Here is a 57,671-nt window from a genome sequence, read left to right on the forward strand (position 1 = left end):
CGTCGGCACATGACACCGAAAGCGAGAACCTACAAGACTAGGAGCGCGCAGGGCCCCTCGCACACGCGGCCGCAGCCGGTGGTGACCGATGATTGTCAGTTGCTCCTATGCCAAGGCAGGTCCGGGACTCGTAGAGCGTGGAGGATGGCCTTCCGCAATGGACTCGTCACCCCGTCCACTGGAATGGCCGAGCGCATGATTGTGAGCACGGTCCACTGGTGTCACTCCCGTGCGCCTTCGCATCGCACCCACGCGTCGGAACCACAGGCGGCACCATCTACATGGCCCGCGCGGATGTGTGGCCAACGCCGGTCCCGCGGTCCCCGGTCGTCGGCGCACGCCTGGTCGTTCTTCCTCCTGCTGGAACGCTGGCGCCGCCCGTGATGTCGGAGGCATGCGTCGCTACTCATTTCTGCGGCGGCGCTGTTGGGGGGCGCACGAGTGCATCGGTCCGCGGTTCGTGCGCCGGTGCGCGGGGCGGTGTCGGCCATGAGGCTGGTGCGTGCAAGGCGCTCAATACGAGGTGGTCCGGAGGCGCGGATGGTCGTGCTGGCTGAGGCGCATGGTGTGGTTCGGGAGTACAGCACCACCTGGTACGAGCCCGTGATCAGCATGCCGGCGCGGCTGAACGAGGCGGTGTCGTGCGCCTATCTGCTGATGCGGGGGATCGACGAGATCGAGGACCATCCCGATCTGGCGGGTGCGGACAAGGCGGTACTGCTGCGCGGGGTCGGCCGGACCCTGCAACTGCGCTTCGCCCCCGACGACCTGGCTGCGGTGTTCGCGGCACACGAGACGGCGCTGCCGGAGGTGACGCTGCGCCTGGGCGAGTGGGCGGGCCTGGCTCCGCTCGATATCGGGCCCCGGGTGTGGGAGACGTTCGCCACGATGGCCGAGCGGATGGCCGACTGGGCCCAGAACGGCTTCGCCGTGCACGATGAAGAGGATCTCGACCGGTACACGTATGCCGTGGCGGGCACGCTGGTGCTGCTGCTGTCGGACCTGTGGGCGTGGTACGACGGCACCCCGAGCAGCCGGACCCTGGGGGTGGCCTACGGGCGGGCGCTGCAGAGCGTCAACATCCTCACCGACCGCGAGGCGGACGTCGGCCGGGGGGTGGACTTCTGGCCGGACCGCTGGCAGGCGCAGGACATGGTCCGCTACGCCCGTCAGGAGCTGGCCCTGGCCGATGGCTACCTGGCCGCCCTGCCGGACGGTCCGGCCCGCACCTTCTGCGCCGAGCCGTTGGCCCGCGCCCACCGGGCACTGGCCCTCCAGCCGTGGGCACCGGCACCGCGCAAGCCCACGCCGCATGAGAGGCAGGGGCGGTGACCTGGTGGCAGGGCATGCAGGCCGGGAAGGCTCCCACACCGGTGGACGACACCGGGGCGGACCGGCTGGTCGTGCCCCGTATCTCCTTCCCGGTGCCGGCCCGGCTGCATCCGGCCGCGGACGAGCTGGAGGAGCGCACCCTCGCCTGGCTGCGCGACTTCGACATCATCCGCAGCGATGCCGAGGAGGCGTATCTGCGCCACTCCACACTCGGCCGCACCTACGCGTGGATGATCCCCGAAGGGGAGACGGAACGGGTGCTGGTCGCCACCCAGTTCTGCATCTGGGCCACTGTGCAGGACGACCGCTACACCGAAGAGCTCGGGCTGGCCGGCAGAACCACCGCCTTGGCCTCCCACCTGCTGGCCTGCGAAAACATCGCCGAGAACCCGCACGCCCCGGTGAGCGGGCACCGCCCCGTCGAGCGGGCCTACCGAGACCTGTTCGCACGCATTGAACAGATCGCCACTCCGCAACAGGTGCTGCGCATCCGCAAGGGCATGCTGCACTACAGCGTCGGAGCGGCAGCCGACGCCGCCTACACGGCCGCGGGGATCGTCCCGCCCGTGGCCGAGTACCGGCGCATCCGGCACCTGATCGCCCACCTGCACCACCACTTCGTCCTGACCGAGGTGGCCCAGGGCTTCGAGATGCCCACCGCTTTGCTACTCGATCCGCAAGTGCGGAACCTGACCGACCTGGCCATCCAGACCATCGGGCTCACCAACGATGTCCTGGGCTGCCCCCGTGACGCCCAACGCCGCCACGTCGCCAACCTCCCCATGGTGCTCGCCCACCACGAGGGCTGCTCGGTCCAGGAGGGCATCGATCGCACGGCGGCGGAAGTGACCCGGCACACAGACGACTTCGTTCAGCTGTCCACCCACTTGCGGCAGCGGGGCATCCCCGTCATCGACCAGTACGTTCGCGGACTGGAAGAACAGATCGCGGGGCACCTGGCCTGGCTCCACGAGACAGGACGCTACGAGATCGGCCTGTGATCGGCAGCGTGACCGGCCAGGTGGTGGTGGCGTGGACGGCCTCACCCCATCGAAGCGTCAGCCGCTGCACCCGCAGCACTGGGTAGCTCGGCGGCCAGAAGATGAGTACGCCAACTCACGCCCGGACCGCGCCCGCCACCGACGATGAAGATCAACATCGTTGAAGCCGGGAGACCACTCATGCTCAGCCGCATCGCCGACCTTCTGGTCCCCGCCGTCGGCCGCCTGTCGGTGACCGCCGACCCTCGCGCCGAACTCGCGCCGGGCAGCATCATCGCCGCGAACCACACCTCCCTCGCGGACCCCGCCATCGTCATCGCCGCCCTTCGCCGCCTCGGCGCCGAGCCGGTCATCATGGCGGCCGCCGGGCTGTGGCGCGTCCCGCTGCTGGGCCGCGCCCTCGCCCGGGAAGGACACATCCCCGTCATCCGCGGAGACCGGCGCGCCGCGGACGCGCTGGACGCGGCAGCCGACGCCCTGGAGCAGGAACGGATCATCCTCATCTACGCCGAGGGCAGGCTCCCCCGACGCCGCAACGCCGCGGAAGCCGCTCCCGGGGCCTTTCACAGCGGCCTGGCCCGGCTCGCCGAACGCACCGGTGCCCCGGTGGTGCCCGTCGGCCAGGCCGGGGCCCGGCGGATCACCTCCGGCCACGCCATGAAGCAACTCGCGGGACTCCTCACCGCTCCTGTGCGCCGCCCGCATCTGCACGTCCATGTGGGCGCAGCACTGGAGCTGACCGGCGAGCGCGCCGTATGGACGGCACGTGCCCGGACCGCGGTGACCACCGCGTGGCGGACGGCGGCCGCCCAGCTGGGTGAGCCCGCCGCGCTCGCCGCGTAGCTCCTACCGGCGCGGCACCGGGCCAGGGACCAGCCCTACAGCGCTGGCTTCCTGCTCGGAGTCACCTTCCTGATCAAGAGACGGTAAGCCCCGACCGAGCGCGCGAAACGTACCGTAGGGCCGCGCCCGCTGATCAGAGCCGGGGCACGGCAGCACGCCCGTGCCCCGGCACGGGCGTGCTGTGGCGTGAGCGCGGGCCGAAGGGGGATGTGGAGGCCCAGATGCGACGCACGTCAGGGTCCTTGCATACGTCACCTATGAGGCCAAGTAGTTCCGGGTCGTGCTGGTGGCCAGCAAGTTGGTACTTGAGCTGCCGGACGAACGAGGCAGCGTGGCGGGGCCAGTTGTGATACTGCTTACGAGCCTCCGGGCTCGTAAGGGCCCAACGCATAAGGTTCGCCCCGGGCTCCAGGACCCATGGCCACCAAGCGGCCATAGCCTGGTTGTACGCCAGGATGTTCCATGCGGGATCGCTCAGATAGGTCGGCTCGGGCATCTGCTTGTCGATCAGCAAGCTCAACCCGCTGCGTACACGAGGGTCGGCGGATACGGGGGCGTCTGCGGTGTTCAGGTTGTTGTAGAGCAGCAGCGCATAGTGCTCGTCCCGGTCCAGCCCAAACAGCGCAACCAGCTTGTCGCATGCTTCCCGATCCAAGTGAGCCTCTTTCATCCTCTGCTGGAGGGTGAAACGGGCTGGCCGACGGGTGTGGTGAGGAGGCAGGGCACCTCGTCGTCGGCGTACAGGTTCCACTCATCACACCGGCGCCCGGAGGAGCCCACGGCAGCCAATTTTGTGCGCGCAGAGAACACTTGGAAGGCGCTACCAGACAAGCATCGTTTGTACGGACCCGTAACTTCTACGCGCAAGGGGCCTGTCTGCAACTGACGGTTCCGCGCGCTGTATCAAGGGAATGAGTCATGAGTTCTCAGGTGAAGGCATTCGGGTTCGGCATGCCGTGGGAGTCGTTGTACGGGTACAGTCAGGCCACTCAGGTCGGTGACACGGTTTATGTGTCGGGGCAGCTGTCTCATGACCGTCACGGCAACTTCGTGGGTGCCGGTGACTTCGAACTGCAGGTCCGCACCACGCTGGAGAATCTGGACCTGGTGCTGAGGCAGTTCGGGGCCGAGCGTAGCCAGATAGTGGAGACCACGGTTCTGGTGAGGAACCTGCGGGAGAACTTCGACACGACAGCACGCCTCCACGCCGAGTACTTCGGGGAGCACCGGCCCGCCAGCACGGTCATGGGCGTTTCCGACTTGGCACTGCCGGACCAACTCGTGGAGATCGGCGCGCTCGTGCGTCTCGATGTGAAGCCATAGGTGAGGAGGCCGGCCTGATTCCTTCGGCCTCTTTCATCCTGAATAGTTGCAGGTCAGCAGCGTGTGGACAGCTTGGACGATGGTGCCGATGCGGCGGGTGGAGCATCTGGCTCGCCGGAGCAGCCGCCAGGCTTTCAACTGGGCGAAGGCGCGTTCGCCGGGGGCTCTCAGCCGGGCGTGGTCGTGGTTGGACTGCTGGTAACGCTGGGGCTGTTCTCGGTGGCGGTAGTACGGGGTGCGGAAGGTGGCGCCGGCGCCTTGGTAGGCGCGGTCCGCGAGGACGGGGATCTGCCGGGTGAGGCAGGCCTGGACGATGCCATGGGCGCGGGCCGCGGTCAGGTCGTGGGTGCGACCGGCTGTCGCGCGGGAGAACCACAGCGGTGTGCCATCGGGACGGGCGATGACCTGCACGTTCATGCCGTGCTTCTGGTGTTTCTGCGAGTAGTACGGCTCGTCGGCGTGGACACGGTCGGTGGGGATCAGCGTGCCGTCGACGATGACGAAGTCGCCCTCGCCCGGCCCGGTCAGAGCCTCGTGCAGACCTGGCGCCCAGGCCGCGAGGACGTCCAGGGCTTCGACCACGTAGCGCCAGGCGGTGGCCTGCGATAGAGCGAACCCGGCACCGAGCTGGGCGAACGTCTCGTTCCTACGCAGGTGGACCAGGGTGAGCAGTGCCTGGTCGAAGCAGCCGAGCTTGCGCCAGCGGGAGTTGCGGGTCCGGCGGTGCTCGTACAGCAGCCAGGCAACATGCTCGACGAGCTCTTGCGGGACGTCGAGCGTGGCAGGATACGGAACCAACAGGGCCCCTTCGGTCGCCGGTGTGATGAGTGGAATCACCACGCCGACGACGAGGGGCCCTGCCTCGTCACCACACCCGCTGACCAGCCCATTTCACCCACCAGCACAGGATGAAAGAGGGCGACGGCGGGTCTGCGGGGCGAGCGACGTACTGGGCGCCGTCGAAATAGACATGCCCGTTCTCCTTCCGGTCCGACGACGCGTCTCGTTGCCGGTACCGGGCCGCGTCAGACGGTCAGACTCGTGAGGACGCCACAACACTCGACAGGCCCCTATCGGGACACACCCCGCCAGCCCGGCACCGACAACGCACCATCCCCGGCCAACAGCCGACACTGCGAAATTCAGACGCTCCGGTCAGAGATGTCATGAGTCAGACCCCAGACCCGGGACAGCACCCACCAATCCTCCCGCCCGTCACAGCATTCCCACCTGGAAACAGGGAGCATGCTCAGTCCTCGTCCTTGGGGCATCGTGGATCTGACTCCGGCCTATCGTTCGCGACCGATCGCAACAGGCTGCCGAGCAACAGCGCTCCTCACGGCGAGCACTCGATACGCTCACAGACGCCGAATCCGTATGAGCAGCGCCTGGTCGGCGAGGGCCATACCTGTCGCATCGCTGTCACCAACACCGTCGACGCACCCGGACCACCGAGACCAACCCTGCGCGAACGCCGTCGAACCGGACCACGTAGACGCCAGAAGACGCTTCCGCCTACCTGTGCCAGGTGGGATCGCATCCACAGCCTCCGGGGAGAAGTGATGGGGGGTGCTCCCGGCCGGCGCGGACAGTGTCGGCGGCACCATCATCGTGGGCGCGCCATCCTCTTCACCTCCCGGCCCGGCATTCACTCTTGCGCATGCGCACTCAGGAACCCGACCATGCTGAGAAATGCATACGCGCCGAGGACGTAGAAGAACACCCGCCAGGCGACGCCCTTCAACTTCCCTAGCTCACTCGCCTGATCGGTGCGGTGATCCTCACTGTTCACGGCAGCTTCCTTTCCGGGTGCTGTGGGTAGCGGGCCAAGCGGGCCCTCGACGGCCTGGGTAGGCACGCCGCGTTTGACAGCTCCGCTCCAGGACAGCTTAAACTCAAATTCGATTCGAGATTGAATCTGGCACCCTGAAGAGCCCGTCGGAAGCGATCGTGATGAGCATCGAGGTCTGTGGCACCACCCGCCACGTGCCCCTTGAGGGGTACTCCCACAGAGCGCGGGCATGGCGGAGAGCAAGCTGGAGCCGGGTTCTCCGTGAAGCCGCCGTCGGCGGCCTGCTCATGCTCGCCTCCGCCCTCCTCCTCGGATTCTTCATCTCCTGGTGGGCCGGGATCGCCATCGTCTGGGTGACCGCGACAACGGCCGGCCTCGCCTCCGTCTTCTTCTGCCTCAGGGGGCATACGTTCGGGTGCTCCGCCAAGAAGGGCATCGTCCTGGCGCTGGGCTGGTGGGAGCGAATCTGAGCGCGTGACGGTGGCCCTCGACACGGCCCTTCCGTCCGCGCTTCAGACCGAATTGCGCGTCCCGGTCAAGCGGCGTCCGGTCTCCGCCGACGACCTCGTGCTGCCGAGCCAGCCGAGACGGAAAGCCGCCGGGACCGAGATCAGCCCCGGGCTGCGACATGGATACCAGTTGAAGCCTGCCTCCGGCCACAGCTCGTACGCGCTCCCGGAGACGGTCGGGGAGAAGAAGGTGAGGACGGTGCAGAGCATCAGTCCCCCGTACACCGACCACACCAGCCCCCGGTGGTCGAACTCCTGCCAGAAGAAGGAGTAGACGAGCACCGGGAAGACGCAGGTCGCCGCGACGCTCAGCGAGGGCCGGGAGTCAGACGACGCCCTGCTCCGTCATGGCCCGCGCCACCCTGAGAAACCCCGCCACGTTGGCACCGAGGACGTAGTCCTCGGCGGTACCGCCGTATGCCTCGGCGGTCACGCGGCATTCCTCGTGGACGGCGTGCATGACTGCGGCCAGCCGGGACTCGGCCCCCTCGAAGGACCAGCTATCGCGGGAGGCGTTCTGCTGCATCTCCAGCGCCGAGGTCGCCCCGCCTCCGGCGTGCACGGCATGTTCGCGCCTTCGACGACGGCGGTCGCGGCCCGCTGCTCGTCGCCCAGCTCGCCGCGCGCTGGGGGCACCCGGCACCACCGGACGGGCAAGACGATCTGGGCCGAGCAGACAACTCCCTAGGCCGCGCGCCGCACCTGAGCCGCGGACATCGAGTCGACCTCATCGAGGACGAGGCCTTGACGGCACTTGACCGATAACTAAACTCGAATTCGATTCGATATCGAATCTCGCGTCTTCGGTCTGCGGACCGTCCGCGCGACACGGAGGTCGCCGTGCGTGCCCGGCGACAGCAACAGAACGGAGCGGGTCATGACCCCCTGTTATGACGTTGTGGTGCTCAAGGCCGGAGTCGTCGCATGACGGCGCGGGTCGTGTTCATCGGCGCCGCGGGCGAGATGTGCAAGGTGGCCATCGAGCGCTTCGCGCGGGCGGGGGGCGATTTCGAGCTCACCCTGTGCGACATCCGGCCCGAGCTCCTCCAGCCGCTGGTGAAGCGGCTGCCCGCCGGCCGGGCCAAGGTCCGACGGCTCGACCTCTACGACCGCGACGCCCTGCTGGACGTGGTCAGGGGCGCCGCCCTGGTCGTCCTGGGCGCGGGCCCCTACATCCGCACCTCCGAGCCCGTGGTCACCGCCTGCATCGAACTGAAGGTGCCCTACCTCGACTTCGACGACGACGTCGAAAGCACCCAGCACGCGCTGAGCCTCGCCGACAAGGCCCAGGAGGCGGGCATCCCCCTCTACATCGGGTGCGGCGCCTCACCGGGCATGAGCAACGTGATGGCGGTCGACGCCGCGAACGAACTCGACACCGTCGACGACATCGAGATGTTCTGGACGGTCGGCGACGAGCGGCCGGACGTCGGCCGGGCCGTGCTCCAGCACCTCATGCACATCGCCGCCGGTGAGTGTCTGACGTGGGAGAACGGCGAGCCGGTCGTTCACGAGTCGTACGTCGAGACCGGTACGGCGCCGATGGGCGGCGGTCTGGGCGAGACCCTGTTGTACGAGACGGCCCATCCCGAGCCCGTCACCATGCCGCGCCGCTATCCCGAGGCGCGGCGCATCCGCTGCCTCGGCGGCATGGACCCGGCTCCCATCAACGGGCTCGTCAAGGGTCTCGGTCAGGCCATCCAGTCGGGCCGGATGACCTCCGACGAGGCGGTCGACTTCATGATGGCGATCGTCAAGAGCCGCTTCGGCACGCCCGTGGGCTGGCGCCACGGGCTGAGCGGCATGATCGGCCAGGTCCGCCGCGGGGAAAGCGGGACGGGAGAACTGCTGAAGTTTCTCGGGGCCTCCGCCCTCCGCCGCCGCTACACCTGGCGGGGCGGTCTGCTGGCCCGCGTCAGCGGCACCAGGAACGGTCGCCCGGCCGTGGCCGTCCGGCGCACGCCGGTCAGCGGGCCGGGGTCGTACCTCGTCGCCAGCATGGCCACCGTGACGGGGACCGCCTGCGCCGCGTTCATGGTCCTGGCGCTCGGCGAGGCCGGAAAGCGCGCCGGCTCGTTCGCCCCGGAGGACTGGGCCGATCCGGAGGCCTTCTACGCCGCGCTGGAGCGCGTCGGGACACCCCGCTACGAGATCGTCGAGTCGCTGCGCTAGGGACGCTCCCGACTCGACCCCGACCGGGGCATCGCCGCGACCGCGCACTTGGGAGGTCCCGGAGCGGCGATGCCCCGGTCGCCACCACCTCTCCCGCGTGCGCCGTCCGCCACGCCCTCGCCCTGGAGCCGCCGAGATGCCCCGCCCCATCACCCCTGTCCCGCGTTCACGCAACCCATTCCCCCAGGACGGCCTGGTGAGGGACGCGAAGGGCGCCCTGGCGTACGCAGACGCACCCGCGACGCTGGTCGACGTACTCCGTACGCACGTCGAAGTCCGCCCCGAGGCCGAAGCAGTCGTCGAACTCGGCGGGGACCGGCTCACGTACGCGGAGCTGTGGCGGCGCGCCGCACGCGTGGCCGGAGGCCTGCGCGCCCTCGGCGTGACCGAAGGCGACCGGGTGGCCGTGCGATACGCGGCGGGCACGGACTGGGCTCTCGCCTTCTGGGGCACCGTGATGGCCGGCGGCATCGCCGTGGCGGTCAACACCCGTTCGGCGCTTCCGGAGGTGGAGTTGGTCCTGGCCAACGCGGGCGTGGAGGTCGATCTGGCGGACGGGGTCCCACTGCCGGACGGCGATCCGTACGTCGCCACGGATCTCGACGCTCTCGACGTGGCCGCACTTTTCTACACCTCGGGAACGACCGGGCGCCCCAAGGGCGTACGCACCACGCACCAGGCCTTCGTGACCAACGCCGAGAACCTGACCCGCTGTCTCGGCATACCCCGCGACGCCGGTCCGGAACTGCGGACCCTGATCTCGGTGCCACTCTTCCACGTCACCGGCTGCAACGCACAGTTCGTCGTCGCCGCCTGCCTCGGCGGCACCTCGGTGATCATGCCCAGTCTTGATCTGGCGACGCTCACGGCGGCGTTGACGGAGGAACGGATCTCCTTCCTCGTGACCGTACCCGCGGTGTACTCGCTTCTGCTGCGGCACCCGGCCTTCGCCGACGCCGAGGTCTCCGGGGTCCGCTGGCTGGCGTACGGCGGCGCTCCGATCGCGCCGTCCCTCGTCCGCTCACTGAAGGACGCCTTCCCGGCGGCCACGGTGATCAACGGCTACGGCATGACGGAGACGGCGTCGCTGATCACCGTCCTGCCGGACCAGGACGCCGCCGAGCACGCGGACTCCGTCGGCTACGCGGTCCCGTCGGTGGACCTCGGCGTCGACCCGATCGGCGACGACCCGTACACGGGCGAGCTGGTGGTCCGCGGGGTGACCGTGACCACCGGCTACTGGCGAAGGCCCGAGTCCACGGCGGAGGCGATCTCCGACGGATGGCTGCGCACCGGGGACATCGTCCGGGTCGACGAGGCCGGCCGTGTCCACATCGTCGACCGGATCAAGGACATCATCAACCGGGGCGGCGAGAACATCTCCAGTGTGGAGGTCGAGGCAGTACTGCTCTCCGCCCCCGGAGTCGCCGACGCGGCCGTCCTCGCCGTACCCGACGACGTCATGGGAGAGAAGGTCGGAGCCGTCCTCTTCGCCGACGGGCGGGGCATCGACGTCGCCCAAGTGATCGCGCACTGCAAGGACCGACTCGCCGACTTCAAGGTCCCGCAGTACGCGACGGTCGTCACCGAGGCGCTGCCGCGCAACGCCGGAGGCAAACTCCTCAAGAACCGGCTCCGCGAGCAGGTGCGGTGGGGCGATCCGCTGCGCTAGCCGTCCGCCCGGCCGGGCGGCGCACCGGTCATCGAGTCACCGCGCCCCTTCGGAGGCATAGGTCTCCAGGTACGCGGTGACCAGACGGCGCGCCTCGTCGATCGTGGCGTCGTCCCCGCCCGGCGAGCGCCGGAACGCGATGTCGAAGAGCCGGGTCCCGACCTCGAAGGCGAGGAGCAGGGCGAGCAGGGGCGTGTCGGCCGACACGAGGCGCTGTTCGACGAGGTGATGCCAGAGCCGTTCCGCCTGGGCCTCGTCGAAGGCGCGCACCATCTCGTCGAGCGTGGCGTGACGGCCCGCGAACCACAGCTCCGTGCAGCTGCGGTGGCGGCGGAGGTAGTCGAGGAGCAGGTCGACCATGACGTCGACCGCCTCGCGCAGCGTCTGCGCCGTGGGTGCGGCCAGCGTGGCGCCGATGAGCTGGTCCAGCTCTCCCAGGTGTCGCTGCAGCAGCTCGGCGTCCACCTGGTAGCGGTCGGCGAAGTAGTGGTACATCGACGCGATCGGGATGCCGGCTCTCTCGCCGATCGCCTTCAAGGTGGCGGCCTCGTATCCCTGCTCGGCGAGCAGCGCCTCGGCGGCGTCGAGGATGGCCTTGCGCCGCTCAAGCCCGCGACGCTGGGCCGCGGGACGAGCCGAAGTCCGGCTTGTCGCATTTCCATCGAACACGATTCGAGATCGTATCAGCCGTGGGATCGAGCTTGCCGCTTCGCGCGTATTGACACGCCATGGACGCACCATAAACTCGAACTCGATTCTGGATCCAGTTTTCAGTCGAAGCTAGCGCGTCGAACGGAACGGAGAAGCCCATGGCCCACAGGTGGGACGACGGCGCGGCCGGGAGATTCGCGGGACGCACCGCAATCGTCACGGGCGCCAGCCGCGGTATCGGGCTCGCGATCGCCGAACGGCTGGTCGCCGAGGGTGCCAAGGTGGTGATCACCGGACGCAAGCAGGAAGCCCTCGCCGCGTCCGTCGCCGCACTCGGTGGCGCCGAGCACGCCATCGGTGTCGCCGGTCACGCCGCCGACACGACCCACCAGGACGAGGTGGTGGCCAAGGCAGTCGACACCTTCGGCAGCGCCGACCTGCTGGTCAACAACACCGGCATCAACCCGGTCTACGGGCCGCTCATGGAACTCGATCCCGATGTGGCCCGCAACGTCGTCGAGGTCAACGTCCTCTCCGCCCTCTCATGGGTCCAGAAGACCTACAAGGCGTGGATGTCCGGACACGGCGGCGCGGTCGTCAACGTGGCCTCGCTCAGCGGCATCCGGCCGGAGCCCGGCATCGGGATGTACGGCGCCAGCAAGGCGACGCTGATACACCTCACCAAGGAACTGGCCGTCGAGATGAGCCCGCGCGTCCGGGTCAACGCGGTCGCGCCCGCCGTGGTGAAGACGAGGTTCGCCGCCGCGCTCTACGAGGGGCGGGAGGACGCCGTCGCGGCGGAGTACCCGCTGGCACGACTCGGTGTTCCGGACGACATAGGCGGCGTCGTGGCGTTCCTGCTCTCCGGGGACGCGGCGTGGATGACGGGCCGGACCCTGGTCGTCGACGGCGGTCTCGCGGCTGTGGGCGGTGCCTGATGGGAGCGCACGAGGCGGACACGACTCCGGGGCTCGACCTCACCCGGCTCCGCCCCTGGTTCGCCGAAGCCGTACCGGCAGCCCGTGCCGGGGCGCTGTCCGCCACCCTGATCACCGGCGGCAGGTCCAATCTGACCTACCGGCTCACCGACGGAGAGTCCGACTGGATCCTGCGCCGGCCGCCCCTGGGCCATGTGCTGGCCACGGCCCACGACATGGCGCGCGAGTACTCGGTGATGGCGGCGCTCGCCGACACACCGGTCCCGGTGCCACGGCTGCACGGTCTCTGTCTCGACACCGGAGTCCTCGGCGCCGAGTTCTACGTCATGGAGGCCGTCGAGGGCCGGCCGTACCGCGCCGCTGCGGAACTGGCGCCCCTCGGCCCCGCGCGGACGCGGAAGATCTCGGGCGCACTGGTGGACACCCTCGCCGACCTCCACACGGTCGAGCCGGAGGCCGTCGGGCTCGGCGGGTTCGGCCGCCCCGAGGGCTTCCTCGGCCGGCAGGTGGAGCGCTGGCGCAAGCAGATGGCCGCCTCGTACTCCCGCGACCTGCCGGTCGCCGTCACACTCCACGCCGAACTGGAGGCACGCGCACCCGCGATGGACGCCGCCGCCCGCCCCGGCATCGTCCACGGAGACTTCCGCCTCGACAACGTGCTGGTCGACGGAGACGACCGGCCGCGCGCCGTCATCGACTGGGAGATGGCAACCGTCGGTGACCCAGTCACCGACCTGGCGTTGATGCTGCTCTACACACGGCTGGCCCGGCTCGTCGGCCCCGAGATCGCACCCGACGCCGGCGACACACCCGGCTTCCTGAACGAGCCCGAGATCCTCACCCGGTACGCCGACCGAAGCGGACGCGATCTGGGAGCCATCGGCTTCCACCTCGGGCTCGCCGCGTTCAAGCTCGCCGCGATCCTCGAAGGCATCCACTTCCGCCACCTGCGTGGACAGACCGTCGGGCCCGGCTTCGACCGCATCGGCGAGGCGATCCGCCCACTGCTCAACGCCGGACTCTCCGCACTCAAGGAACACTGACCATGCACTGCGAGATCCGCTCAGCCTTCGCGATGACGGAACCCGACGTCGCCTCCTCCGACGCCACCAACATCGCCACCTCGATCGCCCGCGACGGCGACCGCTACGTGATCAACGGCCGCAAGTGGTGGATCACCGGAGCGATGAACCCCAACGCCAAGGTGTTCATCGTGATGGGCCGGACCGCCCCGGAGGCGGACCGGCACCGGCAGCAGTCGATGATCCTCGTCCCCCGCGACACGCCCGGCCTCGAAATCAGGCGCGCCATGGAGGTCTTCGGCTACGACGACCACGACCACGGCGGCCACGCCGAACTGGTCTTCCACGACGTACGGGTCCCGGCAGCGAACCTCATCGGCCAGGAAGGCGACGGTTGCGCCATCGCGCAGGCCCGCCTCGGCCCCGGGCGCATCCACCACTGCATGCGCGCCATCGGCGTCGCCGAGCGAGCCATCGAGCTGATGTGCGCCCGCGCCGAGGAACGGGTCGCCTTCGGCAGGCCCCTCGCGCGCCAGGGCGTGATCCGCGACTGGATCGCCGAGTCGCGGGTGCGGATCGAGCAGCTGCGCCTCCTGGTGCTCAAGACCGCCTGGCTGATGGACACCGTCGGCAACAAGGGCGCCCACACCGAGATCCAGACCATCAAGATCGCCACGCCCCGGACGGTCCAGTGGATCCTGGACAAGGCCATTCAGGTCCACGGAGCCGACGGCCTGTCCCAGGACTTCCCGCTCGCCCGCGCCGAGCTGAGCAGGCGGGCAGCCACAGGCGACTGCCGACAGGCGGGAGCCGCCCCTTCTCAACCCCTTCCCGCCGCGGCCAGGAGCCACCCGTGACGAACACCACCAGCCCTACCGCGCCGCCGTCCACCCCGTCCAAGGACGTCGACGTACTGATCATCGGCGCCGGGATCTCCGGCATCGGCGCAGCCTCCCACCTCAGGACCCACCGCCCCGGCACCTCCTTCACGATCCTGGAGAGCCGCGAGGCCATCGGCGGCACCTGGGACCTCTTCCGGTATCCCGGCATCCGGTCCGACTCCGACATGCCCACCTTCGGCTACGGCTTCAAGCCGTGGACCCACCGCAAGTCGATCGCCGACGGACATCTCATCCTCGACTACCTGCGGCAGACGGTCTCCGAGCACGGGCTGGCCCGGCACATCCTGTTCGGACAGCGGGTCGTCAGCGCGGAGTTCTCGTCCGCGACGGGCCGGTGGACCGTGACCGCCCATCAGCCCGGCAGCAGGAAGAAGGCGAGGTTCACCGCACGCTTCCTGTTCCTCGGCACGGGCATGTACGACCACGACGCGGGATTCACACCCGAGTTCACCGGCATCGAGGACTTCGTCGGCACGGTGGTCCATCCGCAGCACTGGCCCGCGGACCTCGACTACACCGGCAAGCGCGTCATCGTGATCGGCAGCGGCGCCACGGCCATCACGCTCATCCCCGCGATGGCTCGCACGGCCGACCACATCACCATGCTGCAGCGCTCACCGAGCTACGTGTTCTCGGTCCCGGCCCAGGACGCCCTGGCGAACGCACTGAGGAAGCTGGTCGGCCACCGACGGGCGCACCACATCGTCCGGCGCAAGAACATCATGTTCACGCGTGGCGTCTACAAGGCCAGCCGCCGCATGCCGCACCTCATGCGCCGACTGCTCATCGCCAACGTACGCCGGCAACTCCCCCGCCACTTCGACGTCGCCACGCACTTCACCCCGCGCTACGACCCGTGGGACCAGCGCTTGTGCGTGGTCCCCGACGGCGATCTGTTCAAGGCGATCACGGCCGGACGGGCCTCGGTCGTCACCGACCACATCGACCGGTTCACCCAGAGCGGCATCCGATTGAAGTCGGGTCAGGAACTGACCGGAGACGTCGTCGTCACCGCGACCGGCCTCAGCATGTCTCCGTTCGGCAAGATCCGGCTGAGCGTCGACGGCCGTGAGACGAAGCCCTCGGACACCACTGCCTACAAGGCGATGATGCTCTCCGGCGTGCCGAACCTCGTCTTCGCGCTCGGCTACACGAACCTCTCCTGGACGCTCAAGGTCGACCTGGTCTGCGAGCACTTCTGCCGGCTGCTCGACCACATGTACACCCACGGCTACGACACCGTCGCGCCCGTCCTCGACGACCCGACCGTCGCACGCGTGTCGTACATGGACCTGAGCTCGAACTACGTCCTGCGGGGCATCAGGGACTTCCCCCGAGCGGGCACCAGCGGCCCGTGGACGGTGGAGATGGCCTACGAGCGGGACGTGGAGCGGCTGCGCGAGGGACCGGTCGAGGACAGTGCGCTCCGGTTCACCGCCGTCGGCGCGGTGCCGACGGGGGCGCGGGCCCGTCCGGGGGCGGCACGATGAAGCGCGACATCACCTTCCTCAGCCGGGGTGTCCGCTGCGCCGCCTGGCACGTGCCGGCCACGAACGACGCCCTGGCCGGCCCCGGCGGGCGGCCCTGCGTGGTCATGGCCCACGGCTTCGGCGGCACCCGCGACAGCGGCCTGCTGCACTACGCCGAGGGCTTCGCCGAGGCCGGGATCGACACGCTGGCCTTCGACTACCGCGGCTTCGGGGACTCCGGCGGCAGGCCCCGTCAGGACGTCTCCGTCCGCCGCCAGCGGCAGGACTACCACGCGGCGCTCGCGGCCGCCCGTCGCCTGCCCGGCGTCGACCCGGACCGGATCGCGCTGTGGGGCGTGTCGTACGCGGGCGGCCACGCCCTCGTCGTCGCCGCCCAGGACAGGGGGGTCGCGGCGGTGGTCTCACTGACGCCTGTGACCGACGGCCTCGCCTCGCTGGCCCACGTCGTGCGGCACGCGGGTGTCGGCAGGCTGCTGCGCCTGGCGGGGCACGGACTGTGTGACGCCGCCCGCTCCCTCACCGCACGGCCACCGCATCACGTGCCCGTGGTCGCGGAGCCGGACGCCCTGGCGATGATCGGAGTCCCCCGCGCGCGGGAGATCTCCGCGTCCTTCGCCGGTCCCACCTTCCGCAACGAGGTGCGCGCCCGCGCGGCACTGAAGGTCGGTCTCAACCAGCCCCACACCTTCGTCGACCGCCTGCCCTGCCCGATCCTCGTGCAGATCGGCACGGAAGATCGCATCGCGCCCCCCGACGCGGCTCGGCGGACCGCCCTCAAGGCCGGCCGGCGGGCGGAGCTGCGCGAGTACCCCGTCGACCATCTGGACGTGTACGCGGGACCGGGACAGCGGCAGGCGCTCGCCGATCAACTCGACTTCCTCACACGGGTCCTGGACCATCACGGATCCCCCATTCAAGGGACGGGATGAACTTGTACGACTACGTCATCGTCGGTGCCGGATCCGCGGGCTGTGTCCTCGCGGCGCGCCTCTCGGAGGACCCCGACGTGCGGGTCGCCCTGATCGAGGCGGGCGGCCCCGACACCGCGCGGGAGATCCATGTCCCGGCCGCCTTCCCCCAGCTCTTCAAGTCCGGCCTGGACTGGGACCTGGACACCGACCCGGAACCGGGCATCGGCGGACGGCGGGCCTATCTGCCCCGGGGCAAGGTGTTCGGCGGCTCCAGCTCGATCAACGCGATGATCTACATCCGCGGCAACCGCGCCGACTACGACGGCTGGGCCGCGGCCGGGGCGACCGGCTGGTCGTACACCGACGTGCTGCCGTACTTCCGCCGCTCGGAGGACAACGAACGCGGCGAGGACCTCTACCACGGGATGGGCGGACCGCTCACGGTCAGCGACGGCAGGTCCCAGCATCCGCTCACCACGGCCTTCGTGCGGGCCGCCGAACAGGCCGGGCACCAGGCCAACGACGACTTCAACGGCGAGACCCAGGACGGTGTCGGACGCTACCAGTTGACGCAGCGCGGCGGCCTCCGCTGCAGCACGGCCGTCGCCTACCTGCACCCCGCTCTCGACCAGCCGAACCTCACCGTGCTCTCCTCGGCCCTCGCCCGGCGCGTGGTGATCGAGGACGGCCGGGCGACGGGTGTCGAAATCGAGCGGGGCGGCGGCGTCGAGACCGTACGGGCCGAGCGCGAGGTGATCCTGTCGGCGGGGGCGTACGAGTCCCCGAAGCTGCTGATGCTTTCCGGTATCGGCCCGGCCGCCGCCCTTTCCGCCTTCGGCATCGAGGTCGTCCGCGACCTGCCTGTCGGGCAGGGCCTGCAGGACCACTACATGACGTTGCTCAACTTCCGCACGGACGCCGAGTCCTTGATCAGCGCGGCGAGCCCCGAGAACGCGGCGCTGCTGCAGAGCGAGGGGCGCGGCCCGCTGACCTCCAACGTCGGCGAGGCGGGCGGGTTCTTCCGCAGCCGTCCCGAACTGGGCGCCCCCGACGTGCAGTTCCACGCCGCTCCCGTGCTCTTCCACCAGGAGGGCCTCGGCACGCCGACCGGGCACGGCTTCTCCTTCGGGCCGTGCGTGGTCGCCCCGACGAGCCGTGGCGCGGTGACCCTGCGTTCGCCACGCCCGGACGCGGCGCCCCGGATCGTCCACAACTACCTGACGACGGACGAGGACCGGGCCGCCATCACCGCCGGCATCCGGATCGCGCTGGAGATCGCCGCGCGGCCGGCGGTGGCCGACCTGGTCACGGAGCCCTTCGACGTGCCGGTTTCGCACTCCGACGCCGGCCTCCTCGACTGGGCACAGCGATCCGGTCAGACGCTGTTCCACCCCACGTCGACGTGTGCGATCGGCGCGGTGGTGGATCCCGAGCTGCGCGTGTACGACGTGGCGGGCCTGCGGGTCGTCGACGCCTCGGCCTTCCCGTCGGTGCCGCGCGGAAACACCAACGCGCCCACGATCATGGCCGCGGAGAAGGCGGCCGACCTCATCAAGGGAGCCGTCTGATGGCCACATCGCTGCCTACCGCCGAGCAGGTGTGGGCGATCGACCAGGCAGTCGACGACCTGGTCCGTGGCGAGGCCGCATGGGCCGCCTGCGACCGGGCGAAGCGGCGCGAGTTCCTGAAGCGGATGCACGCGGCGACCGCCGGGCACGCGGAGGAGTGGGTGCGCGCGGCCGCCGCGTACAAGCGTCTGCCGGAGGACAGCCCACTGGTCGGCGAGGAGTGGATCACCGGCCCGTACCCCGTCCTCACCTCCCTGGGCACGCTCACCGCAAGCGTCGAAGCCCTGGAGGAGAGCCGCAGCCCCGTCGACGGGTACTCCTTCGGCCGGGCGCCCGGCGGGCGGGTGTCGGTCCGCGTCCTGCCGCACAGCGTCTGGGACCGGCTGCTCCTGAACGGTTTCAGCGCCGAGGTGTGGATGCCCCCGGGCGTCACGGAGGAGGAGGTACGCAGGCGTGCGGGCCTCGCCCTGCTCCGCCCGGCCGAGACCCGGGGCGTGGGTGTCGTGCTCGGCGCGGGCAATATCACCTCGATCGCGATCCTGGACGTGCTGTACGAGCTGTACGCGAACAACCGGGTGGTGGCCCTCAAACTCAACCCGGTCACCGACGGTCTCCTCCACGTCTTCAGCGAAGTCCTGGCCCCACTGATCGAGCTGGGCGCGGTACGGATCCTCACCGGCGGCGCCGATGTCGGCACCTACCTGGTGAACCATCCGAAGGTCGGCCACGTCCACATGACCGGCAGCGCCACGACCCACGACGCGATCGTCTTCGGCACGGGCACGCAGGGCGCCGCCCGCAAGAAGGCCGGCACGCCGTTGCTCGACAAGCCGGTCACCAGCGAACTGGGCGGCGTGTCCCCGACCATCGTGATACCCGGTGACTGGTCCGACGCGGACCTGCGGTACCAGGCCGAGCACATCGCCACCCAGAAGCTGCACAACGGCGGCTACAACTGCGTGGCGAGCCAGGTCGTCATCATGAGCTCAGAATGGAAGCAGAAGGACCGCTTTCTCACCCATCTGCGGCAGGCGCTGTCCGACGCACCGGCGCGCCCCGCCTACTACCCAGGCAGTGACGACCGGGTGAAACGTGCCGTCGATGCGTACACCGGCGCGCGGCGCCTCGCCGGAGGCCGAGTGCTCCTCGCGGGCCTCGACCCGGCCGATCCGGGCCCCGCCCTGACCACCGAGTACTTCGGACCGGTCCTCGCCGTCCTGGAACTACCCGGCGACATGGGGCAGTTTCTCGACGCGGCTATCGCCACCGCGAACGAGAGGCTGACCGGGACCCTCGGCGTGAACTTGCTCGCACATCCCCGAACCGTCGGCTCACTCGGCAGCGCACTCGGCAAGGTCATCGCCGAACTCCGCTACGGCACGGTCGCGTTGAACGCATGGACCGGCGTCGGCTACCTCACCGCGACCGCCACCTGGGGCGCTTACCCGGGCCACACCCTCGACGACGTACAGAGCGGCATCGGCGTCGTGCACAACGCCCTTCTCCTCGACGGGCCGGAACGCACCGTCGTCCGCGGTCCGTTCCACCCCGCGCCCCGGGCCATCCTGCACGGGAAGACGACCCTGTCCCCGAAGCCCCCGTGGTTCGTCACCAACCGCACCGCGGCCACCACGGGCCGGCTCCTCGCCGACTTCGCCGCCACGCCCCGCTGGACCGCGCTGCCAAGGATCTTCGCGTCCGCACTGCGCGGCTGACGCCTGTCACCCACGCGACGTACCGTGATCCGCACGCACATGAAGGAGTTCGACCTTGCTCAGCACCGGGTACGCGGAAACGGAGTACGGCGGCGGAGTCACCGTCATGGTCGGCGCAGAGCGAGGCGCCTACCCGTACGCCAACTCGGTCCTCGTCCGCGGGACCGCCGAGACGCTGGTCATCGACCCGTCGCTGTCGCTCGTCGGAACGGCGCCACCCGCGGACCTGGTCCTCGTGAGCCACGCTCACGAGGACCACATCGCGGCTCTGGGTGACTACGAGACGCCCGTCCACGTCCACATGAAAGACCTGGCCGCGATCCGGTCCCGCGCGGTCATGGTCGAGGGCTATGGCCTCCCTCCGGACACCGCCGAGCACACCGACCTGATGCTGCGCGACCGCTTCCACGTCCGGAGCCGCCCCGAGGCCACGGGTTTCGCGGACGGCGCCGTCTTCGACCTCGGCGGGCGCACGGTGACCGTCGTGCACCTGCCCGGCCACACGGCGGGCCACTGCGGTTTCCTGATCGAGCCGGACGGCTTCTTTTTCGTGGCGGACATCGACCTGACGTCTTTCGGTCCCTACTACGGAGACGTCGGCAGCAACCTCGCCGACTTCGAGGCGTCCATGCGCCGCTGCCGGGAGATCGACGCCCGCTGGTACGGCACGGCCCACCAGAAGGGTGTGATCGAGGGCGCCGCCGAGTTCTCGGAGCGCCTCGACGCTTTCGTCGGCGTGACAGCGACGCGCGAGGTGACCCTCCTCGCGTTCCTCTCCGAACCCCGGACTGTCGACGAGATCGCCGAACACCGTCTGGTCTACCGCCCCCACGTCGAAGGCCACCACGTGCTGCCGGTCGAGCGTAGGACAGCAGTGCAGCATCTGAACCGGTTGACCGGCGCGGGCCGGGTCACGGAGATCGAACCAGGACGGTTCCGCGCCACGTAGCGGTCGCGCGCCACCCGGATGCCATGGAGTCGTCGGCTCGAGTATTATCGAACCCGATTCGAGTTCGATTATCAGAAGGTGCAAGGAGTCGCGAGTCATGGCCGCAGCACAGCATGTTGACGATGAGCCCTGCGACGTCGTGGTCATCGGCGCGGGAATGTCGGGCCTCATGGCGGCGACGACCCTCGCGGACAAGGTCGACGTCGTGGTACTCGAGGCGGAGGATCGGCCGGGCGGACGCGTCGAGACAGTCCGGAAGGGCGGATACTGGATCAACGTCGGCACCCAGTTCACGGAGGGGACCGGGCCGTTGATCGATGCTCTCGATCGGCACGGCATCGAGATGGGGTCCTTGTCCGGCACGAGTGTGACACTCGTCCTCAACGGCGTATCGGTCGACACGTCCGACGTGCTCGCCCTGATGTTCCGCACCCGCATGAGTTTCATGGACCGGGTCGGCATGGCCGTGGTCGGTGCCCGCCTCCTCTCTGCGGTCCCGTTCCTGCAGTCGGACAGCCGCTTGGCGAAGAAGGTGCGGGCCAGGCTCGACAGGCGTCCCGCATCGGACCTCCTGCGCGGCGTCCGCTCCGAGCTGACCCGGGCCGTGGTCCGGTCCTGGTCGGGGCAGTGGATGGGGTGCGAGCCTGAGGAGACGGCGGCGACCCAGCTCGTGGTGTCGATCGGAATCGCCCTGACGGACCCGGCGAAGGTGCCGAACTTCGCCCTGCCCGTCGGCGGCAATCAGACCTTGACCGACGTTCTGGCCACGGACCTCGGTGAACGCCTTCGGCTCGGGACGACCGTACGGTCCGTGGAGAAGAGCGCAGACGGTGTCGTTGTGAACTACGACAAGGCGGGCCGCCCGGCGCGGATCCGCGCGAAACGCGCCATCGTCTCGGTTCCCAGCGACGTCGCGTCACGGATCCTTCCCGAGCTTCCGCAGACGCACTGCAAGGCGTTCGACGACATTCACTACGGCCGGTACGTGATCGTCGGCTTCTTCACCGAAGAGGAGGGCCCTCAGCCGTGGGACGGGCTCCTCGCCGTGTCCACGCCGCAGCTCTCCTTCCAGGCGATGTTCAACCACGCCGCCGCCCTGCGGAAGAACGGCCCGCGGAAGCCGGGCGGCGCGCTGGCGTGCTTCGCCGGTGGTGCCTCGGCCGACGCCTTGTTCGAGCTCTCCGATGAAGAAATCGTCGCGCGGTTCTCCAAGGACCTGCTCTCGGTCTACCCCCAGCTCGAAGGGAAACTTGGGGAGGGGATCGTGCGACGCCACCACCGCGTGGTGCCGTTCTGGGCACCACGGGGCCGCGAATCGCTGCCGACGCTGCGCAACCCCCTCGGCCCCATCCACCTGGCCGGCGACTATCAGCTCGACATGCCGTCGCTCGCCGACGCGGCCACGTCGGGCGAGAACGCGGCGAAGGCGGTCCTCTCGAGCCTGGGCCGCTGACCCTTCCGCCCGGATCGTCCCGCGGGAGGACCGGCCCAGGCGTCCCGAAGCCCTGGCCGAGTACGACGCACGCAGAGTGCCCGAGGCCGACGACCGCCCTCTCGCCTCTGAGGATGCAGCCGTCGGCTTCCGGCTCCCCCTGTCCTCCCCCGCCCTCCCCACTCCCGTTCTGCGAGTCGCCGTGATCGCTCTCCTGGTCCTGCTGTCCCTGCTGTTCCTGTGGACCGTCGCGTCCGAACGGCTCGCACGGTGGAGCATCACCGCCCCGATCGCCTTCGCCACGGCCGGCATCCTCCTGAGCGGCCAGGACCACCCGGTCGTACCGCTCGACATGGACACCCACACCTTCCAGCGGGCCATCGAACTCGTCCTTGCGGTGATGCTGTTCACCGACGCCACCGAGGCGCGGGACTACGCCCGCCTGAAGGGCCCGGTCGGGGAGGGAAGACTCCTCGGTATCGCCCTGCCGGCCTCCCTCGTGCTCGCCACGCTGGCGGGCGCCCTCGTCTTCCCCGGAAGGAGCTGGTGGATCCTCGCGGTCGCGGCCCTCGTCGTCATGCCCATGGACCTGGCCCCGGTGCTCACGATCCTGCGCGACGAGCGCGTACCGCTGCGGATGCGGGCCGCGCTCAACGTCGAGGGCGGTTTCAACGACGGCCTGATCTCCCCGCTCTTCGTCTTCTGCGTCGCCAACCTGGTCTCGGCCGAAGGCGACACCTTCGGCGACCTCCTCCTCAACGCCCTCAAGGGCGCGGTGTACGCCTCGCTCGTCGGCAGCGTGCTGGGGTTCCTGGCCTCCCAGGCTGTGCGCCGGGGGCTCGCGTCCGGGTGGGCCAAGCCCGCCGGCCTGCGCATGGCGGCCCTCGCCCTGCCCTTCCTGACGTACGCGGCCTCCGTCCTCGTCGAGGGCAACGGTTTCGTCGCCGCCTTTGTCGTGGGCCTCTGGTACGCGAACACCGTCTCCGTGATCGGCGGTGGCTCCCTCGACCTGGTGCAGGATGTCAGCCACCTGCTGACCCTGGCGGCCTGGTATGCCTTCGGGGCTCTGGCCGCAGAGGCGTTCGCCGACGGGATCGCTCTCCAGGTGCTCGCCTACGGCATCCTCGTGCTGACCGTGGCCCGCTTCGTCCCAGTGGTCGCCTCGCTCACCGGCACAGGTTTCACCCACGCCGAGCGTGCCGCAATCGGCTGGCTCGGGCCACGCGGCGTCACCTCGATCGTCTTCGCGGTCCTCGCCTACATCCAGCTCCCGAAGGAAGAAGCGGACTTCGTGGTGAACGTGACCGCCGCGACGGTCCTGCTCAGCGTCGTCCTGCACGGCGTGTCGGCGGAACCGGTCGCCCGCTGGTTCGCACGACACCCGCGACCCGAGGATCAGGTGCCACCCAGCCCCGGCCGATAGTCGGGCGCATCAGGCAGCCGTGTTCAGCGCCGAGACGACACTGGCCCGGTGATCGTGTTGAAGGCGAACGCGATGACGGCGTTGGCGCCAACCGTCCGGCGCATCTCCCTCGACGAGATCGTCGGCGTGGAACGCCACCGCGAAGGCGACGACCACCGAGATCCACGCGACGACCACCAGGACGAGAGCCGTCGCCCCGCGCACCGCCGTGGGCAGCGCCGAGCTGATGTGCCCGGAGAACCACACCACCACCACGAGGAGAGCGCCGGCAGCGATGAAGAGGCAGACCCCCGGTCCCGGCGCCGTGCCGAGGACATACCGCTGGAGCACGATCCCGCGCTCGGTGTGCCGGGCCCAGGTGCGAACCCGCTCCGGCGGTGCGGTCGAGAAGGCGACGGCAGTGAGCAGGAGATAGGGAACCAAATAGGACATCAGCACGAACACGCATACATCGGCCACCGACACACGGCACGGCCGATTCGTGCTGAACCTCGGAGTGATCGGGGTGAGAACCGCCGGGCGCCTCGCACGGATTCTCAGGGCGGCACGGAGATGAAGCGCTGGAAGTACACGTCTGGCGACGGGTGGTTCTGGGGTGGCGCCCTTGCACTGATGACGTGGGGCACGCTCCTCGTGCTGCTGATCCTCTATGTGACCGGAACCCTAGATTCGGCAGACCAGGAACGCACATTCCAGTAAGGACGAGTCCAGTCGTGCCGAGTTGGGGCGCGTGCTCATGGCGAACGGCATTCTGCCGTCGGACTGGTCACCGGCTTACGCGGCGGTACCACGGTCCGCATTCCTGCCGGATCTCATGTGGCCTTTCGACATGACCAAGGCGCGCAGTGTGCCGGTCGGGAAGTCCACCGATCCGGAAGCGTGGCACCGGTACGCCGACGCGGACGTCCCAATCGTCACGCAGTGCGACGACGGCGAGCACACCGGCACGGAGCTCGGGGAGGTTCCCACTAGCTCCGCGTCCATGCCGAGCGTCGTGTTCTCCATGCTCCGGGATCTCGACGCCGACCGGGCGGGGTCATCGTGGCCCCCTGGGGGACGCACTACGGCAACGGCGACGCGGTGGCCCGTCTCGCGGTCTCGGAGGACGGGAAAAGCGCGTCAGGCGCGTTCACGGGGCCCGTGGAGTTCATGAAGCTGCGGGCGCAGCGTCAACCACCTGTGGTGCATTCCGAGTACGTCACGGACGGTGCGGCCGGTAGCGACGAGGCATCCACGAGCATCACGGCGACAGAGTTCGTGGACGCCAACTTCGACCCTCACACTTTCGTGCTCGGGGTGTGCGTGCCCGACTGTGCAAGTGTCCTCTCCGTCGGCCGGCAGTTGCTCTCAGCGATGAATTCAGGGCGTGCGGTAGCCGTAAAGCGAGGGGGTGGGCGGGCGGTCATCCCGCGTACGCGGAGGCGCGGGACCGGCTTCTTGGCCGGGCGCCTGCGTCAGGCGTGCCGCCTCAGGCGCGCTGCTTCAGCCCTGGCGGGGTGTAGGTCTGAAGGTAGGCGGTCACGAGGCGCTTGGCCTCGGCGATCGTGGTGTCGCCACCGGCCGGGTCGCGTCGGAACGCCGTGTCGAAGAGCCGGTTGCCGACCTCGAAGGCGAGTTGCAGGGCGAGGCGGGGGGGCGGCGGTGACGAGGTTCCGCTCGATGAGGGTGTGCCAGAGCTTCTCGGCCTGTGCCTCGTCGAAGGCGCGGACCAGTTCGTCGAGCGCCTCCTGGCGTCCCGGGAACCACAGTTCGGCGCAGCTCGGGTGCTGGCGGAAGTAGGTGAACGCGGGGTCGATAACGGCGTCGACGGCGTCGCGCAGCTCCGGTGCGTCCAGGGCGGCACCGACGAGGGCGTCCAGCTCGCGCGCCTGGCGCCGCAGCAGTTCGGCTTCGACCTGATGGCGGTCGGAGAAGTAGTGGTAGACGGAGGCGGTCGGGACACCCGCCCGCTGGCCGATCGCCTTGAGCGTGGCGGCCTGGTAGCCGTGCTCGGCGAGCAGCGCCTCCGCGGCGTCGAGAAGGGCCTGCCTGCGCTGCACCCCACGGCGCTGCACCCCAGCCGTACGGGCGGGCGCCTGCGTTGCCAGTCTCTTCTCGAACGCGATGCGGGATCGTATCAGCCACCTCCGGCGTCGGCGCGGGACCGAGATGCGTGGGCGGCGGCTCAGGGTCCCTGGACGGACCGGCCTCGCTGTCAGGGCCCCGTCCGCCGCCTGTGCGGGGTGGGGGTGATCAGGGTGATGGCGGCGTCGACGAGGGCCTGGAGGCGGCTGGGGGTGAACCGTTCGGGCTCGATGGGGAACATCATCATCCAGCCGTCGCCCATGGCGCTGAGCTGGTCGGCGAGCAGGTCGGCGGAGATGTCGTCACGGACACTGCCCTGGGCCTGTCCGCGCGCAAGGATGGTGGTGTACACCTCGCGGAAGCGGGCGTAGCGCCGCTCGATCAGGGCGGCGAAGCCCGGCTCGTACCGTGCGTGGGCCAGGAGTTGGAACATCACGGGCCAGAACTCGGGATCCGCGGCGGCCGGTGCCAGCCACCGCTCGAACATCGTCCTGACGTCGGCCTGAGCCCCGCCGTCCTCCAGGATCGCGTCGTACTGGTCGAACCGGCTCTCCGCCAGAGCGACGACCAGCTCCTCCTTGCTCGCGAAGTAGTACGTCACCGCCCCAGTGGTACACCCTGCGCGCTGAGCCACCTTGCGCAGCGACGCGCTGGCATAGCCCTCCTGCGCGATCAACGACGCCGCGGCCTTCAGTAACTCCGCACGCCGCGCGGCATGATCACCGGTCGGCCGTCCGCGCCGCGCGACCGGCTCGACTCCGTCGCCGCCGTCACTCGCTCGTCGTGTCGGGGTCATAGGCATCCCGCGATCCTGCCACAGAATTTATCGTAACGCGTGTTGCGATAATTGCGGCGGGTCGTTAGCGTCCTTGCGTCATCCGGTACGACAGGCCATGTGGTACGACGGAGGGAATCGCCATGCACGGGCACGACTCAGCGCGGGAAGCGTTCCGGAACGACGGTGCCGTTCTCGTCGAGCGATGTCTCGACGACGCTCAACTGGCGCTGTGCCGCGAGGCGTTCGACTGGGCGGTGGAGCACCCGGGTCCGAACGCTTCAGGGATGTTCCGCGGCACCGAGCGGCAGTCGCACGTCGACAACGCCAACCCGCTCGCCAAGGACCGCCTCGACGCGATGGTGTCGTCGCTGCCCTTCGGTGAGGTGTTCGCCGAGCTGTGGGGTTCGCGGCACGTCTGGTACTTCGCCGAGGAGATCTTCCTGAAGGCGGGCGGGCAGGGCGCCCGTACCTGCTGGCACCAGGACACCGCGTATCTGCCCTGGGGCGGCGAGCACTGGGGCAACGCGTGGATCAGCTTCCAGACGCTGCCGAAGCGGAACGCCCTGGAGATCATCCGCGGCTCCCGGCACGGCGTCCAGTACGACGGGACCACCTTCGCTGACCCCGACGATCCGACCGAACCCCTCCACGGCGGGGGCGTGCTGCCCCGCCTGCCGGACATCGACCGCGAGCTGGCGGCCGACCCCGATGCCTACGACGTCCTGTCCTGGGAGACCGGGCCCGGCGACGTCGTCGCGCTCCATCCCCGTTCGCTGCACGGCGGCGCCGGGGTCGACGCGGACTGCCCGGAGCGCCACACCCTGGTCCTGCGCTTCTTCGGTGACGACGCGACGTTCCGCCCGCTGCCGGACGTGCACAAACGCTTCGCCCGCAACGGCATCCTCTTCGTCGACGAGATGGCGAAGCTCAACCCGGGCGACCCGTTCCGCTCGCCCGTCTTCCGCCAAGTCCTCTGAGTCGTCCGAAGGGAGTCCGCCATGAACTCGCGTGACCTGAAGCGTCAGTCGGTCAACCCGCCTCCCACGCAGGAGATGCACGAGACGCTGCACTTCTCGCAGGGGACCCGCGTCGGCGGCGTGATCTGGGTGTCCGGCCAGGTCGGGATCGACCTCACCACCGGGGAGCCCGCCGACTGCATGGACGCCCAGGCCCGCCTCGCCTTCGACGGCGTGCGGGTCGTCCTCGAAGCCGCGGGGGCCGGCCTGGCCGACATCGTCGAGTTGACGACGTTCCACACCGATCTGCGGGGTGGCATCGCGGAGTTCGCCCGGGTGAAGGACGAGTACATCGCCGCGCCCTATCCCTCGTGGAGCGCGGTCGGCGTGACCCAGCTCGCCCGGCCCGAGCTGCTCATCGAGATCCGCGCGGTTGCCGTGGCGGGCAGCGGACCGGGCTGACGCCCGGCTCAACCGGACGGCAGCGGGGCGGGGTTCACGCGTCGCGCGCCACGATGTGCCGCAGGCGGGCGAGGTCCTGCCCGGTGATGCCGGCCGGGCGCAGGACGGCGTTCCAGCCGCCGACGTAGTCGGCCTTGTAGGTGTGGCCGTGGCCATCGGGTACCCCGGTGGCGAACGGGAGGTCGGCGGTGACCTGCCAGAACGTCACGAACGGGACCCAGAAGATGCTCTTGAGCACGTCGTCGCCGGGCGGCTCGTCGATCCAGTCCGGCTCGTCGAGCATCAGGTGCGGGCCCCACCACACGATCGGGTCGGAGGCGTGCAGGAGGTACAGCACGCGCGGGCCCTCCCACGGCGGATCCGGCGGCGGGATGTCCGCCCCGGCGTCGGTGGCGAAGCGCACAGTGCGTCCGCCCTTGTAGACGGGCTGGACCTCCGGGCTGCCGGACTCGCGGTGGTCGCTGAACCGCCGGAACAGCGTGCTGAAGTTCGGCGGACCAGCGAAGAGCGCGCCCGCGGTGCGGTTGCGCAGGTCGTACTCCCCGCTGAACGCGGTCTCCGCGCCGAACGCCCCCAGGCTCTCGCCCGCCACGTACAGGCGGGGGCGGTCGTCGGCGGGGAGCTTCGACCACACGTCGTACACCGCGTCGAACAGCTCGCGGCCCGCCTCGCGGGCCTTGGACTGGTCGACGAGGTACGACATCCAGGACGGCAGGTAGGAGTACTGGAGCGCCACGGTCGCGCAGTCGCCGCCGGTGAGGTACTCGAAGCTGTCGACCGCGGCGGGATCCACCCAGCCACTGCCGGTCGTCGTCATGACGAGCAGGGCCCGGCGCTGGAACCCGTCGGCGCGCTCCAGGTCGGCGACCGCGCGGGCGGCCCGGGACTCCGTGTCGTGAGCCGTCTGGAGCCCCGCGTACGCGCGGATGGGCGTCGGCGTCGGGCGACCGGTGAACCGTGCGATCTGGGCGGCTGAGGGGCCGCCGGACACGAAGGTGCGGCCCTTCCTGCCCAGCGAGTCCCACGGCACGTTCGAACCCGGGCCGCCCGAGCGCAGGGCCGTCGCCGGCCGCCGCACCCCCTGCTCGGTCTGCGTGTCGCGCAGCGAGAACGCCTGGTTCGCCGTGGCGACCAGGCCGTCGACCAGCAGACCGCTGAGGACCAGGACGGACGCGACCACCACGAGGATCCCGCCGACCCCCTTCGCCGCCCGCGCGCCGATCCAGCGCCGCAGCAGCCCGGCCACCCGACGATAGGCCCCGCGCAGCCCGCGGGCCGCCAGCACGATCAGCCCCAAGAGCACGAACGCCAGCGGGAGCGAGGCGATGGTCTGCGGGAGGCTGTAGTCCGTCACGTCCACCAGACGGCGGATCTGGTGCTGCCCGTACTGACCGAGCCCGAACGCAACACCGAGCAGAACGACCCCGGCGACGCCGAAGGCCCGCCAAGACGACCGCCGCGCCACACGCGGCCCGCGGTCGGCGAAGGCCCGCCAGATCCACGCGGCACACACCCCGAGCCCGTACCCGATCGCGGCGAGGATCCCGCAGATCACCCCCTGCAGGACACCACCACGCGGGAGCAGCGAGGGAGTGAAGGACAGGCACGCCAGCAGCAGCGCTCCCCAGGCGCCGGGAAGCGTGGCATACGGCGGGCCGGCTTCAGCCGAAGCGGCCGGCTGGACGGATTCCCGGTGGCGGACGCTCGGGGGCGGCGTGTCCGCCGCTTCCGGTGACTCTTCGCTCACGACTCCTCCGGCCCCGTCAACGACGATCAACCGAATTGTCCCCCTATGCCGACACCGCCCACCAGCCGCCGCTCCGTCCCGCGAGGTCCGGCCGCCGGGGGGGGCGGCTGAGCGGCGGTCAGGATCCACCCGGCCGAGGCGCCGCCGGGCAGGCGGGCCCGATGCCGCACGAGATGCGCCCCCCTCACCTCAGTCCTAGCATCGCCGTATCAACCCGTGAGGTCAGAGAGCCGATGCACATGGGATCGTCAAGGACACCCGCCGACGCCGCCGCACGGGGCACCGGTCAAGCCGGTTCGGGACACGGAGTCTCCGCCTACAACAGCGTCGCGGAACTGCAGACGGATCTCTGGTGGTCGATCGCGGACAGCGCGCGCAGGCTGACGGAGCCCGCCCTCGACCCGGCCGAGCGGGCGGAGGCGGAGGCCGCCCTCGACCGGAATCTCGCGGACGCCGAGGTACTCACGTACTTCTACAGTCGTCCTGGGCGGCACGTAGCGGCAACGCTGCGCGCACAGGCATCCGAGTCGTACCTCGAACTGAGCCGGACGGCGGAGCGGATCGGCCGCAGCCTGATCGGCGAACTGCCGATCTCGGCGGCCGGGGTGACAGGCAGGGAAGGGATGGACGTCGAAGCGGCGCCGTCCACCACCCCCGACCGGCGCTCCGGGTTCGACGTGCTGGTGGTCGCCGACCTCTCGGCGACCGAGGAGACGAAACTCCTCAGCGGCCTGCGCGCCTTGCGCCGCCCTGAGGACGCGTTCGTCTACGACGCCGTCACCGTGCGCGGCTTCGTCGACGCGGCGGTCGCGGTCATGGTCAATCCGTGGATCCAGGCGGTCGTCGTCAGGCCGGACTTCCGCACCCGGTCGGCCGTCGACCTGACGTTGCTCCAGGAGCTGGTGCCGCCGGTCGGCATCCCGGACCTCGACCACGCCACCGCTGCGGACCGGGCCCGCGAACTCGCCCGCCACGTCCGCGAGGTGCGGCCCGAGCTCAACCTCTACCTGGTCGAACAAGCCTCGATCGAACAGCTCACGACGCAGGTCGGGCGCGCATTCGACGCGGTCTTCCTGCAACAGGAGGACGTGCTCGATCTGCACCTGACGATCCTGCGCGGGGTCGCCCAGCGGTACCGGACACCGTTCTACTCGGCGCTCGTCGAGTACTCCCGCAAGCCGACGGGAGTGTTCCACGCGTTGCCGGTCTCCCGGGGAAACTCGGTGGTCCGCTCGCCGTGGATCCACGACATGTGCGACTTCTACGGCCTGAACATCTTCCTCGCCGAAACCTCGGCGACCGCTGGCGGCCTCGACTCGCTGCTCGAGCCGCACGGCGCGATCAGGGAAGCGCAAGATCTCGCCGCTCGCGCCTTCGGCGCCAGGCGGACCTACTTCGTGACCAACGGGACCTCCACCGCGAACAAGATCGTCACTCAGTCCCTCGTGGCTCCCGGCGACATCGTCCTGGTCGACCGCAACTGCCACAAGTCGCACCACTACGCGCAGGTGATGGCCGGTTCCCACGTCGCCTACCTCGACAGCTACACAATCGACGCGTTCTCCATGTACGGCGCGATCCCGCTCTCCGACATCAAGCGGACGCTGCTCACCTACCGGCGCGAAGGCAGGCTCGACCAGGTCGCTTTGATCACGCTCACCAACTGCACGTTCGACGGCATCGTGTACGACGTCGAGCGGGTGATGACCGAGTGCCTGGCGATCAAACCCGACCTGGCGTTCCTGTGGGACGAGGCATGGTTCGCGTTCGCCCGCTTCCACCCGGTGTACCGGCGGCGCACGGCGATGGCGGCGGCGGCCCGCATCGCCGAGCGCATCGGCACAGCGGAGTACCGAGCCGAGTACGCGCGCCACCTCGAACACATCCACGGCATGACGGACGACGAGCTCGTGCACGAGCCGCTGCTCCCCGACCCGGACCAGGTGCGGATCCGCGCATACGCCACGCAGTCGACGCACAAGACCCTGACGTCGTTGCGTCAGGGATCGATGATCCACGTCTACGACGACGACTTCGGCCGACGGGCTGAAGGGGCCTTTCACGAGGCGTATATGACGCATACCTCGACCTCGCCGAACTACCAGGTCCTCGCGTCGCTGGACGTCGGCCGGCGGCAGGTCGAGCTGGAGGGATTCGAGCTGGTACTGCGGCAGGTCGAGCTGGCCATGACGCTGCGCGACGGAGTCGCCGGACACCCGCTGCTTTCGAAGTACTTCCACGTGCTCGGCAGCAGCGACCTGATCCCGGACCACTACCGGCCCTGGGGCCGCATGTGCCCGGTGCGTGCCGGGCCGGTGGCGATGGAAGAGGCCTGGGGCGTCGACGAGTTCGTCCTCGACCCCTGCCGGATCACCATCGAGATCTCCGCCACGGGCATCGACGGCGACACCTTCAAACACACTCAGCTCATGGACCGCTGGGGCATCCAGGTCAACAAGACCACACGCAACACCGTGCTGGCGATGACGAACATCGGCACGACCCGCAGCGCCGTCGCGCATCTGCTGCGGGCGCTGATCGGGATCGCGGAGGACTTGGAGGCCGCACGCGACCAGATGGCGCCCGAGCAGAAGCACGCCTTCGACCTCCAGGTCGACGCGCTCGCGCACGACCACCCGCCGCTGCCGAACTTCTCGCGGTTCCACACCACGTTCCGTGCCGACCCCGCTGGCGCGGCGACGGACGGGAACATCCGCAAGGCCTACTACATGGCGTACCGGGAAGAGCTGTGCGAGTTCGTGTCGTCCGGCGAGGCGCGACGCCGTGTCGACGCCGGTCGGCCGGTGGTGTCGGCGATCTTCGTCACCCCGTACCCGCCCGGCTTCCCGATCCTGGTACCCGGCCAGGAGTTCAGCACGGACATCCTCGACTTCATGGACGCCCTGGACACCAAGGAGATCCACGGATTCGACCCGGTGCGCGGCTACCGGGTGTTCGTCCAGTCGGCCCTGACGGGCGAGACCGGCGATGCGGCCCGCCGGTGAAGCCGACTCGGCAGCTTTCGACAATTCGCCTATAACGGAATACGTGGAACATATAGGTGAAGTGGGTCGCTCCCACCGGGGCGGCGCAGGTAACCCTCTGGAGCGGCTGGGCACGGTCGCGTGGCAGGCCCTGATGCTGATGGGCCTCGCCGCGATCGCGATCGGCGTGGTCGCGTTGGTCTGGCCCGGCCGGACCCTGCTGGTGCTCGGCGTGCTGTTCGGCATCTACCTGCTGATCAGCGGCGTGATGGAGATCGTGGCCGCGTTCGGCGCCTTCGTCAGCGCCGGGATGCGCGCCCTGCTCATCGTCTCCGGCGCGCTGTCGATCATGCTGGGTGTGCTCTGCTTCCGGAACTCGCTGCACAACTCGGTGCTGCCGCCGAGCCTGTGGATCGGCATCATCGTCATCTCCTGGCCCATCGGCTCCATCGTCACCCTGGCGGTCTTCACCGGCGCCTGGCTGATCGCGGTCGGCCTGGCGGAAGTGATCCACGCGTTCAGCCTGCGAAGCCTGGTGCGCTCGGCCGGCGGCCACGGGCGGCACGCGACCGCCGTCGCCTGACCGCGGGCGCGGCGCGCCCGGCACCGCATGGGTACCGCGTCGGCACACGAGCGGGAGTCATGTCCCCTTGCGGACGCGGACGATCCGCCGGGTGTGCCACGCGGCGGAGAACAGCAGCAAGGCCCCGGCGGACGAGGCGCCCGCCATGCTGGAGCGATACGGGAAGTACTTCGGCTCCGACCCGCTTCCGGGATCGCCGGACCCGGGGTTTCCGCACACCAGGTCGCCAAGAGATTCGAGCGTCCTCTTCCTGAACTTCACGCCGCAGCGCCCTCCCCGTCGCCGCCCACCGAGCCCTTGTGTCCGCGCCGCCTCATTGTCGCCCGCCTCGAGATGGAGCCGACAGACAGCGGTCACGGGCACGTGGGTCCCTGCGGAACGTCCACACACGTGACCTTCGCCGCCGCAAGGTCAATACTGCCGATGGCAGCACTCACATCGACCCGCGTCCGACCGCCTCACAAGCCTGACGCCCCGTCACCAAAGTCAGCAACGGGCCAGCATCAGTACCGCCGGAAGCCGCTTCCGACCGCCATGATCCGCCAAGATCCACAACTCGCTAAACACCCTTTGAACAGCAAAAACGCAGGCCGAAGGCCCACTGTTAAGCTCACCAGGAGGTACCCATGAGGATGCTCATCAACGTGGCGGAGACCGTGGTCGCGGACGCGCTCAGGGGTATGGCGGCCGCGCACCCCGAGCTGACGGTGGACGTCGAGAACCGTGTGGTCGCGCGCGCGGACGCGCCCGTGGCCGGGAAGGTCGCCCTGGTGTCGGGCGGCGGGTCGGGGCACGAGCCGCTGCACGGGGGATTCGTGGGGCCCGGCATGCTGGCGGCCGCGTGTCCCGGTGAGGTGTTCACTTCGCCCGTGCCCGACCAGATGGTGCGGGCGGCGGCCGCGGTGGACAGCGGCGCGGGCGTGCTGTTCGTCGTGAAGAACTACACCGGTGACGTCCTGAACTTCGACATGGCCGCCGAGCTCGCCGAGGACGAGGGCATCCGGATCGCCAAGGTCCTCGTGAACGACGACGTCGCGGTCACCGACAGCCTCTACACCGCCGGGCGGCGCGGCACGGGCGCGACCCTGTTCGTGGAGAAGATCGCGGGTGCGGCCGCCGAGGAGGGCATGCCGCTGGAGCGCGTCGAGGCCCTCGCCCGGCGCGTGAACGACCACTCCCGCAGTTTCGGCGTCGCCCTCAGCGCGTGCTCCACGCCCGCGAAGGGCTCACCGACCTTCGAGCTGCCCGCCGGCGAGCTGGAGCTGGGCGTCGGCATCCACGGCGAGCCGGGGCGCGAGCGGCGCCCCATGATGACGTCGGGCGAGATCGCGGACTTCGCCGTGCACGCCGTCCTGGAGGAGCTCGACCCGCGCGACCCGGTGCTCGTCCTCGTCAACGGCATGGGCGCGACGCCGCTCCTGGAGCTGTACGGCTTCACCGCGGAGGTGCACCGCGTGCTGCGCGAGCGCGGCGTGTCCGTCGCGCGCACCCTCGTCGGCAACTACGTCACCTCGCTCGACATGGCCGGGGCCTCGGTGACGCTGTGCCGCGTCGACGAGGAGCTGTTGCGCCTGTGGGACGCCCCGGTCCGTACGGCCGGTCTGCGCTGGGGCATGTGACCCGCCCCCACACCCGTACCCAGGCCGCCACCGAGACCCCCATCACTAGGAGACCCAGTGCTCGACGCCGATTTCCTCCGCCGCTGGCTGGTGACGGCCGCCGCGGCCGTCGACCGCGAGGCGGACCGGCTCACGGAGTTGGACTCGCCGATCGGCGACGCCGACCACGGCAGCAATCTGCAGCGCGGCTTCACCGCCGTCGTCGCCACGCTGGAGAAGGAGGCACCGGACACGCCGGGGGCCGTCCTCACCCTCGCCGGGCGGCAGTTGATCTCGACGGTCGGCGGCGCGTCGGGGCCGCTGTACGGCACGCTGCTGCGCCGTACGGGCAAGGCGCTCGGCGACGCGGCGGAGGTGACCGAGGCCGAGTTCGCCGACGCGCTGCGGGCCGGTGTCGACGCGGTGGCCCAGCTCGGCGGCGCGGCGCCGGGCGACAAGACGATGCTGGACGCGCTGGTCCCGGGAGTCGACGCGCTCGCGATGTCGTTCGACGCGGCGCGCGAGGCGGCCCGCCAGGGGGCCCTCGCGACGGTCCCGCTGCAGGCCCGCAAGGGCAGGGCGAGCTACCTGGGCGAGCGCAGCGTCGGCCACCAGGACCCGGGCGCCACGTCGTCGGCCCTGCTGTTCGAGGCGCTGGCCGACACGGCGGCCTCGGTGGCGCCGACCGCCGAGGAGGGTTCCGGTGAGTGACGACCGCAGGCTCGTGGGCATCGTGCTCGTCTCGCACAGCGGCCCCGTCGCCGAGTCCGTCGCGGTCCTTGCGACGGGCCTCGCGGGCGGTGGCGCGGCGCCGGTGGCCGCGGCGGGCGGCACCGAGGACGGCGGGCTCGGCACCAGCTCCGACCTCATCGCGGCGGCGGCGCGGCGCGTCGACCGGGGCGCGGGCGTGGCGGTCATCGCCGACCTGGGCAGCGCCGTCCTCACGGTCAAGGCGCTCATCGCCGAGGGCGGCGAACTCCCCGACGGCGCCCGCCTGGTGGACGCCCCGTTCGTGGAGGGCGCGGTCGCGGCGGTGGTGACGGCGTCGGCGGGCGCGGACCTCGCCGCGGTGGAAGCGGCGGCGCAGGAGGCGTACGGGTACCGGAAGGTGTGACCCCCTGGAGCCTGCGGCCGTCTCAGTTCTGCCGCAGGAACCGCCGCGCCAGCGCCTCCCCGCGGGCGGCCGCCGCCCGACGGCTCTCGATGGGCGCGACCTTGGGTCCCTGGAACAGCAGGTACGTCACGCCGCCCGCCGCCCCGCCGGTGCGCGGGTCGGGGTTGATGCCCAGCGCCTTCGCGGTCGCGTACGACGCCTCGCCGATCAGGTCCTTCGGCCCGGTGTCGCCGACGACGGCGTACCGGACCCGGCCGCGGTGGATCACGGCGACGGCCGTGCCGCCCGTGATGCCGTGCTTCGCGTGGTTCCAGCGGCGGCTCGCGCCCGGCACGACCACGTACGGCAGGGCCTGGGAGCTCAGCTGGCGGCCGTCCGTCTGCTGGAAGCTCGTGGTGGGCAGGAAGAGCGGGTCGGTGCGCCGGTTGCAGGCGCGACTGGGCCGGCCGTCGCAGTCGATGTCCATGTCGGCCTTCCAGAACACGGCGCCGCGCTTGGCGCACACCGGGACGGTGGCGAGGGCCCCGGCGTCGCGGCGGTACTTGCCGTGCGAGATCTGCCGGCACGAGCGCAGCTCGGCGAGGAGGTCGGCGGCGCGGACCGGCGCCCCTGCGGCGGGAGCCGCCGACACCCGGTCCCTGCCCGGGAGTTCCTTCGCGCTGCCGGTCGTGGCGGGAGCGAGCAGGGCCGCCACCCCCGCGGCGGTGACCAGCGCGGCCGTTGTCGTACGCACGGACGGAGACCTTTCGTCGGACAGTTCGCGGACCGTCGGGCAGTTCGCGGAGCTGAAGCGGCCGGGAGACCCCAATCTGGGTCCCCGCGCACTCCCCTGCCACCGCGCGTGGTCCGTACGGCCCACGCCCCACCTCTTGATGTGCCCCCATCAGCCCCTGTCCAATAGGTCCAGACCAACTGCCGTCGAGTGGAAGGCACCCCGGTGCGACGGACCCCCCACATCCCCCGCCCCCCGCTCCGCCTGCTCGCCACCTGTCTCACCGTCACCGCCGCCTGTCTGCTCGGCGGTTGCGCGTGGGACAGCGAGGAGGGCGGGGGATCACAGCCGCCCGACGCCCCGCGCGGCGTCACCGTCCAGGCGGGCAGCGCCACGACCGTGCACGTGATGTGGAACCGGTCCACCGGCAGGTCCGACATCAGCGGGTACGAGGTCTACCGCGACGCCAGGAAGGTCAAGCAGGTACCGTCCGAGCAGCACATGGTGGACATCACCGGCCTGAAGCCGTCCGTCACATACACCTTCACGGTCCGGGCGCGCGACGCCGACGGCGACCTCAGCGCGGACAGCAAGAAGCTGACCGTCACGACGCCCGCCGCGGTCGCCGCCGACGCCGAGGCGCCCTCCCGCCCCCGCACCCTGCGCGCCAAGGCCGAGGGCGGCCACGCCGCGACGCTGTCGTGGGGCGCGGCGAAGGACAACCGCAAGGTGGCCTCGTACGAGATCTACCAGGGCACGTCGAAGATCCACAGCGTGCCGGGCGGCACCACGGACACCCTGATCACCGGTCTGCGCCCCGGCACCGCGTACACCTTCACCGTCAAGGCGCGCGACGCGGCCGACAACTTCTCGCCCGCGAGCCCCGCCGCGCGCGTCACCACCGCCGCGGGCAAGGACAGCGGGCGCGGCACGGCCCCGGCGGACCTGCGCGCGACGACGCACCGCAAGGACGGCGCGTACTACATCGATCTCTCCTGGAAGCCGCCGCACACCGGCGGCGCGGTGACGGAGTACCAGATCCACCTCGACGGCAAGAGCGTCACCTCCCTGGTCTTCGGCGGCAGCACCCCCAAGGACCGGATGAAGCACAGCTTCTACGTCGGCAGGAAGTCCGGCGACACGCACCGCGTGCGGCTGCGGGCCAAACTGCCCGACGGCACGTGGGGCGGCTACTCCGCACAGCGGACGGTCACCACACGCTGAACCGGCCCGGCCGCGTCAAGATCCCGTCATGAGTGGGCCCTCGCGCGTCAGGCGCGCGCCAACGGAGGCGGTGGGGTGCCGTACACGGGCGTGTGCTGGAGCCTCGCAGGTCCGTGTGGTCGTACGCCGAGGTGGTGCGGTGATGGGTGGTGCCGGAAAGCGGCGCGTGGTCGTCGGGGTGAGCGGGTCGTTGAGCAGCCTCACCGCGCTGCACCGGGGTGCCGACGAGGCGCGGCGCACCGGCGCGGTCCTGGTGGCCGTGCTCGCCTGGGCGCCGCCCGGCGGTGAACTCGGCCACCGCCGCGCGGTGCTGCCGCCGCCGGACGACGCGCTGCGGTCGGCGGCCGCGGACCGGCTCTTCGCCGCCGTCGACGACGCCTTCGGGCCCGGGGGTCCCGGCGTGCCCTGGGAGGGGTACGTCGTGCGCGGCACGCCGGGCCGGGCCCTCGTGGAGAGCGCCTGCCACGCCGGTGACGTCCTGGTCATCGGCGCGGGGCGGCGCGGCGGGCTGCGTCAGGTGCTGTTCCCCTCGGTGGTGCGCTACTGCGTGGCCCACGCCGCCTGCCCGGTGCTCGCGGTGCCGCCGTCGCCGCTCGAGCAGGAGCTCGCGTCCGTGCACCGGCGCGCCAGGTGGCTGCCGTTGGACACGCGGGGGCTGACGGACGGGCGGGCCTGAGACGGCCCCGGGCCGCCTGTTCCGTCAGCGTCGCGTTACGGGACCGGGGCCGCGCGTCAAGCACGCGTCAGCGGGGTGGCCGTGCCCCCGGCCTGCGGGCATAGCGTCACGGCTCGTCGTCTCCTTCTCCTTCTCCCTCCCCCTCCCTGTCTCCTTCTCCCTCCCCGTCTCCGTGAGGACAAGGTCTCCTCGATGTCCGTGGAAAACGTCGTCGGCCTGATCGTGGCCGTCGCGCTGCTCGCCTACCTTGTGGTCGCCCTGATCAGGCCGGAGCGCTTCTGATGACCGCTCCCGTGCGGACAAGGCCCGCGCCCGGCAAGGACGTCACCCCGCCGGAACCCGACCGTGACCGGCGCGTCGGCGCGGGCATGCTCGACCCGACGCAGCTGTGGCGCGCGCTCCCGCAGGCGCTGCGCAAGCTGAACCCGGTGACCCTGCTGCGCAACCCCGTCATGTTCGTCACCGAGGTCGGCGCCGCGCTGACCACCGGCCTCGCACTGCTCGACCCCAGCGGGTTCGGCTGGCTCATCACCGTGTGGCTGTGGCTGACCGTGCTCTTCGCCAACCTCGCCGAAGCCGTGGCCGAGAGCCGCGGCAAGGCGCAGGCCGACTCCCTGCGCAGGACGCAGCAGCACACGACGGCCCGCCGCCTGACGGGGTGGGAGCCCGGCGCCGGGCACGGCGCGTACGTCGAGGAGACCGTCGCCGCGACGGACCTGCGGCGCGGCGACCTCGTGTCCGTGCCCGCGGGCGAGCTGATCCCCGGCGACGGCGACGTCGTCGAGGGCGCCGCGAGCGTCGACGAGTCCGCCATCACCGGCGAGTCCGCGCCCGTCATCCGTGAGTCCGGCGGCGACCGCAGCGCCGTCACCGGCGGCACCCGGGTGCTGTCCGACCGGCTCGTCGTACGCGTCACGCAGGAGCCCGGCGACAGCTTCCTCGACCGCATGATCTCCCTGGTCGAGGGCGCCGACCGGCAGAAGACCCCGAACGAACTGGCGCTCAACCTGCTCCTGGTGATGCTGACCTTCGTCTTCCTGGTCGCGGTCGTGACGCTCCAGCCGATGGCGATCTTCTCCAAGGAGGCCATGGGCGCCGCGCACGACACCGCGGCGCTCACCGCCGACGGCGTCACCGGCATCGTCCTGGTCTCGCTGCTCGTCTGTCTGATCCCGACGACGATCGGCGCGCTGCTGTCCGCGATCGGCATCGCGGGCATGGACCGGCTCGTGCAGCGCAACGTCCTCGCCATGTCCGGCAGGGCCGTCGAGGCCGCGGGCGACGTGAACACGCTGCTCCTCGACAAGACCGGCACCATCACCTACGGCAACCGGCGCGCGAGCGACTTCCTGCCGGTGGGCGCCGTCCCGGTGGAGCGCCTCGCGGGGGCGGCGCTCCTGTCCAGCCTCGCGGACGAGACGCCCGAGGGCCGCTCGATCGTCGCGTACGCGAACAGCGAGCACCACTCGGTGGTCGAGGGGACGCGCGACGCCGCGGGCGCCGCATGGGTGCCGTTCAGCGCGACCACCCGGATGTCCGGCGTGGACCTGCCGAACGGCAGGAAGCTGCGCAAGGGCGCGGCCTCGGCGGTCGCGGCCTGGATCCGTGAGCAGGGCGGGGCGGTGCCCGACTCGCTCGACGACGCCGTGGCGCGGGTCTCCGCTTCCGGCGGCACGCCGCTGGCCGTGGCCGAGCTGACGGCCGACGGCACGGCCGAGGTGCTCGGCGTCGTCCACCTCAAGGACGTCGTCAAGCCGGGCCTGCGTGAGCGGTTCGACGAGCTGCGCACCATGGGCATCCGCACGGTGATGATCACCGGCGACAACCCGGTGACCGCCAGGGCGATCGCCGACGAGGCCGGTGTCGACGACTTCCTGGCCGAGGCGACGCCCGAGGACAAGCTGTCCCTGATCAAGCGCGAGCAGGCGGGCGGCAAGCTCGTCGCGATGACCGGCGACGGCACCAACGACGCCCCGGCCCTCGCCCAGGCGGACGTCGGCGTCGCCATGAACACCGGCACCTCGGCCGCCAAGGAGGCCGGGAACATGGTCGACCTCGACTCCGACCCCACGAAGATCATCGAGATCGTGGAGATCGGCAAGCAACTCCTCATCACCCGCGGCGCGTTGACGACCTTCTCGATCGCCAACGACATCGCGAAGTACTTCGCGATCCTGCCCGCCATGTTCGCGGCCGTGTACCCGGGGCTCGGGCGGCTCAACATCATGGACCTGCACTCGCCGCTCTCGGCGATCCTCTCCGCGGTCGTCTTCAACGCCCTCGTCATCGTGGCGCTGATCCCGCTCGCCCTGCGCGGCGTGCGCTACGGCCGTCGTCGGCGTCCGCGCTGCTCACCCGGAACCTGTGGATCTACGGACTCGGCGGGGTCGTCGCGCCGTTCCTTGCCATCAAGTTCATCGACTTCGCCCTCGTCCAGTTCATCCCAGGGGTCTGACCATGAACCACCGCCTGCCGCCCTGGCTCGCCCAGAACGCCGTCGCCCTGCGCGTCGTGCTCGTCCTGACGGTCCTGACCGGCCTCGCCTATCCCCTGGTCATGACGGCCGCCGCCCACGTGCCGGGCCTGCGCGACCGCGCCGAGGGCTCCGTCGTCGAGGGCGCCGACCGCAGGGCCGCGGGCAGCTCGCTCATCGGCCAGTCCTTCCTCGACAAGAAGGGCAGGCCGATCGTCACGTACTTCCAGTCGCGGCCCTCCCACGCCGGTACGGGCTACGACGCCACGGCGTCCGGCGCCGGGAACCAGGGCCCCGAGTCCGTCGTGGACACCGAGGACAAGCCGAGCCTGCTCACGCTGGTGTGCTCCCGCAGCAAGCAGGTCGGCGCCCTCGAAGGCGTCGACGGCGCCCGCCCGTTCTGCACGCCCGACGGCGTGGGCGCGGTCCTCGGCGTGTTCCACGAGGACGGCACCACCGGCCGCGTCACCCGGGCCGTGAGCCTCAACCAGGCCTGCCCGGCGAAGCCGTTCCTCGCCACGTACCAGGGCGTCGCCGTGCGCTGCGCGCGGCCCGGCGCGGACTACAGCGGCGCGCTGACCGTCCCCGTACGCGGCGACGCGCCCGCGCGACCGACGGTGCCCGCCGACGCGGTCACCGCCAGTGCCAGCGGCCTCGACCCGCACATCAGCCCGGCGTACGCGAAGCTCCAGGCGCCCCGGGTCGCCCGTGAGCGCGGCATGAGCGTGGCCGCGGTCCGCTCGCTGGTCGAGCGCCACACCACGGGCCGCGCGCTCGGCGTCCTCGGCGCACCCGGCGTCAACGTCGTGGAGCTGAACATCGCGCTCGACCGCGACCACCCCGTGCCGTCGACCACCAAGTCCCCCTCTGCCCCGTCCCCGTCCCCGTCCAGCAAGCAGGGAGCCTGACCATGGCGGCCTGGATCCAGGCATCGCTCGTCCTCGCCGTGGTCGTGGGCCTCCACGTCCCGCTCGGCGACTATCTGGCCCGTGTCCTCGACGGCGGGAAGCACTGGCGGCCCGAGCGGGCCGTGTACCGCGTCTGCGGCATCGCCCCGGACCGGGAGCAGAACTGGAAGCACTACCTCACCGCGCTGCTCGCCTTCACGGCGATGAGCATCGCCGCGCTGTTCGCCCTGTTCGCCCTCCAGGACAAGCTGCCCTGGTCGACGGGGCACGCGGGCATGCCGTGGCGCACCGCGCTGCACACCGCGGTGTCGTTCACCACCAACACCAGCTGGCAGAACTACGCGGGCGAGTCCACCACCGGGCACCTCGCCGTCATGGCGGGCCTCGGCGTCCAGGCGTTCGCGTCGGCGGCCGTCGGCATCTGTGTGGCCCTCGTCCTGATCCGCGGCCTCACGCGCCGCTCGACGGACGACCTCGGCAACTTCTGGGTCGATCTGCTGCGCACCGTCTTCCGCGTCCTCGTGCCGATCGCGGTGGTCGGCGGCCTGGTCCTGATGGCGGGCGGTGTCATCCAGAGCCTCGGCGACGGCCGCACCGTCGACACCGTGGCGGGCCCCCAGCAGACGCTCCTGGACGGCCCGGTCGCCGCCTGGGAGCCGGTGAAGCTGTTCTCCGGCGACGGCGGCGGCGTCTTCAACGCCAGCAGCGCCCACCCGTACGAGAACCCCACCGCCTGGACCAACGCCGTCGAGATCGTCCTGATGCTGCTCGTCCCGACGGCCTGCATCCGCATGTTCGGCCGCATGACCGGCAGCCTCAAGCACTCCTGGACCCTCCTGACCGTCGTGGGCCTTCTGTTCGGGCTGCTGCTCGCGGCCGGTTCCCTCGCGCAGACCGCGCACACCGGCACGGTCACCGAAGCGGTCGGCGGACCCCACGAAGGCACGGAGACCCGCATCGGCGTCCCCGGCTCCACCCTCTTCGGCGTGGCCGCCACAGGCACCGCGGACGGCGCGGCCAACGCGTCGTACGACAGCTTCTCCAGCCTCGGCGGCGGTGTGCTGCTCGCCGCGATGATGCTCGGCGAGATCGCCCCCGGCGGCACCGGAAGCGGCCTGTACGGCCTGATCGTGGTGGTCCTCGTCGCCGTCTTCGTCGGCGGTCTGATGGTCGGCCGCACCCCGGAGTACCTGCGCAAGCGCATCGGCTTCGGCGAGATGCGGTGGGTCGTGGTCTACGCCCTGATCCCGCCCACCGTCATCCTCGCCTGCACGGGCATCGCCCTCGCCACCGGCAACGGCCAGTCCTCCATGGGCGATCCCGGCGCCCACGGCCTGACCGAGCTCATCTACGCCTACACCAGCAACACCAACAGCAACGGCAGCGCGATGGCGGGCTTCAACGGCGCCACCGACTTCCACAACCTGCTGATGGTCGGCGCGATGCTCGCGGGCCGCTACCTCCCGATGGTCTGCGTCCTGGCCCTGGCGGGCCGCCTCGCGCGGCAGCAGCCCGGTGTCGTCACCGTCGGCACCCTCCCCGCCCAGGGCCCCACCTTCGTGGTCCTCGCGACGGCGGCCTCCCTCGTCCTCGCCCTGCTCAACTTCCTCCCGGCGCTGTCCCTGGGGGCAGTGGCGGACGGAACGCTGTAACGACCGCTTCCTCGCCCTCCCCCACGCCCTCGCCCTCGTCCCGGCTGCGGGCGAAGCGCCTGAGCAACACGCGGGCCTCCTCGTCGCGGCCCAGGGCGACCAGTGCGCGGGCGTGGATGTCGACGGCGTGGGCGAGCTTCTGCCCGAGGGTGCCGCCCTGCCGGCCGAGGGGCCACAGGAGGCGGGTGGCCTCTTCGGCCGCGGCGAGGGCCGTCGGGAGCTCGCGCCGGTCGATGACGTGCATCCACGCGATGGTGCAGAGCATGTCGGCGAGGTGGCGCCGCTCGGCCTGGCCGCCCGCGCCCGCCAGCGCGCGGCGCAGGTCCATCGCCTCCTTCCAGGCGAGCAGGGCGCGGCCGTGATGACGGGTGCGGTACAGCTGCACGGCGAGGGTCTCCAACGAGGCCGCGAGCGCCGTCTCGTGGCGTCCGGGCCGGGCCGCGGCCAGGCCCCGCCGGATGCCTGCCGACTCGTCCAGGACGCGGCAGGCCTCTTCGTGGTGGCTCAGCGAGGCGAGGCGCGAGCCGAGGTTGAGCAGGCCGATCGCCAGGACCTCCTCGTACGCGGCCGGGCTGACGTCGACGAGGCGGCGCAGCACCTGCACCGCTTCGGTCGCGGCGTCGCACGCCTGACGGGGCCGGGACACGTCGGAGAGGCGGCGGCTCAGGTTGACGAGGGCGGAGGCGAGCGTCGGCTCGTGGGTGTGCGGGTGGGACCGGGCCAGGGCGCGCTGGATCCCGACGGCTTCCTGCGCCGCCGCGACGGCGTCGTGTCTGCGGTCGGCGTACGCGAGGCAGATCGCGAGGTTCGCCAGGGCGGCGGCGAGGGCCGCGGAGTGCGCCGTCGGCCCCGGCCCGCCCGCCGCGGCGGCGGCCTGGCGGCGTCTGATGTCCACGGCTTCCTGGGCCGTGGCGAGGGCCGTGGCCCAGTGGCCCTCCGTGGCCAGGTCGGCGGCGCAGTTGGACAGCGCGACGGCGAGGGCGTCGTCGTGCCTGCCGGGTTCCTCGTCCGCGAGTCCGCGCAGGACCCGTACGGCCTGTTCCGTGGCGGCGAGCGCGTCCGCCGTGTCCCCGCGCTTCGCCAGGTACACGCCCACGTCGCAGAGGACCTCCGCGAACGACGGCTCACGGGCGACGGCGTGCGGGTCCGTCATGCTGCGCCGGATGGCCATGGCCCGCTGTCCGGACTTCAGGGCCTGGTCGTGCAGTCCGGCGTGGGACTGGCGCTGGGCGAGCTCGTTGAGGATCCTGGCCTGCTCCTCCGGGTCGTGCAGGCGGCTCAGGCGGTACTCGGCGAGGCGCTGCGAGAGCGCCGCGGCACCGGAGTTCAGGTCGGTGTGGGCGCCTTCGGGCAGATGGGCCTCGACGCCTTCGAGCACGGACAGGTCCATGCCCTCGATCTCGCTGAGCGCGGCGAGGGTCGCGCCACCGGCGGCCACGCCGAGCCGCGGCTCGGCCCGCAGAAGCGGCTCCAGCTGGTCCGCGCGCACGTGCGGCCAGCGTGCCGCGGTGGCGACCAGCGTGGCGAGGGCCCGCCTGCGGCACGACAGCGCCTGCCCCTCGAGGAGCCGCCGCGGCGCGTCCACCGCCCAGGGGTCGGGCTCGAATCCGGTGATGCCGTGGCCCGGCACGCTCAGGGCGAGGAAGTCCTCCGCGAGCCGGTCGGGATAGAGGGGCTCCAGGACGGTGGCTCCCTCGGGCCCGGGGTACGACAGGGCGTGGTCCTTCAGGATCTGGTCGGCGTGCTCGGCCGAGCCGACGCCGATCCGCGCCAGGACCTGCAGGGCCTCGCGGTAGGACAGCGCGTTCGTCAGCGCAGCGGTGTAGACGACCTGGCCGAAGGCGTGCGCGGTGATGCGGACGCGGTGGTTGCCGTGCAGGGATTCCCAGTGGGCCCGTTCGCGCGCGAGGAGGTACGCGGAGACCTCCGCCGCGCCGCCGGGCACCGCGAGGTTGCGCCGGCGGGCGTCGACGGCGGCGAGGGCGGCCATGTGGACCGCCAGGACCTGGCGGTACTCCGGGTCGGTGCCGAGCCCCTCCGGATGGTCGATGCCCTCGACGTCGGCCACCCCCAGCGCCTGGGCGAAGCAGTCCCGCGCCGTGCGGAAGAGCCGCTGCGGCGAGACCTCGGCGTCGTCGGCGAGGCCCGGCAGCGGCAGGTCGTCGAGCGGGATGTCGAAGCCGCCGAGCCGGTGGACGAGGTACTGCCACCAGGTGCCGCGCGGCCGGGCGACCAGGAGCACCCGGACGCGGCCCCCCTGCCGCGCGGCGTCGACGAGCAGCTCGATGAGGTCCGCCGTCGGCCAGCGCTCGGCGTAGTCCACGACCATGAGCACTCCGGCGCGGCCGGACGCGGAGCCGCCGATCGGGCGCGGTGACGACGGCAGCGCGTCGCTCGCGTGGCGCGCCTGGAGCACGTCCCACCCGGCCTCGTGGCTCAACTGCGCGAACCGGGCGGCCATCCGGGACTTCCCCTGGCCTCCGGGGCCGTGCACGAGCAGCGCGGTGACCCGGTCCGGCCGGTCGCGCCACTCCGTGAGGCGGGCGAGCTCCGTGCGCCGCCCGGTGAAGCCCACGAGGCCGTGGCGTGCGTCGAGGAGCCGGGCGGGCTGGGCCCGCACCCATGATTCGGGGATGGGCGGGCGCGTCAGCGGGAAGGCCTCCACGCCGTACAGCGGTCGCGCGTGGTGCATCTGCACGCTGTGGATCTCGTGCGCCTGCACCACGGGCCCATGGATCGTCGCGCCCTCGATCCACTGCCGATGCCCCGTCACCGCGGTCCCCGCCGTCCCGTCCGTTCCCACCCGTGCCACCGCTGCCCGCCTCATCATCACGCGCGCGGCGACCGGACACGGCCGATTCACCGAAGAGATACGTCCACGGCGGCGCTGTGCTACCCGCCGCGCCCTCTTGCCCCGGTACGGGCCCTCTGCTTGACTCCGGCCGCCACCCGGCCCTCGCACCCGCGGAGGAAGTCATGGACATCACCCGCAGACGTCTGCTCTCCGTCCTCGGGGCCGCCGGGCTCCTGGCCGTGGTTCCCGTGGGGGCCGCGACCGCGGCCGACCAGGAGCGGCTGCTCGGCAACGTCGTGGCGCTGTTCGCGGGGACCGCCGCGTCGAACGCCCGCCAGGAGACGGCGGGAAAGCGGGCGGCGATCGACCGGACGGCGCGGGCGAATCTGACGGCGCTGGACGCCGCGGGGCCGGACGAGCTGTTCGACGGGCTCGTGCTCGGCACGGACGAGGCCAACCTCAACACGGCGTTCCGGAAGCTGTTCGAGATCGCTCTCGCCACGCGCACGCCCGGCAGCCCCGCATCCGACCTGTACCAGAACGCGGCCGTGCAGCGGCGGGTCATCGACGGGCTCGGGTGGCTGCACGAGCGGTACTACGGGGACCAGTCCAAGGGGTATTACGGCAACTGGTTCCACTGGGAGATCGGCATCTCGCAGCACATCAGCAAGACGCTGGTGCTGCTCGCCGACGAGGCGGCCGCCCACCGCCCGGACCTGGTGCGCACGTACGTCGCCTCCATGGACGCGTATCTGCGCAACGGCGTGGACGGGGACGTGAACCTCGATTCGCGGTTCCACACCGGCGCCAACCTCGCCGACATCACCACCAACCGCATCCTCCAGGGCGCGCTCCTCGGGGACGACGCGCGGGTGCGCAAGGCGCTCACCGACCAGCTGACGGTGTTCGCGACCATCGACCCGTACCACCTGAAGCACGGCGTCACGGACGGGTACTACGCGGACGGATCGTTCCTCCAGCACTCCTCCGTCGCCTACACCGGCTCGTACGGGAAGGGGCTGCTCTCGCGCGTCGTGCAGACCCTGACGTTCCTCGACGGCACGGGGTTCGCGCACGGCGAGGAGCTGGTGCCGGTCGTCCTGCGGTGGGTGCGGGACGGGTTCGCCCCGGTGATCTTCGAGGGGTGGATGATGGAGATCGTCAAGGGGCGGGCGGTGTCGCGCACGGACAGCGGGTACGCCGATGTCGGTGTCGTGGTGGAGGCGGTCGTCGATCTCGCGGCGCTCGCGCGCGGTGCGGACGCGGCGGCGCTGCGGGGCTACGCCAAGTACGTCGGGACGACGTCCCGGGTCCCGTTCGACCCGGGCCGCTTCGTGTCGCCCGTCAGCATGGTGCGGTACGCCGACATCGCCGGTGACGCGTCGGTGCCGCCCGCCGACCTCAACCCGGCCGCGCGCAGCGTCGCCTTCAACGCGATGGACAGGACGGTGCACCGCAGGCCGGGCTACGCGTTCGCGCTCGCCCGCAGCTCGGACCGGATCAGCAAGTACGAGTACATGAACGGCGAGAACCTGCTGCCGTGGTTCCAGGGCGAGGGCGCGCACTACCTGTATCTGGCGGGGCAGGACCAGACGCGGGCCTTCGGCGTCGACTACTTCACCGTCGTGTCGCCGTACGCGCTCGCCGGGGTCACCGCCCCGGTCGAGGCGCGCCGGACGATTCCCGAGCTCTACGGCAAGCCCTACTACGACAATCCCGGCCACCCGCTGAACTTCACGCCGTCGTCCGAATCGCAGAATAAGTACGTGTACTTCCCGCGGGGCACGCATGCGTTCTCCGGCGGTGCCGTGCTCGGTGCCTACGGCGCCGCGGGGATGGTGCAGTCCGACGACGTCCCCTACCGCGACCGGGCGCTGCTGCCGAGGGACTTTGTGACGTACCGCAACGCCTCGGCCACCAAGTCGTGGTTCCTGTTCGACGAGGAGGTCGTCGTGCTCGCGGCGGGGGTCGGTGACGGGGCCGGGCGGGCGGTCAGCACGGCCGTCGACGCGCGGATCGCCGCTCCCGGGGACCAGGTGTCCCTGGTGGGAGCGCTGCGCGACGGACGGCCCTGGAGCGGCACCGGCGTCGGCGACCTGCGCTGGCTGCGGTACGCCGACTCCGCGCAGGGGACGGCCGTCGGGTACGTCTTCCTCGACACCCCGCCCGTGCGGGTCGCCCTGGACGAGGTCACGCGCAGTCGGCGCGTCGTCCGCACGGCGAACCCGGACACGGTGGTGACGCGGCAGGTGTTCGGCGTGCACGTCGACCAGGTGCCCGGCGCGGGTCCGGTGCGGCTCGCCTACGCGCTGGTGCCGCACGCGGGCGAGCGGGCCCTGCGGGCGTACGACGACGGACCGGTGCGCGTCCTCGCCAACTCCCGTACGGCGCAGGCGGTGTCCCATGCGGGGCTCGGCCTGACGGCCCTCAACGCCTTCACGCCCGGCCGCCATGACGTCGGGCGGCTGCGCGTGGACGGGCCCGCGTCGGTGCTCGTCCGCACGCGGGGACGGCGCGGCGACGGCCGCACGGCCGTCGCCGTGTCCGACCCGACCATGGACCGGGACGGTGTCGGAGTTCTGTTGCGGGGCCGGTCGCTGCGGCCGGTCCAGGCGGACGACGGGGTGCGCGTGCGGGCGGTGCCCGGCGGGACCCGTATCGACGTCACCACCCGCCACGCGTACGGCCGGAGCTTCACCGTCACCCTGCGCCCGTGACCGGTGCGGCCTGCTGCGGCAGCCGCGCGGCGAGCGCGGCGACGGTGGGGGCCTCGAACACCGCCCGGATGCCGAGGTCCACGTCCAGCGCCGCGCGGACGCGGGACACGAGCTTGACGGCGAGCAGGGAGTGCCCACCGAGGTCGAAGAAGCTGTCGTCGACGCCGACGCCCGGCAGCCCGAGCGCTTCGGCGAACAGGGCGCACAGGGCCGTCTCGGCGGCGGTCCGCGGTCCACGGCCGGTCGGCCGTGCCGCCACCGTGTCGGCGGGCGCGGGCAGGGCGCGCCGGTCGAGCTTGCCGCTGGGGTTGAGCGGCATCCGCTCCAGGCGCACATAGCTGGACGGGACCATGTACTCGGGCAGTCCGCGTGCCAGCAGGGCGCGCAACTCGGCGCTGTCCGGGGCGTGTTCGGCACCTTCGGCGGTGACGTAGTACGCCACCAGGCGCGGGTCGCCCGACGGGTCCGTGCGGACGGCGACCGCGGTCTGCGCCACGCCGGGGTGGGCGGCGAGGACGGACTCCACCTCGCCCGGCTCGATGCGGAAGCCGCGCAGCTTGACCTGGTCGTCGGTGCGCCCGAGGTACTCCAGGTTGCCGTCGGCGCGCCAGCGGGCCAGGTCGCCGGTGCGGTACATCCGCTCCCCCGGCCCGCCGAACGGGTCGGGCACGAAGCGCCCCGCGGTCAGGCCCGGCCTGCCCGGATAGCCGCGGGCGAGGCCCGTGCCCGCGAGGTACAGCTCGCCCGTCACGCCCGGAGGCACGGCTTGCAGATGCGTGTCGAGGACGTAGGCGCGGGTGTTGCGGACGGGGCGGCCGATGGGCGGGGCGGCATCGGTGTCGGCGCCGTCCGGGAACCAGGCCGTGCTGTAGACGGTCGCCTCAGTGGGGCCGTACACGTTGGCGACGCGCGCTCCGGGCACGGCGGCACGGAGCTCCGCGAGGGTGTGGGCGGGCAGCGCCTCGCCCGCGACGGCGACCACGTCCGCCTTCAGGTCCACGTCGTGCTGGGTGACCAGGTGCGAAAGGGCGGACGGCACCCCGCAGATGAGGCTTCCCGACCACTGTCCGCCGGGGCGTTCGGCGAGCGCGAGCACGTCCGGCACCAGCTCGACGGCACCGCCGGTGAGCAGCGGCCCGAAGAGCTCGAAGACGGACACGTCGAAGGTGAGCGGGGTGGCGGCGAGGGTGTGCGCGAACCGCTCGTCCCCCAGCGTCTCGCGCCCCCACAGCACGAGGTCCACCACGTTGGCGTGCGGCACGAGGACGCCCTTGGGGCGGCCGGTCGACCCCGACGTGTACAGGACGTACGCGGCGTTGGCCGGGGTCAGCGGCAGTGCCCGGTCGGTGTCGCGCGGGTCGGAGTCCGGGGCGTCGGCGTCGGCCTCCAGGTACAGGCGGGGCACCCCGTCGGGGAGTGCGCACGGGGTGTCGTGGCTGGTCACGACGCAGGTGGGCGCGGCGTCCTGGAGCAGGTAGGCGATCCGGTCCGCCGGGTGGCGCGGGTCGACCGGCAGGTACGCGGCGCCCGACTTGAGGACGGCGATGAGCGCCACGACCAGGTCGGGCGAGCGGGGCAGGGCGAGCGCCACGAGCTGTTCCGGTCCGGCCCCGGCGGCGATGAGGCGGTGGGCGAGGCGGTTCGCGCGGGTGTTGACCTCCGCGTACGACAGGCGGGTGGTGCCGTGGACGACGGCCGGGGCGTCCGGGGTGCGCGCGGCCTGCTGCTCGAACAGGTCGGGCAGGGTCACCGCGGGGACGGGACGGCGGGGGTCGTGCCACTCCTCGAAGAGCAGGCGCCGCTCCTTGGCGCTGAGCAGGTCGAGCCGTCCGATGGGGGTGCCCGGGGCGTCCGCCGCGGCGCCGAGGAGCCGGGCGAGACGGGTGCCGAGTCCGGCCACGGCCGCGGGGTCGAACAGGTCGGTGCTGTACTCGAAGAAGCCGGTCAGGCCCGCCGGTTCGCCGTCGTCGGTGCGGCGCTCCTCGATGTTCAGGAGCAGGTCGAAGCGGGCCGAGCCCGGGTGCAGCAGGTCGGTGGCGATGTCGAGGCCGGGGGCGGCAAGGCGCGGCGCGGGGGCGTTCTGCAGGACCAGGGAGACCTGGAAGAGGGGGTGGCGGCCGATGACGCGGGGCGGGTTGAGGTCGTCGACGAGGTACTCGAAGGGCACGTCCTGGTGCTCGTAGGCACTCAGGGCGACGTCCCGTACGCGGTGCAGCAGGTCGCGGAAGGCGGGGTTGCCCGAGGTGTCGTTGCGGATGACCAGGGTGTTGACGAAGAAGCCTACGGAGCGGTCGAGGCCCTGGTCGGTGCGGCCGGCGATGGGTGAGCCGACGGGGATGTCCGTGCCCGCGCCGAGCCGGGTGAGCAGGGCCGCGAGCCCGGCCTGGAGCACCATGAACAGGCTGGTGCCGGTCTCCTGGGCGAGTGCGGCGAGGCGTCGGTGCAGGTCGGCGTCCCAGGCGACGGACAGGGTCTCGCCGCCGTAGCCGGGCTCGGCGGGGCGCGGGCGGGCGAAGGGCAGGTCCACCTGGTCGGGCAGGCCGTCCAATTGGCGGCGCCAGTAGGCGAGTTGCCGGGCGAGCGGGCTGGCCGGGTCGTCCGGGTCGCCCAGGAGCCGCCGCTGCCACAGGGCGTAGTCGGCGTACTGGACGGCGGGTCCGGCCGTCTGTGCGCGTCCCGCCGTGCGGGCCTCGTACGCGGACATCAGGTCCTCCGCCAGCGGTGCGAAGGACCAGCCGTCGCAGGCGATGTGGTGGACCAGGAGGAGCAGGACGTGGTCGGTGCCGGACAGCGTGAACAGGTGGGCGCGCAGCGGGAGTTCGTGGGCCAGGTCGAAGTGGTGGCCGCCGGCGTCGGCGAGCGCGCCGGGCAGCTCCGCCTCGGTGGTGCGGGTCTCGTCGAGCGGCGGCCGGGCGTCCTGGGGCGTGCGGATGCGCTGCTGCGGCTCGCCGTCGAGGTCGGGGAAGACGGTGCGCAGGGACTCGTGGCGGGCGACGAGGTCGCCGATCGCGGCGCGCAGCGCGGTGACGTCGAGGTCGCCGGTGAACCGCAGCGTCCAGGGCACGTTGTAGGCCCGGCTCGCCCCTTCGAGGCGGTGCAGGAACCACAGGCGGCGCTGGGCGAAGGAGAGCGGCAGCGGGTCGGGGCGCTCGACGGCGCGCAGCGCGGGCCGCCGGGCGTCGGCGGCGTCCGGTGCCGGAGTGTCGAGGTGCCGCGCGAGGGCGGCGGCGGTGGGGTGCTCGAAGAGGGCGCGCACGGCGAGTTCGGCGCCGAGCCGGGCGCGGACGCGCGAGGCCAGCCGGGTGGCGAGCAGCGAGTGGCCGCCGAGGGCGAAGAAGTCGTCGTCGATGCCGATGCCCTCGACGCCGAGGATCTCGGCGAACAGGGCGCACAGGACCTCTTCGCGCTCGGTGCGCGGGGCCCGCGTCGACTGCGCCTCCACGACCGGTGCGGGCAGGGCGGCGCGGTCCAGCTTGCCGTTGACGGTCAGCGGAAGCCGCTCCACGAGCACCACGGCCGACGGCAGCATGTAGTCGGGGAGGCGGTCGCGCAGGTGCTCGCGGAGGGCGGCGGTGAGCTGGGTGCCCTGGCGGGCGGCCACCGGGCTCGTGGCGTACGTCAGCGGTTCGCCGAGGGTGCCGTCCGGCTCGTACGCGGCCAGGACGCCCGCTTCCAGGGAGCAGGCGAAGACCACGTCCACCCTGTCCACGCCCGCGGCGGTCGGCGTGACGGCGACGCGGTAGCCGAGGCGTTCGCCGAGCCGGTGGAGGTCTTCGGGGTCGACGCCGTGGGGCTCCTGGTCGAGGGTGCGGCGGGCGTCCGTGACCTCGGCGCCGTTCTCGAACGCCCGTGCCGCCGCGGCTTCTTGGGTGACGCGGCTGTTGGGCACGGCAAGGACCCGGAGCCGTTCGGGGCGGTGCTCTTCCAGGTGTGCCGCGAGGGCGTCCAGGTCGGGCAGTTCGGCGCCGAAGCGCAGGCGCGGCCCGTCCGCCGGTGCCGCCTCCACGGGATGCTTGTGCAGGACGGCGTCGTAGCGGTACCGGGTCATCTCGTTGTGCAGCGCGCCGCGCCGCACCTGTACGTCGACCGCGCCGACAGCGCTTTCGCGGGCCGCGAAGGCAGGGAAGAAGTCGGGCGCGAGCAGCAGTTCCTCTTCGAGGACCAGGGCGCGCTCGACGGCGTGGCGGACCGTGGCCCGGTCGGCTCCGGGTGCCGCGCGGCGCAGCTGGGCCACGGTCGTGAAGGGGCGCAGGGCCCGCACGTCACGCACGTCGCCGACGAGGACGGCGCCGCCGGGCGCGGTGAGGTCCAGGGCCTGCCGCAGGACGTCGATCAGGTAGCCGCCGCTGGGGAAGTACTGGGCCACCGAGTTGACGACCACCACGTCGAAGTGGCCGCGCGGCAGGCCGGTGGTGTCGTGCGCGGCCTGGTGCCGCAGGTGGACCCGCGCGGCGAGCCCCGGCCGCGCGGCGACCTCCTGGCGCAGCGCCTCGACGGCCCGCGCGGAGATGTCCGTGCCGTGGTACTCGGCGCAGTCGGGGGCGAGCCGGGCGAGGAGCAGCCCGGTGCCGACGCCGATCTCCAGGACGCGCCGCGGCCGCAGTTCCCTGACGCGCCGGACGGTGGTGTCGCGCCACTCGCGCATGTGGTCCAGAGCGATGGGCCGCCGCTCGGTGTAGCTGTCGTACCAGCTGGCGAAGTTCTCGCCGAAGTCCGGGCGCGCGGCGCTGTCCTCGTCACCGGGGGGCGTCTCCGCGTACTGGGCGTCGAACACCTTCTCCCAGTCGCGCACTTGCCGTACCGCCGTGGCGTCGGTGCCCGTCTCCGGGGGCGCCGCGGGCACGACGTACGCGACCAGGCGCTTGTCGCCGGGGGTGTCCTCGCGGGCGACGACGGCGGCCTGGCGCGCCGCGGGGTGCGCGGTGAGCGCGGCTTCGATCTCGCCCGGTTCGATCCGGAAGCCGCGGATCTTGATCTGCTGGTCGGCGCGGCCGATGAACTCCAGGTCCCCGAGGTCGCTCCGGCGGACCACGTCGCCGCTGCGGTACATGCGGCCGCCGGGCGGCCCGAAGGGGTCCGCGACGAAGCGCCCGGCGGTCAGCTCCGGCCGGCCGAGGTAGCCGCGGGCGACGCCGGGCCCGGCGGCGTACAGCTCCCCCGCGACGCCGGGCGGTACCGGGCGCAGGGCCTCGTCGAGGACGTACAGGGACAGGTCGCGGATGCCGGTGCCGACGCGGCTCGGGGCGCCCGGCTCGGCGTCGGCCGCGGCGAGCCGGGTGAGGGTGGTGTGCACGGTGGTCTCGGTGATCCCGTACATGTTCACGAGCACCGGCGCGTCGTCGCGGTGCCGCTCGTACCAGGGGGCGAGCTTGCCGAAGTCGAGCGCCTCGCCCGCGAACACCACGGCGCGCAGGGCGAGTTCACGGCCGGGCGCGGCCTCCCGGTCGGCCTCCATCAAGGGGTAGAAGGCGGACGGCGTCTGGCTGAGGACGGTCACGCGCTCCGCGGCGAGCAGGGCCCGGAAGCGCTCGGGCGACCGGCTCGTCTCGTACGGCACGACGACGAGGCGGCCGCCGTGCAGGAGCGCGCCCCAGATCTCCCACACGGACACGTCGAAGGCGTACGAGTGGAACAGGCTCCACACGTCGTGCTCGTCGAAGCGGAACGCGTCGGCGGTCTCGCCGAACAGGCGGATGACGTTGTGGTGCGGGACGACGACGCCTTTGGGCCGTCCGGTGGAGCCGGACGTGTAGATCACGTACGCCGTCGTGGCGGCTCCGAGGCGGCCCGGCCGGTCGGCGTCGGTGGGGTCGGTGTCCGGCCGCACGGCCAGTTCCTCGACGGTGCCGCGGGCGGACAGGACCAGACGCGGCACGTCCGTGCGCAGGTCCAGGGGATCCTGGCTGAGCAGCAGGACCGGGCGGGCGTCCGCGAGGGTCCGGTGGCCGCGTTCGGGCGGGTGGTCCAGGTCGAGGGGCAGATAGCCGGCGCCGGTCTTGAGGACCGCGAGGATCGCTACGACGGCGTCGGCGGACCGGGGCAGGGCCAGGGCGACCAGCTTCTCGGGGCCCGCGCCCCGGGCCAGCAGGGCGTGGGCCAGGCGGTTGGCGCGCGCGTTGAGCGTGGCGTAGTCGAGGTGGGCGTCGCCCGCGGTCAGGGCCGTGCGGTGGGGGTGCAGGGCGACCTGGGCCTCGAACAGTTCCGTGAGGGTGGCGGGCGGGTCCGCGGGTGGGACGGCCGGCCGCCGCCGTTGGTCCGTGTGAGCGCTGTCCGATCCGGTGATAGCCATGGCCCAGCCCCTAGAGATGGTGTGGTGCGGGATGCGGTGGTGCGGACGCCGCGCGTGCGGCTCGGTGCGGTCGTGCGGCGCTGTGCGTGCGGCGCTGTGCGCGGGCCCGGATGCAGGCCGCGGGCCCGGATTCGGGCCGCGGGTGCGGTGGCCCCGGTTCAGGGCGTCGGGCGGCTGTCCGGCGGCAGGACGCGCAGCAGGTTCTCGTGCAGCAGCAGCGACCGGTCCTTCCGGGACACCCCGGCAAGCACCGTGGGCCCGTCGACGACCTCCGCGATCAGCCCCTTGAGCCCGTTCAGGCGGGCGAGCGGCCAGTCCGTACCGAAAATGATCTTGTGGTTGACGCCCATGCGGAACAGCTGGTTCAGATGCCCGGTCCAGGCGGGCAGGCTCGGCCCGCTCGCGAACCCGCCGGTGTCCAGGTACACATTGGGCCGGTACGCCGCGAGATACGCGCTGGTCTCGACGTGTGTGAGCCCGCCGTGCCCGAGCACGAAGGTCACGCGGGGGAAGTCCCGCGCGGCCCGGTCGACCCGCATCGGGTGCGCAGGTCCGTAGTCGAGGCTGCTGGCGGTGGGGCCCGTGTGCACGAACACCGGCAGGTGCCGGGCCGCGCAGATCTCGTAGTACGGGTAGAGCCCCGGGTCCGACGGCGAGTAGCCGCACGGCGGATAGAGCTTCACGCCGTCCAGGCCGTAGGCGTCGACCATGGCCTCGAAGGCGCGGACGCCTTCGGGGCCGCGCCGCGGGTCGACGCCGATGTACACCCAGAAGCGGCCGGGGTGCCGCAGGCGGATCTCGTGGTGGTGGCGGGCCGCGTCCGCGGGCTCCAGGGTGCCGGGCATCCGCAGGCCGAAGTCGGGCACGAGCAGCACCGCGCGCTCGACCCCGGCCGCGTCCATCTCGGCGACCAGGCCGTCGGCCAGGTGGTCCTCCTGCTGGGCCACCAGGCCGTCGGTGACGCGGTCGTGCCGCGGGGCCGCGCCGAGGGCGCCGAGGCGGCAGCACACGTTGCCGGCCACGTCCGCCACGAAGGCGCGCGGGATGAACCGGGTCGACGCCACGTGGCAGTGGCCGTCGTAGACCGTGGTCATCCGAGCACGTGCTGGATCAGACCCTGGATGCGGACGCCTTGCTGCGGGTCGTAGGTGCCGAAGTCGAATTCGGTCCCGGTCTGTTCCTCCAGGTACGAGATGAGGCCGACGATGGCCATGGAGTCGAGCAGGCCGGTGTGACTGAGGTTGGTCTGCCCGTCGACCGCCGCGTGCGCCTCCCCCTCGACCCATCGCTCGACCCATTCCACCATCAGCTTCTCCAGCGCTGCGATGTCCGTGCTCATGCGCGGCCTCCTCGGTCCGTGACGTCGGTGTTGTCCGTGGTGGGGTGCGTGCCGTCGTTCCGTGGTGCTCCGGCGACCAGGCGCAGGCTGTTGCCGCCCATGATCATGCGCCGGTCCGCCTCCTTGATCCCGGCCACCGCGGGCTGCCCCTTGGCGAAGGCGCCCACCAGGCCGGGCAGCGACTCCGAGAGGCGGTAGGAGGGCCAGCAGGTGCCGAAGAGGATCTTGTGGCTGACGCCCAGGCGGAACAGCCGGTTCAGATGCGCCTGCCAGCCGTCCGCCGCAAGGACGGAGTGGAACTGGCTGATGTCCAGGTACACGTTGGGCCGGTGGGCGCACAGATAGGTGGCCTCGTCGACGTGGGTGACGCCGCCGTGCCCGAGGATGAAGTTCACCCGTGGGAAGTCGCGGGCCGCCTCGTCGAGGAGCAGCGGCGCGCCGTACGCGAACTCCAGCTGGCCCCAGCCGGGGCCGGTGTGGCTGAGGACGGGCAGGCCGTAGTGCTCGCAGAGCTCGAAGTACGGGTACAGGCGCCGGTCGCTCGGCGAGTAGCCGCACAGCGGGTAGAGCTTGAGCCCGGCGAAGCCGTACGCGGTGACGCACCGCTCGAACAGGTCGATGCCGTCCTGCCCGCCGCGCGGGTCGACGCCCCAGAAGACCTTGAAGCGCCCCGCGTGCCGACGGCTCACCTTGTCGATGTGCCCGGCGAGTTCGGGCGGCGTCAGGGCGCACCGGGCCACGTGCGAGTAGTCCGGAATCACCAGGAACGCCTGGTCGACGCCCGCCTCGTCCAGCTCGGCGACGAGCCGGTCGCCGTCGTCGTCCTGGTGGACGGAGAGCACCCGGTCGAGCATGCGCTCGGGGCGTACCGCGTGGCCGTACGCCGCCATGCGGTGGTGGGCGTTGGCCGCCTGGTACTCCAGGAAGGCGCGGGGGATGGCCAGTTGGCTGCCGAG

The 57,671-nt window shown here is 71.4% G+C and carries 42 protein-coding genes and 8 pseudogenes (1 of these 50 only partly in view); 33 read left to right on the forward strand and 17 right to left on the reverse strand.

The window, feature by feature from the left end; genetic code table 11:
- Positions 1-540 precede the first annotated feature (540 nt).
- The 3 genes from ACFWZ5_RS01000 to ACFWZ5_RS01010 all read left to right on the forward strand — a co-directional run bounded on the left by ACFWZ5_RS01000 (position 541) and on the right by ACFWZ5_RS01010 (position 3,176).
- Entirely contained in the window at positions 541-1,332 is a 792-nt protein-coding gene (locus ACFWZ5_RS01000) for a squalene/phytoene synthase family protein (RefSeq protein WP_384786038.1), read from the forward strand.
- Positions 1,329-2,333 (forward strand): hypothetical protein, encoded by a 1,005-nt coding sequence (locus ACFWZ5_RS01005; protein ID WP_384890064.1) that lies wholly within the window; start codon positions 1,329-1,331, stop codon positions 2,331-2,333. The genes ACFWZ5_RS01000 and ACFWZ5_RS01005 overlap by 4 nt, the downstream gene beginning before the upstream one ends.
- A gap of 180 nt (positions 2,334-2,513) precedes the next feature.
- Positions 2,514-3,176: a lysophospholipid acyltransferase family protein gene (locus ACFWZ5_RS01010; protein ID WP_384786044.1), complete on the forward strand. Its 663-nt coding sequence runs from the start codon at positions 2,514-2,516 to the stop codon at positions 3,174-3,176.
- Positions 3,177-3,309: 133 nt separating this feature from the next.
- Here ACFWZ5_RS01010 and ACFWZ5_RS01015 read toward each other — a convergent pair whose 3' ends face one another.
- Positions 3,310-3,831 (reverse strand): hypothetical protein, encoded by a 522-nt coding sequence (locus ACFWZ5_RS01015; RefSeq protein ID WP_384786047.1) that lies wholly within the window; start codon positions 3,829-3,831, stop codon positions 3,310-3,312.
- A gap of 263 nt (positions 3,832-4,094) precedes the next feature.
- Here ACFWZ5_RS01015 and ACFWZ5_RS01020 point away from each other — a divergent pair, with 263 nt between their 5' ends.
- Positions 4,095-4,499: a RidA family protein gene (locus tag ACFWZ5_RS01020; RefSeq protein WP_172387085.1), complete on the forward strand. Its 405-nt coding sequence runs from the start codon at positions 4,095-4,097 to the stop codon at positions 4,497-4,499.
- A gap of 33 nt (positions 4,500-4,532) precedes the next feature.
- Here the strand turns inward: ACFWZ5_RS01020 and ACFWZ5_RS01025 are convergent, their stop codons facing one another.
- Together ACFWZ5_RS01025 and ACFWZ5_RS01030 are read right to left on the reverse strand one after the other, a co-directional pair.
- The gene (locus ACFWZ5_RS01025; protein ID WP_384786050.1) at positions 4,533-5,339 is read right to left on the reverse strand and encodes a transposase family protein; all 807 of its coding nucleotides are present in this window, start codon (positions 5,337-5,339) and stop codon (positions 4,533-4,535) included.
- A gap of 808 nt (positions 5,340-6,147) precedes the next feature.
- A complete protein-coding gene (locus ACFWZ5_RS01030) occupies positions 6,148-6,291 on the reverse strand; it encodes a hypothetical protein (protein WP_384786053.1) in 144 nt (47 codons plus the stop codon).
- Between the two features lie 161 nt (positions 6,292-6,452).
- Here ACFWZ5_RS01030 and ACFWZ5_RS01035 point away from each other — a divergent pair, with 161 nt between their 5' ends.
- A complete protein-coding gene (locus ACFWZ5_RS01035) occupies positions 6,453-6,761 on the forward strand; it encodes a hypothetical protein (protein WP_384786056.1) in 309 nt (102 codons plus the stop codon).
- 42 nt (positions 6,762-6,803) lie between these two features.
- Here the strand turns inward: ACFWZ5_RS01035 and ACFWZ5_RS01040 are convergent, their stop codons facing one another.
- Positions 6,804-7,082: a hypothetical protein gene (locus tag ACFWZ5_RS01040; protein WP_384786059.1), complete on the reverse strand. Its 279-nt coding sequence runs from the start codon at positions 7,080-7,082 to the stop codon at positions 6,804-6,806.
- 43 nt (positions 7,083-7,125) lie between these two features.
- Positions 7,126-7,365, reverse strand: a pseudogene (locus ACFWZ5_RS01045) (glutamate dehydrogenase); the annotation flags it as partial.
- A 359-nt stretch (positions 7,366-7,724) separates the two neighbouring features.
- On the opposite strand from ACFWZ5_RS01045, the gene ACFWZ5_RS01050 reads away from it, so the two are divergent.
- Both ACFWZ5_RS01050 and ACFWZ5_RS01055 read left to right on the forward strand, forming a co-directional pair.
- Positions 7,725-8,972 carry a saccharopine dehydrogenase family protein gene (locus tag ACFWZ5_RS01050; protein WP_384786062.1) on the forward strand — a complete coding sequence of 416 codons (1,248 nt, stop codon included), beginning with the start codon at positions 7,725-7,727 and terminating at the stop codon, positions 8,970-8,972.
- A gap of 196 nt (positions 8,973-9,168) precedes the next feature.
- Complete coding sequence (locus ACFWZ5_RS01055) at positions 9,169-10,644, forward strand: class I adenylate-forming enzyme family protein (protein WP_384786065.1); 1,476 nt, start codon at positions 9,169-9,171, stop codon at positions 10,642-10,644.
- A 36-nt stretch (positions 10,645-10,680) separates the two neighbouring features.
- Here ACFWZ5_RS01055 and ACFWZ5_RS01060 read toward each other — a convergent pair whose 3' ends face one another.
- A complete protein-coding gene (locus tag ACFWZ5_RS01060; RefSeq protein WP_384786068.1) occupies positions 10,681-11,313 on the reverse strand; it encodes a TetR/AcrR family transcriptional regulator in 633 nt (210 codons plus the stop codon).
- A 140-nt stretch (positions 11,314-11,453) separates the two neighbouring features.
- Here ACFWZ5_RS01060 and ACFWZ5_RS01065 point away from each other — a divergent pair, with 140 nt between their 5' ends.
- The 10 genes and pseudogenes from ACFWZ5_RS01065 to ACFWZ5_RS01110 all read left to right on the forward strand — a co-directional run bounded on the left by ACFWZ5_RS01065 (position 11,454) and on the right by ACFWZ5_RS01110 (position 23,645).
- Positions 11,454-12,233: an SDR family oxidoreductase gene (locus tag ACFWZ5_RS01065; RefSeq protein ID WP_384786071.1), complete on the forward strand. Its 780-nt coding sequence runs from the start codon at positions 11,454-11,456 to the stop codon at positions 12,231-12,233.
- The gene (locus ACFWZ5_RS01070; protein WP_384786074.1) at positions 12,233-13,276 is read left to right on the forward strand and encodes a phosphotransferase family protein; all 1,044 of its coding nucleotides are present in this window, start codon (positions 12,233-12,235) and stop codon (positions 13,274-13,276) included. The genes ACFWZ5_RS01065 and ACFWZ5_RS01070 overlap by 1 nt, the downstream gene beginning before the upstream one ends.
- 11 nt (positions 13,277-13,287) lie before the next feature.
- A pseudogene (locus ACFWZ5_RS01075) lies at positions 13,288-14,034 on the forward strand (acyl-CoA dehydrogenase family protein); the annotation flags it as partial.
- 74 nt (positions 14,035-14,108) lie between these two features.
- Positions 14,109-15,647, forward strand: a complete 1,539-nt coding sequence (locus ACFWZ5_RS01080) for a flavin-containing monooxygenase (RefSeq protein ID WP_384890066.1) — start codon at positions 14,109-14,111, stop codon at positions 15,645-15,647.
- Complete coding sequence (locus ACFWZ5_RS01085) at positions 15,644-16,576, forward strand: alpha/beta hydrolase (protein WP_384786080.1); 933 nt, start codon at positions 15,644-15,646, stop codon at positions 16,574-16,576. The genes ACFWZ5_RS01080 and ACFWZ5_RS01085 overlap by 4 nt, the downstream gene beginning before the upstream one ends.
- The gene (locus ACFWZ5_RS01090) at positions 16,573-18,126 is read left to right on the forward strand and encodes a GMC family oxidoreductase (RefSeq protein ID WP_384786083.1); all 1,554 of its coding nucleotides are present in this window, start codon (positions 16,573-16,575) and stop codon (positions 18,124-18,126) included. Before ACFWZ5_RS01085 ends, ACFWZ5_RS01090 begins: the two co-directional genes overlap by 4 nt.
- Positions 18,126-19,841 (forward strand): aldehyde dehydrogenase family protein, encoded by a 1,716-nt coding sequence (locus tag ACFWZ5_RS01095; RefSeq protein ID WP_384786086.1) that lies wholly within the window; start codon positions 18,126-18,128, stop codon positions 19,839-19,841. The genes ACFWZ5_RS01090 and ACFWZ5_RS01095 overlap by 1 nt, the downstream gene beginning before the upstream one ends.
- A 55-nt stretch (positions 19,842-19,896) precedes the next feature.
- Positions 19,897-20,790: an MBL fold metallo-hydrolase gene (locus tag ACFWZ5_RS01100; RefSeq protein WP_384786089.1), complete on the forward strand. Its 894-nt coding sequence runs from the start codon at positions 19,897-19,899 to the stop codon at positions 20,788-20,790.
- Between the two features lie 97 nt (positions 20,791-20,887).
- Positions 20,888-22,243, forward strand: a complete 1,356-nt coding sequence (locus tag ACFWZ5_RS01105) for a flavin monoamine oxidase family protein (protein WP_384786092.1) — start codon at positions 20,888-20,890, stop codon at positions 22,241-22,243.
- A 181-nt stretch (positions 22,244-22,424) separates the two neighbouring features.
- Positions 22,425-23,645 carry a cation:proton antiporter gene (locus ACFWZ5_RS01110; RefSeq protein WP_384786095.1) on the forward strand — a complete coding sequence of 407 codons (1,221 nt, stop codon included), beginning with the start codon at positions 22,425-22,427 and terminating at the stop codon, positions 23,643-23,645.
- 9 nt (positions 23,646-23,654) lie between these two features.
- On the opposite strand, the pseudogene ACFWZ5_RS01115 reads toward ACFWZ5_RS01110, so the two are convergent.
- Positions 23,655-24,077 (reverse strand): annotated as a pseudogene (locus ACFWZ5_RS01115) (hypothetical protein).
- Between the two features lie 304 nt (positions 24,078-24,381).
- Between ACFWZ5_RS01115 and ACFWZ5_RS01120 the strand changes: the two are divergent.
- A pseudogene (locus ACFWZ5_RS01120) lies at positions 24,382-24,983 on the forward strand (protein-L-isoaspartate(D-aspartate) O-methyltransferase); the annotation flags it as partial.
- A 116-nt stretch (positions 24,984-25,099) separates the two neighbouring features.
- Here the strand turns inward: ACFWZ5_RS01120 and ACFWZ5_RS01125 are convergent.
- The gene (locus ACFWZ5_RS01125; RefSeq protein WP_384786098.1) at positions 25,100-25,684 is read right to left on the reverse strand and encodes a TetR/AcrR family transcriptional regulator; all 585 of its coding nucleotides are present in this window, start codon (positions 25,682-25,684) and stop codon (positions 25,100-25,102) included.
- 155 nt (positions 25,685-25,839) lie between these two features.
- Entirely contained in the window at positions 25,840-26,505 is a 666-nt protein-coding gene (locus ACFWZ5_RS01130; RefSeq protein WP_384890068.1) for a TetR/AcrR family transcriptional regulator, read from the reverse strand.
- Between the two features lie 122 nt (positions 26,506-26,627).
- On the opposite strand from ACFWZ5_RS01130, the gene ACFWZ5_RS01135 reads away from it, so the two are divergent.
- Complete coding sequence (locus tag ACFWZ5_RS01135) at positions 26,628-27,464, forward strand: phytanoyl-CoA dioxygenase family protein (RefSeq protein WP_384786103.1); 837 nt, start codon at positions 26,628-26,630, stop codon at positions 27,462-27,464.
- A gap of 21 nt (positions 27,465-27,485) precedes the next feature.
- A complete protein-coding gene (locus ACFWZ5_RS01140) occupies positions 27,486-27,905 on the forward strand; it encodes a RidA family protein (protein ID WP_384786106.1) in 420 nt (139 codons plus the stop codon).
- Positions 27,906-27,939: 34 nt separating this feature from the next.
- Here ACFWZ5_RS01140 and ACFWZ5_RS01145 read toward each other — a convergent pair whose 3' ends face one another.
- A complete protein-coding gene (locus ACFWZ5_RS01145; protein ID WP_384786109.1) occupies positions 27,940-29,652 on the reverse strand; it encodes an alpha/beta hydrolase in 1,713 nt (570 codons plus the stop codon).
- A gap of 239 nt (positions 29,653-29,891) precedes the next feature.
- Here ACFWZ5_RS01145 and ACFWZ5_RS01150 point away from each other — a divergent pair, with 239 nt between their 5' ends.
- Positions 29,892-32,657 (forward strand): aminotransferase class I/II-fold pyridoxal phosphate-dependent enzyme, encoded by a 2,766-nt coding sequence (locus tag ACFWZ5_RS01150; RefSeq protein WP_384786112.1) that lies wholly within the window; start codon positions 29,892-29,894, stop codon positions 32,655-32,657.
- A gap of 61 nt (positions 32,658-32,718) precedes the next feature.
- Positions 32,719-33,219, forward strand: a complete 501-nt coding sequence (locus ACFWZ5_RS01155) for an HdeD family acid-resistance protein (RefSeq protein WP_384786115.1) — start codon at positions 32,719-32,721, stop codon at positions 33,217-33,219.
- A 57-nt stretch (positions 33,220-33,276) separates the two neighbouring features.
- Here the strand turns inward: ACFWZ5_RS01155 and ACFWZ5_RS01160 are convergent, their stop codons facing one another.
- Entirely contained in the window at positions 33,277-33,480 is a 204-nt protein-coding gene (locus ACFWZ5_RS01160; protein WP_384786118.1) for a hypothetical protein, read from the reverse strand.
- Positions 33,481-33,845: 365 nt separating this feature from the next.
- Between ACFWZ5_RS01160 and dhaK the strand changes: the two genes are divergently transcribed.
- Genes dhaK through ACFWZ5_RS01175 form a run of 3 tightly spaced genes read left to right on the forward strand, consistent with a single transcriptional unit; the run spans position 33,846 to position 35,931 of the window.
- Entirely contained in the window at positions 33,846-34,838 is a 993-nt protein-coding gene (gene dhaK / locus ACFWZ5_RS01165; protein WP_384786121.1) for a dihydroxyacetone kinase subunit DhaK, read from the forward strand.
- Between the two features lie 57 nt (positions 34,839-34,895).
- On the forward strand, positions 34,896-35,528 hold the full coding sequence (gene dhaL / locus ACFWZ5_RS01170; protein ID WP_384786124.1) for a dihydroxyacetone kinase subunit DhaL: 633 nt from the start codon (positions 34,896-34,898) through the stop codon (positions 35,526-35,528).
- Positions 35,521-35,931: a PTS-dependent dihydroxyacetone kinase phosphotransferase subunit DhaM gene (locus tag ACFWZ5_RS01175; RefSeq protein ID WP_384786127.1), complete on the forward strand. Its 411-nt coding sequence runs from the start codon at positions 35,521-35,523 to the stop codon at positions 35,929-35,931. The genes dhaL and ACFWZ5_RS01175 overlap by 8 nt, the downstream gene beginning before the upstream one ends.
- Positions 35,932-35,953: 22 nt before the next feature.
- On the opposite strand, the gene ACFWZ5_RS01180 is transcribed toward ACFWZ5_RS01175, so the two are convergent.
- A complete protein-coding gene (locus ACFWZ5_RS01180; protein WP_384786130.1) occupies positions 35,954-36,664 on the reverse strand; it encodes a glycoside hydrolase family 75 protein in 711 nt (236 codons plus the stop codon).
- A 204-nt stretch (positions 36,665-36,868) separates the two neighbouring features.
- Here ACFWZ5_RS01180 and ACFWZ5_RS01185 point away from each other — a divergent pair, with 204 nt between their 5' ends.
- The 7 genes and pseudogenes from ACFWZ5_RS01185 to kdpA all read left to right on the forward strand — a co-directional run bounded on the left by ACFWZ5_RS01185 (position 36,869) and on the right by kdpA (position 43,576).
- The gene (locus tag ACFWZ5_RS01185; RefSeq protein ID WP_384786133.1) at positions 36,869-37,867 is read left to right on the forward strand and encodes a fibronectin type III domain-containing protein; all 999 of its coding nucleotides are present in this window, start codon (positions 36,869-36,871) and stop codon (positions 37,865-37,867) included.
- A 142-nt stretch (positions 37,868-38,009) separates the two neighbouring features.
- Entirely contained in the window at positions 38,010-38,543 is a 534-nt protein-coding gene (locus tag ACFWZ5_RS01190) for a universal stress protein (RefSeq protein ID WP_384786136.1), read from the forward strand.
- 192 nt (positions 38,544-38,735) lie between these two features.
- Positions 38,736-38,825, forward strand: coding sequence for a K(+)-transporting ATPase subunit F (kdpF, locus tag ACFWZ5_RS01195; protein WP_384786139.1), 90 nt, complete (start codon positions 38,736-38,738; stop codon positions 38,823-38,825).
- Positions 38,825-40,998 (forward strand): annotated as a pseudogene (gene kdpB, locus ACFWZ5_RS01200) (potassium-transporting ATPase subunit KdpB). The gene kdpF and the pseudogene kdpB overlap by 1 nt, the downstream one beginning before the upstream one ends.
- Positions 40,999-41,099: 101 nt before the next feature.
- Positions 41,100-41,258, forward strand: a pseudogene (locus tag ACFWZ5_RS01205) (potassium-transporting ATPase subunit C); the annotation flags it as partial.
- Positions 41,259-41,633: 375 nt separating this feature from the next.
- Positions 41,634-41,924, forward strand: a pseudogene (locus ACFWZ5_RS01210) (potassium-transporting ATPase subunit C); the annotation flags it as partial.
- A 2-nt stretch (positions 41,925-41,926) separates the two neighbouring features.
- Entirely contained in the window at positions 41,927-43,576 is a 1,650-nt protein-coding gene (gene kdpA / locus ACFWZ5_RS01215) for a potassium-transporting ATPase subunit KdpA (protein WP_384786142.1), read from the forward strand.
- On the opposite strand, the gene ACFWZ5_RS01220 is transcribed toward kdpA, so the two are convergent.
- A complete protein-coding gene (locus ACFWZ5_RS01220; RefSeq protein ID WP_384786145.1) occupies positions 43,524-46,388 on the reverse strand; it encodes a hypothetical protein in 2,865 nt (954 codons plus the stop codon). The genes kdpA and ACFWZ5_RS01220 overlap by 53 nt on opposite strands.
- 164 nt (positions 46,389-46,552) lie before the next feature.
- Between ACFWZ5_RS01220 and ACFWZ5_RS01225 the strand changes: the two genes are divergently transcribed.
- Positions 46,553-49,087, forward strand: a complete 2,535-nt coding sequence (locus tag ACFWZ5_RS01225) for a polysaccharide lyase family 8 super-sandwich domain-containing protein (protein ID WP_384786148.1) — start codon at positions 46,553-46,555, stop codon at positions 49,085-49,087.
- Here the strand turns inward: ACFWZ5_RS01225 and ACFWZ5_RS01230 are convergent.
- The 4 genes and pseudogenes from ACFWZ5_RS01230 to ACFWZ5_RS01245 all read right to left on the reverse strand — a co-directional run.
- A pseudogene (locus ACFWZ5_RS01230) lies at positions 49,071-55,328 on the reverse strand (amino acid adenylation domain-containing protein); the annotation flags it as partial. The gene ACFWZ5_RS01225 and the pseudogene ACFWZ5_RS01230 sit on opposite strands and share 17 nt — an antisense overlap.
- Positions 55,329-55,534: 206 nt before the next feature.
- A complete protein-coding gene (locus ACFWZ5_RS01235) occupies positions 55,535-56,470 on the reverse strand; it encodes an amidohydrolase family protein (protein ID WP_384786151.1) in 936 nt (311 codons plus the stop codon).
- The gene (locus ACFWZ5_RS01240; RefSeq protein ID WP_384786153.1) at positions 56,467-56,715 is read right to left on the reverse strand and encodes a hypothetical protein; all 249 of its coding nucleotides are present in this window, start codon (positions 56,713-56,715) and stop codon (positions 56,467-56,469) included. The genes ACFWZ5_RS01235 and ACFWZ5_RS01240 overlap by 4 nt, the downstream gene beginning before the upstream one ends.
- Positions 56,712-57,671, reverse strand: the 3' portion of a protein-coding gene (locus ACFWZ5_RS01245) for an amidohydrolase family protein (protein WP_384786156.1). Its footprint extends 138 nt past the window's final position; 960 of the gene's 1,098 nt are visible here — the last part of the coding sequence; its start codon lies off the right edge, out of view — the gene reads right to left on this strand; its stop codon occupies positions 56,712-56,714. The genes ACFWZ5_RS01240 and ACFWZ5_RS01245 overlap by 4 nt, the downstream gene beginning before the upstream one ends.

The organism is Streptomyces sp. NPDC059003, from assembly GCF_042740445.1.
Classification (GTDB): Bacteria; Actinomycetota; Actinomycetes; order Streptomycetales; family Streptomycetaceae; genus Streptomyces.

Bases quoted from the DNA above. Each gene is read 5' to 3' on its own strand.
- ACFWZ5_RS01000 (WP_384786038.1), top strand. From the start codon at position 541: ATGGTCGTGCTGGCTGAGGCGCATGGTGTGGTTCGGGAGTACAGCACC.
- ACFWZ5_RS01010 (WP_384786044.1), top strand. From the start codon at position 2,514: ATGCTCAGCCGCATCGCCGACCTTCTGGTCCCCGCCGTCGGCCGCCTG.
- ACFWZ5_RS01020 (WP_172387085.1), top strand. From the start codon at position 4,095: ATGAGTTCTCAGGTGAAGGCATTCGGGTTCGGCATGCCGTGGGAGTCG.
- ACFWZ5_RS01035 (WP_384786056.1), top strand. From the start codon at position 6,453: ATGAGCATCGAGGTCTGTGGCACCACCCGCCACGTGCCCCTTGAGGGG.
- ACFWZ5_RS01050 (WP_384786062.1), top strand. From the start codon at position 7,725: ATGACGGCGCGGGTCGTGTTCATCGGCGCCGCGGGCGAGATGTGCAAG.
- ACFWZ5_RS01065 (WP_384786071.1), top strand. From the start codon at position 11,454: ATGGCCCACAGGTGGGACGACGGCGCGGCCGGGAGATTCGCGGGACGC.
- ACFWZ5_RS01070 (WP_384786074.1), top strand. From the start codon at position 12,233: ATGGGAGCGCACGAGGCGGACACGACTCCGGGGCTCGACCTCACCCGG.
- ACFWZ5_RS01085 (WP_384786080.1), top strand. From the start codon at position 15,644: ATGAAGCGCGACATCACCTTCCTCAGCCGGGGTGTCCGCTGCGCCGCC.
- ACFWZ5_RS01090 (WP_384786083.1), top strand. From the start codon at position 16,573: ATGAACTTGTACGACTACGTCATCGTCGGTGCCGGATCCGCGGGCTGT.
- ACFWZ5_RS01095 (WP_384786086.1), top strand. From the start codon at position 18,126: ATGGCCACATCGCTGCCTACCGCCGAGCAGGTGTGGGCGATCGACCAG.
- ACFWZ5_RS01105 (WP_384786092.1), top strand. From the start codon at position 20,888: ATGGCCGCAGCACAGCATGTTGACGATGAGCCCTGCGACGTCGTGGTC.
- ACFWZ5_RS01130 (WP_384890068.1), bottom strand. From the start codon at position 26,505: ATGACCCCGACACGACGAGCGAGTGACGGCGGCGACGGAGTCGAGCCG.
- ACFWZ5_RS01135 (WP_384786103.1), top strand. From the start codon at position 26,628: ATGCACGGGCACGACTCAGCGCGGGAAGCGTTCCGGAACGACGGTGCC.
- ACFWZ5_RS01140 (WP_384786106.1), top strand. From the start codon at position 27,486: ATGAACTCGCGTGACCTGAAGCGTCAGTCGGTCAACCCGCCTCCCACG.
- ACFWZ5_RS01150 (WP_384786112.1), top strand. From the start codon at position 29,892: ATGGGATCGTCAAGGACACCCGCCGACGCCGCCGCACGGGGCACCGGT.
- dhaK (WP_384786121.1), top strand. From the start codon at position 33,846: ATGAGGATGCTCATCAACGTGGCGGAGACCGTGGTCGCGGACGCGCTC.
- ACFWZ5_RS01190 (WP_384786136.1), top strand. From the start codon at position 38,010: ATGGGTGGTGCCGGAAAGCGGCGCGTGGTCGTCGGGGTGAGCGGGTCG.
- kdpF (WP_384786139.1), top strand. From the start codon at position 38,736: ATGTCCGTGGAAAACGTCGTCGGCCTGATCGTGGCCGTCGCGCTGCTC.
- kdpA (WP_384786142.1), top strand. From the start codon at position 41,927: ATGGCGGCCTGGATCCAGGCATCGCTCGTCCTCGCCGTGGTCGTGGGC.
- ACFWZ5_RS01225 (WP_384786148.1), top strand. From the start codon at position 46,553: ATGGACATCACCCGCAGACGTCTGCTCTCCGTCCTCGGGGCCGCCGGG.
- ACFWZ5_RS01235 (WP_384786151.1), bottom strand. From the start codon at position 56,470: ATGACCACGGTCTACGACGGCCACTGCCACGTGGCGTCGACCCGGTTC.
- ACFWZ5_RS01240 (WP_384786153.1), bottom strand. From the start codon at position 56,715: ATGAGCACGGACATCGCAGCGCTGGAGAAGCTGATGGTGGAATGGGTC.